Source organism: Pseudomonas anuradhapurensis (assembly GCF_014269225.2).
In the GTDB taxonomy this organism is placed as follows: Bacteria; Pseudomonadota; Gammaproteobacteria; order Pseudomonadales; family Pseudomonadaceae; genus Aquipseudomonas; species Aquipseudomonas anuradhapurensis.
In genome coordinates, this window is sequence record NZ_CP077097.1 from 1889133 (window position 1) to 1945049 (window position 55917).

Sequence of the window (55917 nt, forward strand, 5' to 3'; positions counted from 1 at the left end):
CGTTTCACGTCCGGCACCAGTTCCTGTGCGGCGCCCAGCACTTCGCGCGAGCTGGAGGTGATGGTCACCTTGTCCAGCAGGCCGTACTGCTGGGCCAGTTCACGGATCGCCAGCACGGTGGTGGCGGCGCGGGTGCGTGAAGCGCTTTTCACTTCCAGCTGCCAGTGCTCGAACGGGCACTTCTGGAACAGTTCTTCCAGCCGCGGGATGGGGCAGGGCTGGACGTGGCCCGGGCCGCCCTTGCGGGCGTCGATCCGGACCAGGTCGGCGGCGGTGTGTTCGACCACCTTGCCGCGCTTGCCGGTGGTGCGTTTGAGGGTGGGGTCGTGAATCACCATCAGCTCGTTGTCGGCCGACAGGTGCAGGTCCAGCTCGCAGCGGGTCACGCCGTGGGCCAGGCATTGCTGGAAGCTCTTCAGGGTATTCTCGGGCGCTTCGCCCTTGGCGCCGCGATGGCCGTAGATCAGGGTCACGTTCGTTCCTTCAAATCAGGGAAAAATGGGCTCAGGAGGCGGGGTCGTTCTGTTCCAGCTGCTGGCGCCGTTGTTGTTGCTGGCGCTGCAGGATGTAGCGCGCCAGCAGTTGACGCTGGGCGTCGGTCATGTCGGTGAATTCGGTGCCGACCTCGAAGCCGCCCTCCGGGCGCGGGTCGCAATGGCTGACCTTGCCGCGCAGCAGCAGGCCATGAGCCCGCGGCATCAGCACCATCTTCACCTTTACCCGGGTACCGGGAGCCAGCCGCGTGGCTTGGGTGAATTCGATGCCACCCTCGGAAATGACCACCGGCTGGGGCTGGCCCACTTCGCCGATCAGGGTCTGGGCAACCACCGCGCTGAGCAGGTCGAGGCGTTTGTTCTGCGCGCGCAGGAACGCGGCGAGGGTGCGGTCCTTTTCGCTCAGCTGACGCAGCAGGTGCTGCGACTCGAAGTCGGACAGGTGCAGCTCGCTGAGCAGGTTGAACAGCGGCGAATCATCTTGCAACACATCTGGGTCAAGGGCTTCGGCCGCGCTGAGGGGGCTGATTTGAAGTGCGATCTGATCTTCGATGCGGTAGTATTCGCGGCGATCTTCTTCGTCTAATGTCGTCATGGCGAACCCAAGGTAGCGGCGGTGGTCCGAGTGTAAAGCCGCCGTAGGCGCCTCGCCACAAGGACGTTCCCTTTCATCCGAACAAGCCCCGACATGTTCAGACCTCTTTTCGCATTCATCGGCACGCGTTATACCCGTGCCAAACGTCGCAATCACTTCGTCTCGTTCATTTCCCTGACCTCGATGATCGGCCTCGCCCTGGGCGTGGTGGTGATGATCGTGGTGCTCTCGGTGATGAACGGTTTCGACCACGAGATGCGCACCCGCGTGCTGGGCATGATCCCGCATGCCACGCTGGAGAGCGGCCAGCCCATAGCCGACTGGCCGGCCCTTGCCCAACAAGTAAAGCAGAATCCGCAGGTGCTGGCGGTTGCGCCGTTCACCCAGATGCAGGGCCTGCTGACCCATGACGGCAAGGTGCAGAAGGTGCTGCTCAACGGTATCGACCCAGCCCGCGAGCGCGAGGTGTCGATCATCGACAGGTTCGTTCTGCAGGGCCGCCTCGACCAGCTGGCGCCGGGCGAGTGGGGCATCATGATCGGCGACAAGGCCGCGGCCAAGCTGGGGGTGTCGATTGGCGACAAGCTGACCTTCGTCGCCCCCGAGGTCAGCGTGACCCCGGCCGGCATGTTCCCGCGCATGAAGCGCTTCACCGTGGTCGGTACCTTCCACGTCGGGGCGGGCGAGATCGATGGCTACCTGGGCCTGACCAACATCAGCGACCTGTCCCGCCTGCACCGCTGGAAACCCGGCCAGGTGCAGGGCCTGCGCCTGAAGTTCGACGACCTGTTCCAGGCGCCGCGAGTGGCCTGGGACATCGCCCAGCGCCTGGGTGACCAGGAATTCTACAGCCGTGACTGGACCCGTACCCATGGCAACCTGTACCAGGCGATCCGCATGGAAAAGGCCATGATCGGCCTGCTGTTGCTGCTGATCGTGGCGGTGGCGGCGTTCAACATCATTTCCACCCTGGTAATGGTGGTCAACGACAAGCGCGGCGACATTGCCATCCTGCGCACCCTGGGCGCCACGCCCGGGCAGATCATGCTCATCTTCATGGTCCAGGGCACGGTGATCGGGGTGATCGGTACCCTGATCGGCGCCGTGGTCGGGATCGTCGCCGCGCTGAACGTCAGCGCGGTGATCGCCGGCATCGAGAAACTGATCGGGCACAAGTTCCTCAATGCCGACGTGTACTTCATCGATTACCTGCCGTCGCAGATCCAGGCCCAGGACGTGTACATGGTCTGTGCTGCGGCGCTGGTCCTGAGTTTCTTCGCCACCCTGTACCCGGCCTGGCGTGCGGCCCGCACCCAGCCTGCAGAGGCGCTACGTTATGAGTGAGTCGCGCATGAGTGATAAAGCCGTTCTGAGTTGCCGCAACCTGGGCAAGTCCTACGACGAGGGCCCGGAGTCGGTGCAGGTACTGTCCGGGCTCAACCTCGAGCTGCACGCCGGTGAGCGCGTGGCCATCGTCGGCAGTTCGGGCTCCGGCAAGAGTACCTTGCTCAACCTGCTGGGCGGCCTCGACCGGCCGACCCAGGGCAGCGTCTGGCTGGCCGGCGAGGAGCTGTCGGCGCTGGGCGAGCGGGCGCGCGGCCTGCTGCGCAACCGGGAGCTGGGCTTTGTCTACCAGTTCCACCACCTGCTGCCGGAATTCACCGCCATCGAAAACGTGTGCATGCCGTTGCTGATCGGCCGCACACCGATCCCCGAGGCCCGTGAGCGTGCCGAGGCGCTGCTCAAGCGGGTCGGCCTGGCCCACCGCTACAACCACAAGCCGGCCGAGCTGTCCGGCGGCGAGCGCCAGCGGGTGGCGATTGCCCGGGCGCTGGTCAACCGCCCCGGCCTGGTGATGCTCGACGAGCCGACCGGCAACCTCGACCACCACACCGCGCAGGGCATCCAGGAATTGATGCAGGAACTCTCCAGTGCCTCGCGCACCGCGTTCCTGGTGGTGACCCACGACCTCAACCTGGCACGCCAGATGGACCGCGTGCTGAAGCTCGACGACGGTCACCTGGTGGCGATCTGATCGACTGCACGGGGTGGCTGCGCTGCCCCGTTTTCCTGTTTTCATTGGGTGTTTCCGTACATGTTCAGACCCTTGCCCATCTTCATTGGCGCGCGCTACACCCGAGCCAAGCGCCGCAACCACTTCATCTCGTTCATCTCGATGACCTCGATGATCGGCCTGTCGCTGGGCGTACTGGCGATGATCGTGGTGCTGTCGGTGATGAACGGTTTCCAGCGCGAAATGAGCTCGCGCATTCTCGGCCTGGTACCGCACGCCGCCATCCTCGGCACGCAGCCACTGGATGACTGGCACAAGGTGGCCGATGCGGCCTTGCAGGACCCGGCAGTGATGGCGGCAGCGCCGATTACCGAAATGGAAGGCATGCTGTCGTACAAGGGGGCGATGCAGCCGATCCAGGTCGGCGGCATCGACCCGGCCGAGGAGGGCAAGGTCTCGATCGTCGGTCAGCACATCGTCCAGGGCCGCCTGCAGGACCTGCAGCCGGGCGAGTTCGGTGTGGTCATCGGCGAGCTGACCGCACGCCGCTTCCGCCTCAACACCGGTGACAAGCTGACCCTGATCGTGCCGGAAATCAGCAAGGAACCCGGCGGTATCACCCCGCGCATGCAGCGCCTGACCGTGGTCGGTATCTTCAAGGTGGGTGCCGAGCTGGACGGCTCGCAGGCCTACATCCATGTGGCCGATGCCGGCGCCATGCAGCGCTGGGCGCCGGGCCAGGTGCAGGGCGTGCGCCTGAAGCTGCACGACCTGTATGCCGCGCCGCAGGTGTCCAAGGCCATCGCTGCCAGGCTGGGCGATGCCTACCGTGCCGATGACTGGTCGCATACCCAGGGCAGCCTGTTCAGCGCCATGAAGATGGAAAAAACCATGATCGGCCTGCTGTTGATGATGATCATCGCGGTGGCCGCGTTCAACATCATCGCCACCCTGGTGATGGTGGTGAACGACAAGGGCCCCGACATCGCCATCCTGCGCACCCTTGGTGCCACGCCGGCGCAGATCATGGGCACGTTCATGGTCCAGGGCAGCCTGATCGGCATCGTCGGTACGCTGATTGGCGGCGTGCTGGGGGTGATTGCAGCGTTCAATGTCAGCCAGATCGTCGGCTGGCTGGAGCGGGTGAGCGGGCAGCACATCTTTACTTCGGATGTGTACTTCATCAGCAGCCTGCCTTCGCAGTTGCAATGGGGCGATGTAGCGATCATCTGCACGGCCGGGTTGGTGATGAGCTTCCTGGCGACCATCTACCCGGCTTATCGGGCATCGCAGGTGCAGCCGGCGATTGGCCTGGCTGTCTGATGTCTACTTGAGATTTTGCGGGCGCTTTGCGCCCCATCGCGACACAAGGCCGCTGCTACAAGGGTTTGAGCTCAACCTGATCGCTGTCCCCTGTAGGAGCGGCCTTGTGTCGCGATGGGCTGCAAAGCAGCCCCCGGTTCACCGATCTTCGGTAAACTCGATCACGAACCGCGTCCAGCCATCCACACACTCTGCCCGAATGCGCCCGCCATGAGCCTGCACGATCGACCGGGTAATCGCCAGCCCCAACCCCGCATGCTCGCTAGTGCCTTCGCGCCGCGCCGGGTCCACCCGATAGAAACGGTCGAACAGGCGCGGTAATGCGGCCGGGTCGATGGTCCCTCCGGTATTTGCCACGCACAGCGTCGGCCCAGGCGCCAGCGTCACCTGTATCTGCCCTCCCGCAGGGGTAAAGCGCAAGGCATTGTCCAGCAGGTTGGACAGCGCTCGGCGCAGCATGTGCCGGTCGCCCTGCAGGCAGGCCTCACCCTCGCGCGACAGCTGTACGTTGCTGTCCTCGGCCAATGGGGTGTAGTACTCCAGCAGCGCATCCACTTCCTCATGCAGCGCCAGCGGCGCTCGCCCCGGTACCAGCAGGCCATGGTCGGCCTTGGCCAGGAACAGCATGTCGTTGATCATCTGCGCCATCCGCTGCAGTTCTTCCAGGTTGCCATGCAGGGCCTCGCGGTACTCCTCGAGGCTGCGCGGGCGGGTGAGGGTGACCTGGGTATGGGTCAGCAGGTTGGACAGCGGTGTGCGCAGCTCGTGGGCGATGTCGGCAGAGAATGCCGACAGGCGCTGGAAGGCATCGTCCAGACGCTGCAGCATGGCGTTCATGGCGGTGGCGAGCTCGGCCAGCTCTTCGGGCATCTGCGCCACCGGCAGGCGGGTGGTCAACGAACGTGCCGACACGCTGGCGGCCACCTGGCCCATCTGCCGCAACGGGCGCAGCCCGCGGCGTGCGGCCCAGGCACCGAGCAGCGCGGTGGCCAGCGCCGACAGGCCGACGGTCAACCAGATCAGGCGCTGCATGCCCTGCAGGAAGTGCTGGTGGTGGGTGATATCGAGGTACAGGGCCAGTTGCGGCGACTGCGCGGCGTCTTGTACCAGGTACACGGCTAGGCTGCGGTAGTCCGTGCCTTGCTCATGCAAGGTCGCCAGCCCACCGGGCAGCGGTGCCTGGGGCAGGCCCGTGCGGCTTTCGAACCAGGTGGCACCGTCGCTGCCACTGATGCGCAGGGCCAGGTCGGCCTGGTGGCCGAGTTCATCGCGCAGCGCTGGCAGGCGCGCCTGCAGTTCGGCCGCGCTACTGAGGCCGGCCAGCTGGGAACGGAACAGCGACAGGCGCGAGTCGAGCAGTTGCTGGTCCAGTTCGACGAAGTGCTGCGCACTGGCCCGGCTGAATATCAGGCCTGCGCCGAGCGAGACGGCGGCAGTGCAGGCGGCGAACAGCAGGGCCAGGCGGCTGCCAAGGGAAACCCGGCGCATCATTCCTCGCGCTCTTCGAGGACGTAGCCCATGCCGCGCACGGTGTGGATCAGCTTGTTGGGGTGCGGGTCGTCGATCTTCAGCCGCAGGCGGCGGATCGCGACCTCGATCACATTGGTGTCGCTGTCGAAATTCATGTCCCACACCTGCGAGGCGATCAGCGATTTGGGCAGCACCTCGCCCTGGCGGCGCAGCAGCAGTTCGAGCAGGGCGAACTCCTTGGCGGTCAGGTCGATGCGCTGGCCGGCACGCTCGGCGCGCCGGCGGATCAGGTCCAGGCGCAGGTCGGCCAGGCCGAGGGTGGTGTCCTGGCTGGGGCTGGTGCCTCGGCGCAACAGGCTGCGCACCCGTGCCAGCAGTTCGGAGAAGGCGAACGGCTTGACCAGGTAGTCGTCGGCGCCCAGCTCCAGCCCGTGGACCCGGTCCTCGACCGCGTCGCGGGCGGTGAGGAACAGCACCGGTGTATCCAGGCCGGCCTGGCGCACGGCCTGGAGAATCTGCCAGCCGTCCCGCCCGGGCAGCATCACGTCAAGGATCAGCAGGTCGTGGTCGCCGGTCAGCGCCAGGAACTGGCCGGTCTCGCCGTCGTTGGCCAGCTCGGTGGCGAAGCCGGCTTCGTTCAGGCCCTGGCACAGGTACTGGCCGGTGCGGGCCTGGTCTTCGACGATCAGCAGTTTCATTGGGGCATGGCTCCAGGTAGCGCAGGGCTTTGGCCGAGATGATACGTGACGATGCAGCCGCTCGGCCAAACTGACAAAGTTGTAATTCCCCGGTAACCGCCTGGTGACTTGCGCTCCAAGGCAGGGCGCAAAACCGGTAGACTAGGCACAATTTCGAACCTTCAGGTCAGTTTCCATGCATCCCGCTGCCGAACATTCCCCGCTGGGCAAGTCCAGCGAATACATCGCCACCTATTCCCCGCAGCTGCTGTTCCCGATCCCGCGTACCGCGAAATGGGCCGAACTGGGGGTCACTGCCCAGACCTTGCCCTGGCAGGGTGTGGATTACTGGAACTGCTTCGAGCTGAGCTGGTTGCTGCCCTCGGGCAAGCCGGTGGTGGCGATCGGCGAGTTCGCCATCCCGGCCGATTCGCCGAACATCATCGAGTCGAAGTCGTTCAAGCTGTACCTCAATTCGCTGAACCAGACCGTGTTCGCCTCGCCTGGCGAGCTGCAGGCTTGCCTGGAAAAAGACTTGTCCACCGCGGCCGGCAAGCCGGTTGGCGTGCAGCTGCGCAGCCTGGCCGAAGTCGAGGCGCAGGGCGTGGTGGCCTTGCCGGGGCAGTGCATCGATGCGCTCGACGTTGCCATCAGCAACTACCAGCATCCGCAGCCCGAACTGCTGCGCTGCAACCCGGATCAGGTGGTGGAAGAAACCCTGCACAGCCACCTGCTGAAATCCAATTGCCCGGTCACCGGCCAGCCGGACTGGGGCAGCGTGGTGGTCGAGTACAAGGGCCCGGCGCTGGACCCTGCCAGCCTGCTGACCTACCTGGTCAGCTTCCGCCAGCACGCCGACTTTCATGAACAGTGCGTGGAACGGATCTACCTCGACCTGAAGAACCTGCTGCAGCCGGAGTTTCTGACGGTGTATGCGCGCTATGTGCGCCGCGGTGGGCTGGACATCAACCCGTACCGCAGCACCCGCGCGATCAGCCCGCAGAACCAGCGCCTGGTTCGCCAGTAAGGTATCGGGGCCGCTTTGCGGCCCATCGCCGGCACGCCAGCTCCTGCAGGGATTGCAGATGGCCCGAGGCCGATGCGGTCGAGGTCGGAGCTGGCGTGCCGGTGAAAGGGGGGAAAAGCACCCCCCGCTTTTTCAGATGCCCATGCTGTGCAGCGAGTTGGCAATGCTGCGCAGGGTGGCGGTGAGGTCGGGGTGGTCGGCCTCGAAGCGTTCGATCGCCAGGTTCACGCCGTCTACCAGGTTATGGTCTGGGGTGGCTTCTTCAAGTTTCAGTTGCGCCTCGATCTGGCGCGCTTCTTCATGCAGCGCGGCCAGTTCTTCGTCAGAAAGCGGCACGTTGCGGTCCAGTTGCTCGCGCAAGCTGTTCAGGCGCTCTTGCAATTCGCGGGCAGGCATTGGTAGTTCTCCATCAATGGCTTGGCAAGCCATGGACCTCAGCGAAGCGGCAAAGGTTCTGGCCTGTGTTCAGCGTAATCCACCTGCCGCAGCTTTGCATGATCCGTGTCAACGCTGCTGTATCAGGGTTTTTCACCCTTGCGCCGGCGCTGGGCGATGTCCAGCAGGCAGGTGTCCAGCGCTTCCAGGTGGTCGATCACCGAATGCACACCCAGGCGGAACAGTTCCAGTGTCGCCTTGCCCCGGGCCAGGTCCTGTTGCTGCGCGGTCATGGCCTGCCAGTGCCGCGAGCTGGGGTTGCAGTACGGGCTGCAAGCTGCCAGCCCCACCGTCCACAGCCCCGCGTTGAGGCCAGATTGCAGCAGGCGTGGCTCGCCGCTGACCAGCACGCAGCCATCCAGGCGTGCGCTGCCTAGCGTCATCAGCGCCTGCCAGCAGGCGTTCGGCGCCGGCCAGCGTGTGCCCTGCACGGTATGCCCTGGCAGCCAGTCGGGCAGTACCTGGGCCAGGCGCTGGTTCTGGTTGGCGTCGAGCTCATCCAGCCAGATGCACGGTACCTGGCGCTGGCGCAGGCTGGCCAGGCTGGACAGCGCGCCAGGGGCGGGCGAGGGCGCGCCATCGGCGGTTTGCACCAGGCAGCCACGCAAGCCGAACAGCACAGCGGTGAAGGCGGGTGCAGCGTCCATGGCAACGTCCCCCAAATAGTCCGCAGGCTATTCGGCGATTGTTACCGCCCTGTGACAGCGGGTATGGCGCAAAAGTTGTTCACAAATTATTGAGCAACGTTGTGTAAAGCTGCTTATCAGCCCGCAAGTCTCTATACTGCCGCGGTACAGCAGCGCCCCGTTGCGCTTGCGGCCGAGAAATCCGATGGAGAAACACCTATGCGTAGGATCGGTGCCAGTGTGATCGAACGTGTCACCCAGGCCTGTGTCTGCGCCAGCATGCTGCTGGCGCCTGTGGCAGCTACCCAGGCTGCCACCGAGGAAGATCCCTGGGAAGCGGTCAACCGCCCGATCTTCCGCTTCAACGATACGCTTGACACCTATGCCCTCAAGCCTCTGGCCAAGGGCTACCAGGCGGTTACCCCGCAGTTCCTCGAAGATGGCATCCACAACATCTTCCGCAACCTCGGTGATGTGACCAACCTGGCCAACGACCTGTTGCAGTTCAAGCCACATGCGGCGGGCGTGGACACGGCGCGCCTGATCGTCAACACCACCTTCGGCCTGGGCGGCTTCTTCGACGTCGGCACCCGGATGGGTTTGCAGCGCAACGACGAAGACTTCGGCCAGACCCTCGGCTACTGGGGCGTGCCGAGTGGCCCGTACGTGGTCATCCCGCTGCTGGGGCCGAGCACCGTGCGTGACGGCGTGGCCAAGTACCCGGACACCTACACCGAACCCTACCGCTACATCGACCATGTGCCGACGCGCAACTCGATCTTTGCCCTGGACGTGATCGACACCCGCGCCGACCTGCTCTCGGCCGAGAAGCTGATCCAGGGTGACAAGTACATCTTCATTCGCAATGCCTACCTGCAGAACCGCGAGTTCAAGGTCAAGGATGGCGAGGTCGAAGACGACTTCTGATCTGCTGCCTGGCTGATCCTGCGCGATTGCCCTTCCTGCGCGATTCCCCTTGTAGGAGCGGCCTTGTGTCGCGATGGGCTGCGCAGCAGCCCCGGGTTTCAGCTTTGCTGCATGAATCGCCGGGGCTGCTGCGCAGCCCATCGCGACACAAGGCCGCTCCTACAAGGGGCGCCAGGCAGGGCGATCAATGCATGGCCAGAATCCGCAGGCCGAACTTCTGTTGGCCACCCGGCTGGTCGGCAATCCACACCACTTCGGTGCTGGCATGCAGCCCCTTCAACGCCGGATGCTCGGATTCGATCCGCACCTCGATCCGGTCCCCCACCTGGAAGTGCTGCGCGGCCTGTACCTGCATGCCGCTGCTGGACAGGTCCAGGCACACGGCGGCAATTACCTGGCCTTCATGCAGCAGGCTGACCTCGGCATCGATGCGCATGCGGATGAAGTCGCGTTTCTCGGCATGGCTGGAGGGCGTGTGGGACATGCGGCATGCTTCCTGTCGGTTACGCTGGACGACTTTCTTATAACTCCCGGTGATTTGCGCTGTAAAGTGCGGCGAGGTCGACCCTTGCATGCTTGAAACGCCTGCCGGATGGGAGTACCGTCTGCGCCTTACAAGGTCGCTCTCACAGTTGCCGGACAGTTGCCTGGCAGGTGTTCTTGTCCTACAACTCAAGTAGAGTGTGACCATAGAGAATCCCCGTAGCTGGCCGTCTGCCTTGCCGACCCCGCTGCACCAACCCCAATCGGCGCCGTTCGCCCACATGCAGAAAACCAGTGCAACGCTGCTGATCATCGATGACGACGACGTGGTCCGTGCAAGCCTCGCCGCCTATCTTGAAGACAGTGGTTTCAGCGTCCTCCAGGCCGGTAATGGCCAGCAGGGGCTTCAGGTCTTCGAAGAACACCAGCCCGACCTCGTGATCTGCGATCTGCGCATGCCGCAGATGGGCGGCCTCGAGCTGATTCGCCAGGTCAGCGAGCGCGCGCCGCAGTTACCGGTGATCGTGGTGTCCGGTGCCGGCGTCATGAGCGATGCGGTGGAAGCGTTGCGCCTGGGCGCGGCCGACTACCTGATCAAGCCGCTGGAAGACCTGGCCGTGCTCGAGCATTCGGTGCGCCGGGCGCTCGACCGTTCGCGCCTGGTGCTGGAAAACCAGCGCTACCGCGACAAGCTCGAAGCCGCCAACCGCGAGCTGGAGGCCAGCCTGCACTTGTTGCAGGAGGACCAGACAGCCGGTCGCCAGGTGCAGATGAACATGCTGCCGGAAAGCCCCTGGGTGGCCGGCGAGTTCGCCTTCGAGCACCAGATCATCCCGTCGCTGTACCTGTCGGGTGACTTTGCCGATTATTTCCGCGTGGACGAACGGCGCATCGCCTTCTACCTGGCCGATGTGTCCGGGCATGGCGCCTCGTCGGCGTTCGTCACCGTGCTGCTGAAGTTCATGACCACGCGCTTGTTGTTCGAATTCAAGCGCAGCGGCAAGATGCGCGAATTCAAACCTTCGCAGGTACTCAGCCACATCAACCGCGGGCTGATCAATTGCAAGCTGGGCAAGCACGTGACCATGGTCGGCGGGGTGATCGACGAGGACACCGGCCTGCTGACCTACGCCGTAGGCGGCCATCTGCCGTTGCCGGTGCTGCACACTCCTGAGCATACCCGTTACCTGGAAGGCCGCGGCCTGCCAGTGGGGTTGTTCGACGAGGCCAACTACCAGGACCTGGTGGTGGAACTGCCGCCGCGGTTCAGCCTCACGCTGATGTCCGATGGCATTCTGGACCTTTTGCCGGGTGACACGCTCAAAGATAAAGAAGCCGCCCTGCCGGAAATCGTCAGGGCAGCAGGTGGCAGCCTGGATGGGCTGCGTCAACGTTTTGGATTGGCTACGCTTGGGGAGATGCCGGATGATATCGCCCTATTGGTGTTGAGCAGGAACCTTCAATGAGTACCGGTAGAATTCAGTTCGCCGAGCAGAGCGGTACCTTTGTACTGAAATTCGTCGGTGAAGTGCGTCTGACCCTGTGTTCGGCGCTGGATGCGACGATCGAGAAGATCTTCACCGCGTTGAACTTCTCGGCGATTGTCATCGACCTGACCGAAACCGAGAGCATCGACAGCACCACCCTGGGCCTGCTGGCCAAGCTGTCGATCCTGTCGCGGCAGAAGGTAGGGCTGCTGCCGACCGTGGTCACTACCAATCCGGACATTTCCCGGTTGTTGCAGTCGATGGGCTTCGATCAGGTGTTCAACATCGTCGATCGTCCGATTCCATGCCCGGAGTGCCTGACCGACCTGCCATCGCAGGACCAGAATGAGGACGTGGTGCGCTCCAAGGTACTGGAGGCGCACAAGATCCTCATGGGCCTGAACGATTCCAACCGCGAAGCCTTCCATGACCTGGTCAGTGCGCTGGAGCGGACCTGATCGTCAGCCTGCGCCGGCGACTTAGCGGGTAAACCCGCTCCCACAGCTACCACATTGCCCGCTGGCTCACAGCGATTCCTGTGGGAGCGGGCGTGCCCGCGAAAGGGCGGCACAGGCAACACGGTTACTATGCCTGGCTATGTTCTGCCAATAAACTCGGTCGCCTCACCCCCATCCGCATCCAGCTGGTAGACCCGTGCCGGCCGCCCCTGTTCATCGAAGAAAACCTGCCCTAGGCCCGCGCCATTCCACAACCGCTCGCCGGCCTTGCTATGGCTGGGCGTACGCGGCACCACCTCCATCTCGCGGCGCTTGGTGAACCAGTTGAGCGGCGAGCGCGGCGCATACAGCCAGCGGTTGAGCCGGTCGAGCACGTCGAGTAAACGCCGCGGGAATTCGTTCTTGATCCCGCTGCTGGTGACCTGCCACAAATGCGGGCTGCGCTGGCGGTGGCGGTGGCGGATTAGCACTTCATAGACGAACGAGTAATGCACGTCTCCCGACAACACCACGTAGTGCCCCGGGGTGCGGGAGTGGCGGAAGATGTTGAGGATGACCTGCGCTGCACCGCGATGGGCCATCCAGTTCTCGGCATCCACCAGCAGCGGGTAGCCCAACCAGCTGAATACCTTCTGCACCGTCTCGATCAGCTTCACGCCAAAGATCGGCGCAGGCGACACGATGATTGCCGACGGGTGGTCCAGCAGCGCGAGCTGCAGTTCGCTCAGCGCCTCCCAGTCCAGCAGGCCGGACGGCTTGGCCAGGCTGCTCTCGCTGCGCCAGCGGCGGGTGCGGGTGTCCAGTACCAGCAAGGGCGGGTTGCTGGGCAGGCTGAACTGCCAGCCCTGGAAGCGCAGCAGTTCCCCGATCAGCTCGTCCTGGGGCTGGCTGCCAAGCGCCTGGCATTGGCCTATCAGTGCCTGGCAAGCGTCCGGGTCGTTACCCCAGGCCTGGCACAGCAGGTAGCCGAGCAGGGCGTTGCCGATGATCCGCCGCGAGAAGGGGTGGCCATAGGCGGTTGCCTCCCATTGCGCCGACAGGTTCCAGTCGTCGGTGATGTCGTGGTCGTCGAAGATCATCAGGCAGGGCAGGTGGGCCATGACCCGTGCAACCTGGCCAAGCTTGTCGGCAAACGCCTGGATCAGCGGCAGCTCCTGCTGGTAGCGGGCCTGGCGCGGTGCGCTGAGCCCGCTGGGCATGTCCAGGTTCACCAGCTGCCAGGGCACGGGGGACCACACCAGCAGGTACATGGCCATGACCTCGGCGAAGGTCACCAGGTGGTTATCGGCGTTACTCGACGAGAAGATCGGCTTGCGCTTGCCGCCGAAAAAGCGCTCGCGCAGGGTTTCGTTGCGCGGCTGGGCCGGCAGCAGGTCGGCGCGGTGGTAGTAGCAGGCCGGGTGCCGGTACAGCGCCTGGCTGTCGGCGACTACCGCGCCATCGAGGGTTTCGTCGAACAGGCCCAGGCGCGCGATCAGAACATGGATGGCGCGCAGCATCGGGCCAGCTACATCGTCGGCGTACACCTGGTCGCCGGTCATCAGCAGCACGGCAGGGCGGTCGGCTGGTGTTGTGCAGGCCTGCAGCAGGCGGTCGGCACATAGCAGGCCATCGGCAGCCGGATGATGCGGCTTGCGACAGGAGCCGTGCAACAGCTGGTCGAGGCGGTCGCGCAGTACCAGGTTTGGCCGGCGTGTGCCCGGATAAAGCAGGTGCGGTGCCCAGTCGGCAATGCCCTGGCCGTCGATCAGCAGGTCATATTCGAGCAGTTGATTGCAGGGCAGGGGGCGAGCGAAGTGGATGTCCAGCAAGTGGATGAACGCGTGCTGGGCCACTGCAACCACCTGGCAATCAACCTGTGCTTCGCCTGCCGGGCAGATGAATTCGGCTTGCAGCGGTTGGCTGGCAACCAGCCAGATGGCCAGGCGCTGGGGTTCCAGGCGGCGCAGGATCGGGCCGGCGAGGACGAGGGGCAATGGGGTAGAGGAGGTCATCGACAGCTCGGGTGGCTATGTGGGCTGCTTCGCCGGCAAGCTCGCTCGCCCAAGTGCGGCGCCGACCTCGGGCCTATCGCAATCCTTGTGGGAGCGGGCTTGCCGGCGAAGTAGCCCTGGAGTTCAATGTACTACTGACGCCAGAAACACAGACGGGCGGAAAATGCTGAACACTTCCCGCCCGTCAGGCAAACGCGAAATGTATCAGGCCTTTTCGGCCATCAACTTCTCCAGCTTCTCCTGGTCACGGGCGAACTGGCGAATGCCCTCGGCCAGTTTCTCGGTACCCATGGCATCCTCGTTCATCGCCCAGCGGAACTGGCTTTCGTTCAGCTGCTGCTTGGCCTCGCCGGCCTTGCCCGGTTGCAGTACCCGTGGCAGATCGCCCTGGTCTTCGCTCAGTTGCTGCAGCAGCTCGGGGCTGATGGTCAGGCGGTCGCAGCCGGCCAGTTGCTCGATCTGGCCGATATTGCGGAAGCTGGCACCCATGACCACGGTGTCGTAGCCATTGGCCTTGTAGTAGTTGTAGATGCGCGTGACCGATTGCACGCCTGGGTCCTCGGCGCCGACGTATTCCTGGCCGGTGCTTTTCTTGTACCAGTCGTAGATACGCCCCACGAAGGGTGAAATCAGGAACACCCCGGCATCGGCGCAGGCCTGGGCCTGGGCGAATGAGAACAGCAGGGTGAGGTTGGTCTGGATGCCTTCCTTCTCCAGCTTCTCGGCGGCGCGGATGCCTTCCCAGGTGGAAGCCAGCTTGATCAGCACGCGGTCGCGGCCCACACCGGCGGCCTCGTACAGTTCGATCAGCTTGCGGGCTTTTGCCAGCAGGGCTGGTTCATCGAATGACAGGCGGGCATCCACCTCGGTGGAAATTCGCCCGGGGATGACCTTGAGGATGCCCGAACCCACGGCCACCGCGAAGCGGTCGCAGGCCAGGTCGACATCGCCCTTGGCGTCGGCTTTCACCTGCTTGAGCAGGTCGGCATAACCAGGGATGGCAGCGGCTTTGAGCAACAGCGACGGGTTGGTGGTGGCATCGACCGGTTTCAGCCGGGTGATGGCGTCCAGGTCCCCGGTGTCGGCGACCACGGTGGTGAACTGCTTGAGTTGTTCCAGCTTGGAGGTCATGGGCGTGCTCTGTCCTGTGCAATGACTCGACATTACCCGAGCCCCGACGGCCGCTCAAGGGCCTGGGCACGGGCTTGCCCGGAAGGGCTGTGCGAAAGGTGAAGATTCGAGTCGCAAGCTGCCCTGAGGTTCCGCAGCGGGTTGCCTGACGGCAGATCTACTGGCTGGCGTAACTGTCTTGCTCGGATCCACAGGTTGCACACTTTTTGTGGTAGTGGGCAGCCCGCGAATATGGGCTAGGCCGATGGCAACCATCGCGGCGCCTGCATTGCGGATAAATCCGCTCCTACAGGTATAAACCGCGCCGGCTTCAGCTTGACGCCGTACCTGTAGGAGCGGCTTCAGCCGCGAACACCGGCGTAGCCGGTGCCATCCACACGCCGCCTGCCTCACGGGCAAATTGCTCAGCGCCCTTGCAGCAACTCCACCGCCTGGTCGAATACCGCCAGCGGCTCCGCCGCCTTGTGGATGTCCGCCGACAGCAACTGACGGAACCTTCGGGCGCCTTTGAACCCTTGGGCCAACCCCAGGATGTGCCGGGTAACGTGATGCATGGCCCCACCCGCCTGCATGTGCGCGACGATATAAGGGCGCAACTGCGCCAGCGCCTCACTACGGCTGACCACCGGCGCTTCGCTGCCAAACAGCTGCTGGTCCACCTCGGCCAGCAAGTAGGGGTTATGGTACGCCTCGCGGCCGAGCATCACGCCGTCGAAAGTCTGCAGGTGCGTCTGGCATTCGGCCAGGGTCCTGATGCCGCCATTGAGCACGATCTCCAGGTCAGGGAAGTCCGCCTTCAACTGCGCCGCCACGTGATAGCGCAGCGGCGGGATCTCACGGTTTTCCTTCGGCGACAACCCTTCCAGGATCGCGATCCGCGCATGCACGGTAAAACTGCGGCAACCGGCCTCGCGCACCTGGCCGACGAAGTCGCACAACTCGGCGTAGCTGTCACGGCCATTGATACCGATGCGGTGCTTGACCGTCACCGGAGTCGACACGGCATCGCGCATGGCCTTCACGCAATCGGCCACCAGCGCCGGGTGGGCCATCAGGCAGGCGCCGATCATGTTGTTCTGCACCCGGTCGCTGGGGCAACCGACGTTGAGGTTGACCTCGTCGTAGCCGGCTTCTTCGGCCAGGCGGGCACACGCGGCCAGGTCGGCTGGCACGCTGCCGCCCAGTTGCAAGGCCAGCGGGTGCTCGGAGGCATCGTGGCGGAGGAATCGGTGGGCGTCGTTGTGCAGCAGGGCGCCGGTGGTGACCATTTCGGTGTAGAGCAGGGTTTGCCTGGAAAGCAGGCGCAGGAAGAACCGGCAGTGGCGGTCGGTCCAATCCATCATGGGGGCAACGCTGAAGCGGCGGGACGGCTCAGGGCGCATGGTTTCTGGCTTAGAGCCTGATTTTGCGGTCATTTCGTTCAACGTGTTCTGTACCGATTTTCGGGAGTTTTGGGGTATTTATACAAAGCGCTTGGTACATGTACCAAGCGAATCAGGACGTGTACCAATTCTCATGGCAACGTTTAGACCCCGCAAGAAGGCCGACGGCACCATCAGCTACACAGCTCAGATCCGCATCAACCGCGATAAGGTGACAGTCTACCAATAGAGCCAGATGTTCGCCCGCAAACAGGTGAGCGAGATCGGCGGCCAACGTTGGAGAAACTCGATGAGGTGCAGGAGCACTTCTTCGAGATGCTGCAGCGGCGACCGAGCGTAATCCAGATGCCTAAAGTGATCGCGTTCGCGATCTCTGCGCTACCCGTTGTCGATTGGCGTAGCGCGGGTATGGATCCAGCATGCCAGTCGACGCTCCGTTCCACTCCCTTATACGGTTACATTCGAGAGGCGATTTACTTGTTGACTATAAAGTCAACTGCGCAAGAAGTTGCGCAGTTGAATGTGGATAAGTGTGTGGATAGTTCCTCGCAGGCCTTAGCGGCCGCCATGTACAGCCAACTGCGCAACTTTTTGCCAGCACTGCGCAAAAAGTTGCGCAACTTTTGGATAGCAGGTAGCTGAAAAACCATCCAAATGAGTGTGTAGCATTTTTAAACTATTGATTTAAAAGGATAAAAAATATCTGGCACGGGGCTTGTATAAGGAGATGTCCCCCGCCTGGCAATTTCCTGCCACCGGGCGACTTTCTCAAGCATGGAGAGCATCACTCATGGCAACTCCCGCCTACATGGCCGTCACCGGCGAAAAACAAGGCCTGATCACCGCTGGCGCGTTCACCGCCGACTCGGTAGGCAACACCTACCAGGAAGGTCACGAAGACCAGGTCATGGTCCAGGGCTTCGAACACGAAGTGATCATCCCGCGTGATCCACAGTCCGGCCAGCCGACGGGTCAGCGCGTGCACAAGCCGGTGAAGATCACCAAGGTCTTCGACAAGGCTTCGCCGCTGCTGCTGGCCGCCCTGACCTCGGGCGAGCGCATGACCAAGGTCGAGATCAAGTGGTACCGCACCTCGGCCCAGGGCACCCAGGAGCACTACTACACCACCGTCCTGGAAGACGCGATCATCGTCGACATCAAGGACTACATGCACAACTGCCAGGACCCGGCCAACGCCCACTTCACCCACCTGGAAGACGTGTATTTCACCTACCGCAAGATCACCTGGACCCACGAAGTGTCCGGTACTTCCGGTTCTGACGACTGGCGCGCACCGGTCGCCGGCTAAGGCTCGGGGTCTCTGGGTGATCGACGCCAGCGTTGCATCGCCCATGAGATCGAGCGCCGCCCACGCGGCGCATCGCGGATGAATCCGCTCCTGCATCGGTTGCAAAGTGCCGCACCTGTGAGGCCCTGGTTGCCTGCCTGATCGGCCCGACGCGATGTTTCGGCTGGCGCCGCTGCCCGCCTGCCTGCAGGAGTGGATTCATCCGCGATGCGCCGCGTGAGCGGCGCGCTACCCCGAGGTCGTTTCACTCCCCAGGAAAGAGGGACAAGGATGTTTGCCGCCGCAAACCAGACCCATTTCAGCCTGCACATCGACGGCCTGGAGCACGACTTCCAGGTCCTCGCCTTCGACGGCAAGGAAGCCATCAGCCAGCCCTACGCCATCGACCTGGAGCTGGTCAGCGAACGTCCCTCGCTGGACCTGGAGAGCCTGCTGCACAAGCCCGCGTTCCTTCAGTTGGGCGATGCCGGACGCGGCCTGCATGGGCTGATCTACCGCGCCGCGCAAGGCGAGGCGGGCAAGCGCCTGACCCGCTACCAGGTGACCCTGCGCCCGCAGCTGGCCTACCTGGCCCACCGTATCAACCAGCGCATGTTCCAGCACATGAACGTGCCGAAGATCATCGCCCAGGTGCTGGAGGAGCATGGCATCCTCGCCAACGCCTACCAGTTCCAGCTGGGCGCCGTTTACCCGGACCGCGAGTATTGCGTGCAATACGACGAGTCCAATTTGCAGTTCATCCAGCGGTTGTGTGAAGAAGAGGGCATCCACTACCACTTCCGCCACAGCGCCGCTGGCCATCAACTGGTGTTTGGCGACGACCAGACGGTGTTCCCCAAGCTGGCGCCGGTGGCCTACCAGCAGGATGCCGGGCTGGTGGCCGACACGCCGATGATCAAGCGCTTCGGCCTGCGCGTGGAAACCCGCACCAGCAGCGTCACCCGCCGCGACTACGACTTCAAGAAGCCGCTGATCCAGCTCGAGGGCGAGTCGGTCAGCCACGCCGAGCCCGAGCTCGAAGACTACGACTACCCCGGGCGCTTCCTTGACCGCACCCGGGGCAAGCACCTGGCCACCCGCGCCCTCGAGCGCCATCGCAGCGACTTTCGCCTGGCCGAGGGCCGCAGCGACCAGCCGCTGCTGGTCAGTGGGCACTTCCTGCCGCTGACCGCGCACCTGAATGCAGCCTGGAACGACCTGTGGCTGCTCACCGAAGTGCGCCACCAGGGCCGCCAGCCGCAGGTGCTGGAAGAAGCCATCACCAGCGACGTCGACCCGCGCGTCGACGGGTTCCAGCAGGGCTACCGCAACTTCTTCAGCGCCACCCCCTGGGAAGCGGTCTACCGTCCGCCGCTGAACCACCCCAAGCCGCGCATCCTCGGCACCCAGCGCGCCGTGGTCAGCGGCCCCGAGGGTGAGGAGATCTATTGCGATGAGTTCGGCCGGGTCAAGGTGCAGTTCTTCTGGGACCGCGAAGGCCAGGCCGACGACAAGTCCAGCGTGTGGATGCGCGTGGCCTCCGGCTGGGCCGGGCAGGGCATCGCCGGCCTGCAGCTGCCGCGGGTGGGCATGGAAGTGCTGGTCAGCTTCCTCGAAGGCGACCCCGACCAGCCGCTGGTGACCGGCTGCCTGTACCACGGCGTGAACATGCCGCACTACAAGCTGCCCGAGCTGAAGACCCTGGCGACGATCAAGAGCAAGGAATACAAGGGCAGCCGCAACAACGAACTGCGCATTGACGACACCACCAGCGAGATCAGCATCGCCCTGCGCAGCGACCATGGCGCCAGTGCCCTGAACCTCGGCTACCTGACCCACCCACGGCCGAGCGGCGGTGCGCCACGGGGTGAAGGCTTCGAGCTGCGCACCGATCGCCACGGCGCCGTGCGCGCCGCCGGCGGTCTACTGCTCACCACCGAACCGCGCCCGAACGAAGCCAAGCACCACAAGGACCTGCCCGAGACCGCCGAACGCCTGGCCACTGCCAGCGAGCAGCAGGACAGCCTGGCGGAACTGGCCAAGCAGATGCAGGCCCAGGAACCCGGCGACCAGGATCAGGTCGCCAAGGACCTGCACGCCCAGCACCTGGGCATCCTCGGCAGTGGTCCGGTCAACCAGAGCGCCAACGAGTTCCCCGAGTTCGCCCAGCCTCACCTGGTGCTGTCGAGCCCGGCCGGCATCGCCCTGACCACGCCTGGCCCGAACCACATCACCAGCGGCAGCCACCTGGCGCTGAGCAGCACCGGGCATACCAGCCTGTCGATCGGCAAGCGCCTGTTGGCCAGTGCCAGCCAGGGCATGCGCCTGTTCGTGCAGAGCCTGGGCTGGAAACTGGTGTCGGCCTCCGGCGACATCGACATCCGCGCCCTGAAAGACAACATCAACCTGCTGGCCAAGCTCGACATCACCGCCAACGCCGAGCGCATCGTGCTCACCGCCAAGACCGAGCTGGTAATCCAGGGCGGCGGCAGCGCCACCACCTACAACGCCGGCGGCATCACCCACGTCACCAGCGGCAACTACACCGCCCATGCCGCGAAGTTTGCGCACATCGGTGCGGCGAGCAAGGCCGGCACCTTCCCCGAGCCGCCGAAACCCGGCAAGGGCGACCTGGAGCTGCTGTACCAGTACGCCAACAGCAAGGGTGTGAAGACCGGCGACTACGACGTGCTCGACGCGCTGGGCAAGTCGATCAAGGGCACGCTCGACGGCAACGGTTTCAACCAGGCCAGCGGCGCTGCCGCCGGCCCGCTGTGGGTCGACTTCGGTCTCGACCCGGCCGACACCTGGGCCGAGGGCAGCCACTTCGGCCCCGGTAGCTGGCCGGCGAAGACCGAGTTCAACGATATCGCCCCGGGCCAGCAGGCCGTGGTGGGTGAGGTGCTGAGCGCCGGCAAAGGCGAGGACGGGCTGCTGGGCAAGGGCCTGGCACTGGCACAGCAAGGCATGGACAAGGGCAAGGGACTGATGCAGAACGCGATGGCACAAGGTAAATCGATGGCCCAGGGCCTGATGGGCCCGGGCGGCAACAGCCTGCTGGAACAGGGCAAGGCCCTGGCCGGCACCGGCATGCAACTGGCGAAAAGCGGCCAGGCCGCACTGCACAAGGCGCAACAGGTCAAGGCCGCCGTCGGCGGCGACACCGGCGCCATGGCCCAGCTGGCCAGCAACGTGGTGCCCGGCGCTGCGCCCACGCTCAAGGCCGCCAGCGCCCTCAAGCAACTGCCGAGCCTGCCCAAGCTCAGCGCCCCGGCTAACCCGGCCAAGCTGAACCATGAGGTGCTGGCATGACCGACGCCAAACAACGCGAACCCCAGGTCGCCGTCGCCCCGCTCAACACCATCGACGCCAAGGACGTCGGCCGTGGCGCCGCCGCCTTCGATGCCTGGCTGCAGTCGGTCAGCGGCGGCTACGTCACCCTCGAACGGATCAAGACCGTGGCCGGCGCCTTGCCGGTGGTGGGCAACATCATGGCCCTGGTCGATGCCCTGGGCGACGTGGTGACGCTGGTCAAGAGCAAGAACCGCCAGCTGCTCGACTGGGTCAGCCTGGGCATCAACCTGATCGGCGTGCTGCCGGCACCGCCAACCATGGCCGCGGCGCGCATGAGCCTGCGCCCGACCCTGTTCCTGGTGCGCCAGGAGCTGCGCAACAGCGCCAAGATGCTGCTGGGCGATGCGCTGATCCAGGTACTGATCGGCCACCTCAACGCGACCATCGCCGGCACCATCGACGACTTCGTGGCCAAGGCGCAGCCGAAGATCGCCGGCATCCTGGCCGACGCCGGCGCGTTGGGCATAAAGATGACCAGCGAGATCGCCACCGGGCTGGAGAAGGTCGCCCTGGGCCAGCTGGACGCCAAGGGTGACCTGTCGAAGGCGGGCAAACAGGTGTCCGCCGCCGCCGACAAGCTGCTCAACGACCCGAAGGCGGCGTTCAGCAACATCTTCGGTGCCGTGCACAACGCCTACAAGGCCGCCGGCAAGGGGCTGGCCAACAGCGCCACGAGCAAACTGCTGCCGGATCAGATCAAGACCAAGGTCCTGGCCAACACCGGGCAACTGCGCGCGCTGGGGCCGGAGATGGCGCGGCAGTTGAACAAGCTGGCGGACCCGGGCACGCAGATGAGCATCGGCTGGATGCTGAATGTGCTGAGCGGGGCGGTGAAGGGCTTTCGCAAGCGCAACAGGAATGGGCAGCCGGGGGTGAGCAAGCCGGGGACCGTGACGCAGGTGCAGCGGGAGAAGGGCAAGGGCGAGTTGGCGGTCAGCAGTGCCCAGGCCAAGGCCACTCAAACACCAAGCCCTGTAGAGCCTGGCTGCCCGATCCCCAGGCCGACGCCGAAGTCCACCACCGGGCGCAGTATCAGTTTCGCCCTGGGTTCCGAATTCATCATCCACACGGATTTCAGCCTGCCCGGCGCATTCCCGATCGATTGGCAGCGCATCTATCACTCCCGCCTGGCCGAGTATGACCAAGGTTGCCTGGGGGCTCGTTGGGTCACCGAATTCACCACCCGCATCGACGTGGTGGGCAACGGCCTGCTGTTCCATGACTTCGATGGCCGCAGCCATGAATTCGAGTTGCCCAAGGTCGGCAAGTCGCAGTTCAACGCCATCGAGGACCTGCTGCTGGTACGCAGCAGCGACGATGAGCTGGTGATCTGCCGTGGTTTCGTGCGCAAGGAGTATTACCTGCGCGTGGGCGACCGCTATTACCTGCGCAAGGTCCTGCTGCAGAACGATGCCGGTTGCATGCTGCACTACGAGCATCATCACGAGGGGCGTCCGGTGCTGTCGGACATCATCACCTTCCAGGGCGATGTGAAGGACGTGCTGCGCCACCTCGGCACCTTGATCGATGACCACGGCCAGATCACCGGCCTGTGGGAGATGCGCGACGGCCAGCCGCTGCGTCAGCTGTGCGCCTACCACTACGACAGTCAGGGCGACCTCGTTGCGGCCCAGGATGAGCACGGCGCTGCCTGGCACTACCAGTACCAGAATCACCTGGTTACCCGTTACACCGACCGCACCGGTCGCGGCATGAACCTGCAGTGGGATGGTAGCGCCTCCGACGCCAAGGCCATTCGCGAATGGGCCGATGACGGTAGTTACGACACCCGCCTGGAATGGGACGAGAACATTCGCCTGACCTACGTCACCGACGCCCACGGCCAGGAGACCTGGTACTACTACGACATCCTCGGCCACCTGTACCGCGTGCGCTATCCGGATGAGCGCTCGGAGTGGATCTTCCGTGACGAGCGCAAGAATGTGGTGCGCCATGTGCACGCCGACGGCAGCGAAGACCGTTACGACTACGACGAGCAAGGCAGCGTCATCCGTCATATCCGGGCTGACCACAGTCAGATCCACATCGCCTATGACGACCGCCGCCATCCGATCAAGATCCGCGATGCCGAAGGTGGCCTGTGGCTGCGTGATTACGACAAGAAAGGCAACCTGGTCGAGACCACCGACCCGCTGGGCAACAAGACCGAGTTCGCCTACACGCCTTCCGGGCTGGTCAAGGCGATCAAGGATGCCAACGGCAACGAGAAGAAGCTGGCCTACAACGCCGCGGATCAACTGGTCGCATACACCGACTGTTCGGGCAAGACCAGTCAATGGGAATACGACGACTTCGGCCAGCTGGTGCAGTTCACCGATGCGGCGGGCAACAAGACGGTCTACCAATACAAGGCCGGCCAGCTGGCAAAAGTCATTCATCCGGACGCCACCGAAGAGCGCTTCGAGCGCGATGCCGAAGGCCGGTTATTGGCCCACGTTGACGCACTGGACCGCTGCACCACCTGGGCCTACAACGCTGTGGGCCTGCTCGCCGAGCGGGTGGATGCCAATGAACACACGCTGCGTTATCGCTGGGACAAACTCGGCCGCCTGATCGGCCTGGAGAACGAGAACGAGAGCAAGGCTGACTTCCTCTACGACCCGGTCGGGCGTTTGCTGCAGGAGCAAGGCTTCGACGGGTTGGTGACGCGTTACCAGTACGATGCTGATACGGGCCGGCTGGCAAGTACCCAGGTCGGCCAGCGCCGCATCGACATCACCTTCGACCCGGTGGGGCGCCTGGTTTCACGGGTTGCCAGCCAAGGAGATCAAAGTCAGGAAGAGACCTTTGCCTACGATGGCAACGGCAACCTGATCCAGGCGATCAACGCCGCCAGCAAGCTGCAATGGTTCCATGACCAGGCGGGCAACCTGACCCGCGAGCACCAGTATTACCTCGGCACCGAGGTGCCGATGGTCGCGGTGTGGCAGCACGAGTACGACGCCCTCAACAACCGTATCGCGACCGTTCGCCCCGATGGCCACAAGGTCAGCGTGCTCACCTACGGCAGCGGCCACGTGCTGGGCATGACCCTCGACCAGCATGAACTGCTGGCCTACGAGCGCGATGACCTGCACCGCGAAGTGGTCCGGCATCAGGGCAACCAGCTGATGCAGGCCCAGAGCTGGGACCCGGCTGGCCGCCTGCAAGAGCAGTTGCTGGGTAGCCACGATGGCAAGTCCACGTTGCTCAAGCGCCAGTACCAGTACGATGCCGTGGGCCAGCTGACCGATATCCACGATACCCGTCGTGGTCACCTGGCCTATCGGTATGACCCGGTCGGGCGCCTGCTGCAAGCCACCAGCCGCCTCGGTGTCGAGACCTTCGCCTTCGACCCGGCCGGCAACGTGCTGGACGACAAGACCCAGGAGCTCAACCGTCCGCTGGAAAGCGACCCGCGCCGCAACAAGCTGATGGACAACCTGCTGCGTGAATATGCCGGGACCCACTACCAGTACGACGAACGCGGCAACCTGATCCATCGCCTGCACAACGGCGAAAAAGCACGCCTCAGCTGGGACCTGTTCGACCGTTTGGTGCGCTTCGACGATGACAAGCTCAGCGTGGTGTACAGCTACGACGCTCTGGGCCGCCGTCTGCACAAGCACTCCACCGCGCACCACCAGGATGATCCGCGGGCGGGCAGTGGCTGGAACCAGATGCAGCGGGCCAAGCGCCAGCGCGAACTGGGCTGTGGTTACACCTTGTATGGCTGGGATGGGGACAATCTTGCCTGGGAAAGCTCACCGCCGCAGGGTGAGGGCGAGACCGGGCGCACCGTGCATTACCTGTATGAGCCGGGCAGCTTCGTGCCGGTCGTCCAGGCACAACGAAACAGCCCGATCCGCCTGCTGCGCCAGCCGGACTGGAGCGACCGGGAATACGATTTTGATCAGGACCCGCTGTGGCACACCGAGGTCAAGCCGCAGGCATTCGATGCGATTCTCTGGTATCAGTGTGACCATCTGGGTACGCCGATGGAGCTGACCGACCATAACGGTGAGATGGCATGGACGGCACAGTACAAGGCATGGGGTGAGGTCAAGGAAACCCGCTCGGAGTGGGCCAAGCAAGTCGGCCTGAGCAACCCGATGCGGTTCCAGGGGCAGTACCATGATCATGAGACCGGGCTGCATTACAACCGGTATCGGTACTATGATCCCAGGGTTGGACGGTTCGTAAACCAGGACCCGATTAGCTACGCTGGTGGATTAAATCTTTTCGCTTACGCGCCTAGCCCGGTCAATTGGACCGACCCTTTGGGTTTGACCTCTGATTGGGCGTTAGAGGTGAATATGCCATATGAACGATACCCGGAAGCATCCCAGCATATACTGGACGCTCAGGCTCAAGGGCATCCGAGTATCTTGACATGGGACCCTAAGGATGCACCTAAGCGAAGAAGAGAATCCCAGGGCAATAAGCCGAAAGTCCCAGAAATGGATCTAGATGAATATCCTCCGGCATCAACGCGCGAAGGGGGGAAAGGGGCAAGTATTAGAGCGATTTCGTCTTCCGACAACCGAGGGGCAGGGGCGTTCCTAGGTAATAAGTGTAGGAATCTGAAGCCTGGAGAAAAATTTAAAGTTAACGTGATTAAGGAATGAGATAAAAATTATGAATATTTTGGTTTCGTACAATCAAATCTGTGTGTTTGACTCAAATTTAGATGAGCCGTTCAATGACTGGTCAGATAACCATGTCAAACAGGGTTTTAGTTGGAGAGAGGGGAGCGTTTCTTTCGGAGCGGTTGAAAATGACGATACTGACTTGGAGGTGGTGGTAAGTAGCTTAAATCCAGCGATCGATTCTGCCTCGTTTCGTGCGCTCGCAGTCCCGTTTGTAGTTCCTGAAAGCGGGATGATCACTGTTGGGAGTATTGGCGATGAACATGATGTGGAAATTCCAGCGGGTGTTTACAAGTTAATCTATGAGCTCGGGCGAAAAAAAGGGCAACCATGGTGTCGCCTAACGTTCTGCGTGGCTTCTGATCCAGTCCCAGAAATAATTCTTGCTGATGAGGAAATATCTGACTGTATTGAGTTCGATATGAAAGCACATCCCGCTTGATCCTTCGGGCTGTTCGCGGTGGCGGTCGTAGATGTACGATTCAAGGATGCGAAAGCAAACTTAGGATGGTGTATCAGAGGTGGTTGGGAGGAATTAGCATATCTTGCCGGCTGGCAACAGACACATAGAGACGGGCGTCACGTTGGAGGCCTGGAACTCGCCGCTTTGTGGCGTTCCGGATACGGTTTGAATGGCGATGACATCGTGTTCTTTGCCGAAGATCTGTTCGGTATCCAATTCTGCCTACACGGGAACGAGGTGCTAAGTTTCGACCCCGAGACGGTAAAATTCTCATTCCTTTCTGCCAGACTGGAGGAGTGGGCAGCTAAGATCCTGGCGGATTATGACTATGTGACAGGGTATTCACTGGCCATGCATGGCAAACAGAAAATGGCGCATTGGAGCAAGGCGACAGATTGGCTGACGGTTGTGAATGGAATTGGTCATGCAGAAAAAAGTCTGATTAATGCCGGGGTAACACATGTTGACGCTAGTCGAGGGGGTTGCTTAGCTTGCGAAGCCATGATACGTGAGAGCTCTGTTTCAACAGATACGCAATTCACAGGCAAAAGAAGTAAGAGTAGAAAATGATGAAGATCGATTATGCGCAGTTAAAAATTTGCCGCGGAATGCCATTTCATTATTTTGCTGCTAGGTGCGGAGCGAATCGCTTCTGCATACACTTCATTTGCACAAAAATACGGATTGTTGGATGTTAATGCTGCTGTTATTTCGAAACTTTATGATCTGATGAAATAGCTGATCAGGCTCAGTGTTCTGCCATCTCCACATCGTACTATGTTGCAGTGAAGTATGAGGAAACAGTTATGAGGGCGAGCCGAAGCGGGATAGAGGTTTAGCATATGTAATGCAGCGGCGAAAGATCGCTTCTGCTGTCGTCACTCTAGACTGCAAGGTGCAGACCTTCACAAAAACTCAGCACAAGATAGGAGGGTATTGAGAATGCACGATAAAAAAGTTTTAAATGTATCCTCTCTAAGCCCAGAGGAGAGGTTTGAATTTTTTATCAGAAAAGTTGCGGATTTTGAGGTTGTTTGGGGGTTGTATGATGAGGGCTGGGCCACTGCTGCCCTAGAAGGAAGCGTTGTGGTGCCGTTTTGGCCTGAGGAGGAATTTGCTAAGCGCTGTGCGACGGATGTATGGAGTGATTTCTCGCCGCGAAAAATTTCTATTGATGACTTTTTATATAAGTGGCTTCCAGGTATGCATTCCGACTCTCGATTGTGTCAAGTATTTCCTGTGCCAGGAGATGCGGGAGTGGTAATTTCTCCATCTGCTCTTGAAGTTGCTTTGCGAGAAGAGCTTGAAACATACGAGTAAATATTCTCTTTGGGACACGAGTACCTTCGCCAGGACTAACATGACTGCTATGTGTTCGGCTCGTATTCCGGAGGCCAATGGTTATGAAACAAGTCTGCACTACAATCGATACCGTTGCGATCCGGCCGTTGGCCGTTCTTGCTGATGAGGAGATATCTGGCTGTATTAAGTTCGATATGGAAGCACATCCAGCCTGATTCTTCGGGCTGTTCGCGGTGGCGGTCGTAGATGTGCGATTCAAGGTTGCGAAGGCAAATTTGGCAAAGCAAATAAATGGTTGGAAAAGAAATTTAATGGTTGAGGCTTTATAGGTCGCTCCACTAGTCCTTGTGATAGGTGTATCAGAGGTGGTTAGGAGGGATTAAATGAGCGATTATCTGGTATGGGATATAGATGGCGTGCTTGAAGCATATGCTAATATTCCAGAATGGCATGCTAGCATTGGTAGAGCCCTTGAGAATTTATTCCTCTTTATGGAGAGTAATGGGCTACTGAATTGCCGGGTAAGTGATGAAAACGGCAAGGTGGTAAAACGCATCATTATGAGTAGTGAGATTGCTGCAGAGGGCGACTTGCTATCAAATGGTCGTAACAATGCGGTTGATAAATGGCTACGTTCAAAAGCGAGACTAAAAGATCCAGATGATTTGAAGTCTCTTGAAAAGGCTTTGGCAGATATTCGCGCTAAGAGGTCCTAGTTGCACTACTTCTTGAACTGGCTAACCAATCGGTGTCAGAGCTCATTGGGCCATACATGGCAAACAGAAAATGGCGCATTGGAGCAAGGCAACAGATTACTGCCAAAAGTCCCGTTTGAACTCAAAGATCAGAAATTTCCAAGAACGATCGTGCCCTGAGCTTTGCTGCTGGACGCCTTTTTCAGTTTTCGACACTGATTGCACTGAAGTGGTCAGTCATTGGACACAACTCTAGAGAGTTTGGCTATTGAGCCAAAAGGCCTTACAGAAGCTCAACCGCCGATCTCCCGTACGAATCAACGGCTGATAGTCGTGGCAAGCATAGCCTTGGCCAAGGCGTCCTGTTGCTCTTCGGTTCAATGAGCTCCAAGCTGACCTGACGCTTTGCTGAGAGCATCTGCTACAGCTGCTGGTCAATGCTGTTTTCTACCAGCGGGATTTTCACGATCAACGTCCTGAGCTGGCCGTTCCTGTACGCACGGTCTTCGGCTTGATCTTGCTGCCCAGGTGTCCAGGGAAGGCCCAGGAAGAACACGTAGTTGGCGGCCGTGAGGTTATTTCCAGTCCCAGGACCCGATCAGTTACACCGGTGGTTTGAACCTGTCTGCGTATGCGCCGAACCCTATCGAGTGGGTCGACCCGTTAGGGTTGTGGAAAGGGCAGCCGCGGCAGGCGGGTGGTAGGTTTGGGGCGGGGAAAGATCCATCCAAGCCATGTCCGTGTGAATCGGATGGTACCCATGGGAATAGCCACAATTCGACCAAACCTGCGATTGGCTACACACTGAGACATCGAAAGTCGGGTGAGGTTATGAAGTATGGCGAAACTACAATGGGTAAAAAGCGGTACACGCAAAAATACCTGGACGATAATGGTGTGGAAATGCAAGAGGAAGTATCTGGGAGCAAGAAGGAAATGCACTCTTGGCAGCATAAAAAATCCTTGAGTATAAGGCCGCAAATGGTGGCAAGAGGCCGCCATTAAATAAAAGTGATTACTAGGAGTCACTGATGGATTTTTGGATGTCGAGCGAAAAGCACATTCTAGTAGGTGATTCAGAGAGAGTTGCGCGTAATACAGTCGAGCCTGTTGTCTCTGAGTTGCTCGAAGGTATCGAGCTCTCATGTGGTGCAAAAAAATGGAGTGTCATAACTATAGTTATGCCCGACGAGCGGATTGGTGATTATCCGGAAGTTAAGCGTTACCACAAGGCAAGGCAAGTTGTTGAGCTTCGTGTGCAACTGCCTTTCTATAAGTTTAAAGAGGCAGATAGCTCCCAGCAGATTGGCTTGGTGCTTGATGCATTAATGCGCTCGGTCGACCTGATGAAGGAGATAAAAAGTTTGAAGCTGACCGGTGAAGAATATTCCATGCTTAAAACAATCGTTGAGAAGGCCCGGTTGGAGCTAAAAGTATAGGGCAGAATTATATTGGTCTCCTAGGGGCGTGATTGCTTGCTCCCAGAGGCGGCACTTATTAGCAGACAAGCTGAGCAAGTTGGCCCGAGCAATTCAATCCGCTTTCAGGGGCAGTATCACGACCCTGAGGCTAAGCTGCACTACAACCATAATCGAGACTTTGATCCGAAGGGTGGGCGATTCATCAATTAGAAGTCGATCAATTTCAACGGTGGCTTGAGCCTATTTGCCTGACCTACTTGAGCTGGGAGAGACATGCGGGCGAAATCGAGTCGGTCGTTTGATGCAGGCAGAGGGGTTGCGTTCGCAAACAGGCTATCGCCGTCGACCTGGGTTTTATGGCGGAAAACCAACCGTGGCCTCGCCCAACCACCTTGCTCGGCAGTTCAAGGTCAGCGAGCCGAACAAGGTCTGGGTGACAGATATCACTTACATTCGCACCTATGAAGGATGGCTTTATCTGGCGGTAGTGCTGGATCTCTTCTCACGCCAGGTAATTGGTTGGTCAATGAAGCCAAGGATGTGCAGCGACCTTGCTATCGACGCAATGCTGATGGCCGTGTGGCGACGCAAGCCACAGCAACAAGTGATGATTCATTCAGACCAAGGCAGTCAATTCAGTAGCTCAGATTGGCAAAGCTTCTTGAAGGCCAACAACGTCATTAGCAGTATGAGTCGGCGAGGAAACTGCCACGACAATGCCGTAGCCGAGAGCTTTTTCCAGCTTTTGAAGCGGGAGCGAATACGACGAAAGATCTACGCAACGTGTGACGAAGCCCGAAGTGATATTTTCGATTACATCGAGATGTTCTATAACCCAAAACGTCGACACAGCAGCGCTATGCAGCTGTCTCCCGTAGAATATGAGAAACGCTATTTTCTGAGCTTGGAGAGTGTCTAGGAAACCAGGGGCGATTCATACGTCTCATAGCGACAAACAAGGCGAGTGGAAGGTTGGTATAGGAAAATCTGAGCCAGAACGAAAGAGAAAAATAACAGTAGGGATGAGTGATGCAAAAGTTATCAAAATTGAAAAATAGCTTTTCGTTAAGCGATATCAACTTCGGCGGATTAAGTGCTTCGGTTAATTGGGTAGGGTATTTTGGAAAAAAACATGGTTTCTCGCTTTCGCTGGTAGATGAGGCTGTTTCACTGTTTGAGGGCTTTTTTGGGTCAAGCAATGAAAGAGTTGTGATTCTTACGGCGCTTTCGTTCGACGACGAAAGAGAGAAAGATAAGGAAGTAATCAGAAGGTATCGGCATATTTATGAGAAAATGAAATCTAGGCGATTGCTTTTGCCTATGACTAACGAGTATGAAAGTTTTAGGTTTGGGGAAGCCCCCTTGGCCGCAAGTTCTCTGAGCTTAAGTCTTGATTATGCTGACTTCATTGATCTTTCAAGATTGATGATGTGTTATTCGGGTGTAATTGGATATCAGTGTTTCTATATTGATCCATCTTTAAGTGTTGCAATTTATCCTCATGACGATGTGGGTTATGGTTGTATTGCCTTGAATGGAAACGAGACAGTGTGTCGTGAATTTCTGATACATTGCTCAGAGAGTGATAGCTTTAAAGTTGTCCTGGATTAGTTTCTGTGCGAAAAGAGATGTCGCAAACACCGCATGAAACAATGCCGGCGAGATTTTGGTCGTATAGCTTTTCGCGCGTTTGTCGAAGCGTGTCCCGATACGGTGACTTCCTTTCAGGCCGCCAAACATGGCTCGATGATGTTGCGTTGCCGGTACTTGGATTTATAAATCAGCTTGGGTAAGCCAGGCTTGGGTTTGCGCTTGCTACCACTGGGGCAAGCAATTCCTCTGCTGGAGGGGACTGGGTGAAGCTTTCTGTAGAACTCATCCTCAATGGCAGAAACGAATTAAGCCTGTAGGAGCAGCGCATATTGTGGTGGCGTGGAGGAAAGGAAATACTCTAGCGCCAACTCTTTAATGTGCCTGTTAGGCATGGCTGTATAACCTGAACTTTGACGGTTGTGGTTGGTCTGCCGAGTGAATCGATACGTTTCTGAAACTTTTAGGTTGGGACGGGTTAAGTGAAGAAGACATTCCTTGGTCTGCTGAAGGCCGCTTAACTGCACACATCTGCTACCCCACCCGGTAGCCCGAGCAGGGTGGATTAGGGGGAGTGGCATAGTCTAACCATTTGCCAAGCATGGACGACTGATGGGCAGTCCGCAAACGCCTCAACCCCCCAACCTACTTCAGCGGAACGTAAACATCCGTCTCCCACTGCTCCACCGGTGTATCCGGGTACGCGCTCAAGTAATGAAAGAACAGCGGATGGTCACGCAGCTCTTCATTACTCGACGGCAACCAGTCCCGATACAGCGGATAGATCGTCTCACCGATGTAGTCCGGCGAGCCACGATGGCGAACCACCGCACAGCGCCCCGCCGGTAGGGTCAGCTCTTGCACACCAAAATCATTGGGCAACACGGCCCCGTCTATCTCCCCGCAAATCGCGAAGCGAAAATCCTGCGCCGGGGTGGTGTCCGGGTTGTCGTACGGAATGCCGAAGGTACGGCTGCTGGCCACCGGTGACTGGCCACTCTGCAGACGCCACTGCTGAAAACGCGCGACGCTGTCGCCGAGGCTGGCCGGCGCGCCGCGGTGTTCGAGCGCGGCTACACGGGTTTCGGCAAAGTCCACGATACGTATCTGCACGGTAATACTCCTGGATAACTGGGGAACAACGAATACCGCACTCCAGGTGTGCCAGTTAGGGGCCTTGGCGAATGCGCTCGGCGTCATGCCGAAGGCTCGCCGGAACGCCCTGGCAAAGGCCTCGGGACTTTCGAACCCGGCCGCCGACGCGGCTTCCAGTACCGACGTGGCAGGCGAGGCGGCCAACTGATGGGCCGCGCGCCGCAGCCGCATCAGTTGCACATACCGGGAAACCGGTACGCCCATGTACGCCGAAAACTGACGATGAAAGTGAAACGCCGAGAAATGGGCGATCCGGCTCAAGGCCGCTACCGACAAGTCACTTTCAAGATGGCTGTCGATATAGGCAAGCACGGCCTCGAACCGTTTTGCGTAAACAGGGCCGTGCTGTTGGTCAGTCAACGAAAGATGTCTCCGGAGGTGCGGTGGGCGCTAGCATCCGCCGTTTCTCCAGCATTGTGCCTAGCCGTGGTTGCTCTTTTCCAACACCTCGGGCATTCACAGCGCGCCGATGCGATCCAGCGCCTTCTGCAACCCGTCGCGATCCAGCGAGGCAAACGGTAAGCTGAAGAACGCTTCGCAGCGCTCTTGGATATGCGCCAGGGTAGCGCGGAAGGCGGCGTCGACCAGCGTTTCGTCACCCTGGACCTCGGACGGGTCTTCCAGCCCCCAATGGGCTTTCAGCGCAGCGCCGAAGTATACCGGGCAGGCTTCGCCGGCGGCCTTGTCGCAGACGGTGATGACGATGTCCGGCGGGTTGCCTGCGAAGGCATCGTTGCCCTTGCTGCTGAGGCCCTCGGTGGCTATGCCGGCGCGCTGCAGGGTGGTGAGGCTGCGTGGCAATACCTGCCCCCTGGGGAAACTGCCGGCACTGATCGCCTCGAACCCTGCAGGCGCCATATGGTTGAACAGGGCTTCGGAAAGGATGCTGCGGCAACTATTGGCGGTGCACATGAACAGAACTCGCATGGAAACTCCTCGCGTGGGGCGAAATATCAGAGGCTCAGGCGCAATGCCAGCGCCGACAGGGTGATCAGCAGCACCGGCAGGGTCAGCAAAATGCCGACCTTGAAGTAATACCCCCAGGTGATACGCACTCCCTTGCGTTCCAGCACATGCAACCACAGCAGCGTGGCGAGGCTGCCGATCGGGGTGATTTTCGGCCCGAGGTCACAGCCGATGACGTTGGCGTAGACCATCGCCTCACGCACCAGCCCCTCGGCGCCACTGCCCTGGATCGACAGGGCGCCGACCAGCACGCTGGGCATGTTGTTCATCACCGATGACAGCAGTGCCGACAGCAGGCCGGTGCCGATGGCCGCGCCCCATACGCCCTGCTCGGCAAAGCGCTCGAGCAAATGGCTGAGGAAGTCGGTCAGGCCAGCATTCTTCAGGCCGTAGACCACCAGGTACATGCCAAGGGAAAAGATCACCACCTGCCACGGCGCTTCGCGCAGCACGCGGCGGGTGGAGATCCGGTGGCCGCGGGCGGCGACCGCGAACAGCAACGCCGCGCACACGGCCGCGACCGCGCTGATCGGGATACCGAGCGGCTCCAGAGCGAACAGGCCGACCAGCAAGACCAGCAGCGTCCACCAGCCCACCACGAACGTCGCCTGGTCGCGAATCGCCGCGCGCGGCACCTGCAAGGCCTCGACGGCGTACTGCTTCGGCAGGTCGCGACGGAAGTACAGGAACAGCACCAGCAAGGTGGCGGCCACGCTTGCCAGGTTCACTGGCACCATCACCGAGGCGTACTCGGCGAACCCCAGCCCGAAATAATCGGCGGACACGATGTTCACCAGGTTGGACACCACCAGCGGCAGGCTGGCGGTGTCGGCGATGAACCCTGCCGCCATGACGAATGCCAGCGTGGCTGCCGGCGAGAAGCGCAAGGCCATCAGCATCGACATGACGATGGGGGTGAGGATCAGTGCCGCGCCATCGTTGGCGAACAGCGCCGATACCGCCGCGCCCAGCAATACGCAGAAGGCGAACAAGCGGTAGCCGCTGCCCCTGGCCCAGCGCGCCACATGCAGCGCCGCCCACTCGAAGAAACCGGCCTCGTCCAGCAGCAGGCTGATGATGATCACGGCGATGAAGGTGGCGGTGGCATTCCAGACGATGGCCCACACGGTCGGGATGTCGCCCAGCGACACCGCGCCGGCCGCCAGCGCGATCAGCGCGCCGAGCGCGGCGCTCCAGCCGACGCCAAGGCCCTTGGGTTGCCAGATGACCAGGATGAGGGTGAACAGAAAAACGCTGAGTGCGACTAGCATGGCAGGCTCGAAAAAAGTGGTTCAGCAGCAGGCGCTGGTGCGGACAGGGCGACCGTCCATGTTCTGCAGGCGCTCGGTGTTGGCTTGCAGCCATTGGGCATTGGCTTTCAGGGTCAGCTGCAGCAGCTCGATGGCCCAGTCGGGCAGGGCCGGGTTGAGGCGGTAATACACCCATTGGCCTTGGCGGCGGTCCAGCAGCAAGCCACTGCTGCGCAACTGCGCCAGGTGCCGGCTGATCTTCGGCTGGCTGTCGCCCAGGGCGCACATCAGCTCGCACACGCAGAGCTCGCCGAGGCTGGCGATCAGCAGGGAGGCACGTGCGCGGGTTTCGTCGGCCAGGCTTTTGAAGAGTTCTGGGGGACTGATCATGCTGGGGCTCGTTACATATGGATAGGCGAATATACGGATTTCCATATGTTATGAGCAAGTACCGCATAGCCAGCGAGCCAGACGGCTTGCCAGCACGACACCAGCGTCATGAAAGCGAGTGGGCTTGACTCGTGAAAATTTTACTGTATTTTTTCATGAAAAATAACACTAAAAATTTCACGGCAGTCCGAATCGATGAAGATGCACGAAGAGGTTGAAGCCCTCGCGATCCTTATTCACGACCTGCGCAAATTCAAGAACCTGACCCTGGGCGAACTGGCCGCGCGCATCAACCGCTCGGTGGGCTTCCTGTCCCAGGTCGAGCGTGGGGTTTCGCGCCCGAGCGTGGCCGACCTCACCGCCATCAGCGAAGCGCTCGGCGTCTCCACCGCGTACTTCTACAACCTGAGCAAGCCCCGTGGCATCAGCTGGGTCACGCGCCCTCACGAACGGCGCACGTTGTACCTGGAATCGGGCATCACCGATGTATTGGCTTCGCCGAGCATCACCGGTGCCTTTGCCATGCTCGACAGCCATCTCGAGCCAGGTGCCTGCAGTGGCGAGCCGTACCTGACCGACCGTTCCGAGCAGGGCTGTTTCGTGCTCGAAGGCGAACTCACGGTGTGGCTGGACGACGGCGACGCCGTGACCCTGCAGGCCAACGACTGCTTCCAGCTGCAACCCCACGCGCAATTCCGTTACGCCAACCTGACGGAAACCACCACCCGTGTGCTCTGGGTCTTCAACTGAATTCGTTCACCTCACAAGGACAAGAAGATGAGTGTCATCTTTCCGGATCTGCTGACAGAAGTGCGCGCGTTCCGCGCCAAGTACCCAGAAATACGTTATGTCGACCTGATTGCGCTGGATATCCCCGGGCACTTCTACGGCAAGCGCTACCCCATGGACATGCTGGAGAAGGTGGCCGCCGGCACGCCGTTGAAACTGCCGCAGAACTGCGTGTTGCTGGGCACCCAGGGTGGCCTGTACCCGATCGGTGACTACTGCTTCGCCGATGGCGACCCGGATGCCGTCCGGCGCCTGGTGCCGGGTACCCTGAAGCCGGTGCGTTGGGAGCAGCAAGTGATCGGCCAGATGCTGATCACCTCCGATGGCACCGCCCAGCCGATCGAATTCGAGCCCCGTGAGGTGCTGGCCCGCGTGCTGCAGCGCCTGGCCAGGCGTGGCATCCATCCGGTGGTCGCCTTCGAGCTGGAGTTCTACCTGTTCGACCGCCAGCTGGCCAACGGCCTGCCGCAGTACCCGCGCGACACGGCAAGCGGCGACCCGGACGACCAGCCGAACATGCACATCGAGCGGCTGTCGCGCTTTGCCTCGGTGCTGCACGAGATGGTCGACGTTGCCAACGAGCAAGGCGTGCCGGCGAACGTGATCACTGCCGAGCTGGGCCCGGGCCAGTTCGAGATCAACTTCTCCCACAGCGACGATGCCCTGAGCGCAGCCGACTGGTCGGCACTGTTCTGCCGCAGCACGCGTGGTGTGGCGATGAAACATGGCTATCGGGCCAGCTTCATGAGCAAGCCGTACCTGGACGCGCCGGGTAGCGGCATGCATGTGCACGTCAGCCTGTACGACGGCGCCGGCAACAACATCCTGGCGGGCGCCGAGCAGCGCAAGCTGCGCCACGCCGTGGCAGGCTGCCTGGAGCTGCTGCCGCACTGCATGCCGATCTTCGCCCCCAACCACAATGCCTACCGCCGCTACGGCGCGATGGTCAATGCGGCGAGCAAGGCCAGCTGGGGCTTCGAAGATCGCGATGCGTGCATTCGCATCCCCGAGTCCGACCCGCGCAACCTGCGCATCGAACACCGCCTTGCCGGTGCCGACGCCAACCCGTACCTGGTGCTGGCGGCCATTCTGACTGGCATGGAGCATGGCCTGGAGCGGGGCCTTGAGCCCATCGCCCCGCTGAACGACAACCGCCAGAGCGGCATCGATTTCCCCAAGGAGGCGTTCAGTGCCCTGGCCGCCATGCGCCACCACCCGGTGGTCAACCAAGGCCTGGGCAGTGAGTTCGTGATGGTCTATTGCGAAAACAAGTACCAGGAGCAACAGGACTTCATGCGCCACATCGATGCCCGCGAATACCGCTGGTTCCTGTAGCGACCTGGGCTCCCCCCGAGCCTTCTCTTTCTAGCGTTGCAATACAACGCGCAACATGGATTTGCCGGAGGAAGATATGCCACGTGTGCCCGTGATCGGCATTACTGCATGCACCCGCGTGATCGAGCAGCATGCCACCCAGACCATCAGCGAGAAGTACGCACGCGCGGCGGCCCAGGCGGCATGCGGGTTGCCGATCGTGATTCCCAGCCTCGCCGAGCTGATGGACAGCGCCGATATCCTCGACGTGGTGGATGGGCTGATTTTCACTGGTTCGCCGTCCAACATCGAACCGTTCCACTATCACGGCCCGGCCAGTGCTGCCGGCACTCACCATGATCCGCTGCGGGATGCCACCACCTTGCCGCTGATGCGTGCGGCCATTGCTGCTGGTGTGCCGGTGCTCGGCATCTGCCGCGGCTTCCAGGAAATGAACGTGGCGCTGGGCGGCAGCCTGCACCAGAACGTTCACGAGACCGGGCTGTTCATGGACCACCGCGAAGGCAAGGACGAGCCCATCGAGCAGCAGTATGGCCCGCGCCACGCGCTGCATATCGAACCCGGCGGCATGCTCGAGCGCATGGGGTTGCCGGCGCTTATCGAGGTCAACTCCATCCATGGCCAAGGCATCGATGTGCTGGCTCCCGGGCTGCGGGTGGAAGCGCTGGCACCCGATGGCCTGGTAGAGGCGGTTTCGGTGGGCAACAGCAAGGGGTTTGCCCTGGCCGTGCAATGGCACCCGGAGTTCCAGGTCATGGATAACCCGCACTACCTGACCATCTTCCAGACCTTCGGCAAGGCCTGCCGGCAACGTTCGGTACTGCGCCAGAAGCTGATGCTGTCCGCCTGAACACCACCGTTCGCAACTTACAAAAATACGGCGCGGCCCGGCTGCGCAAGCAGATGGAGTGAAAGCAATGACTGAACAGAATCCCCAAACCCTGGCCTGGCAGGCGATGAGCCGTGACCATCACCTGGCGCCGTTCAGCGATGTGAAGCAACTGGCCGAGAAGGGCCCGCGCATCATCACCTCGGCCAAGGGTGTGTACCTGTGGGACAGCGAAGGCAACCAGATACTCGATGCCATGGCCGGCCTGTGGTGCGTGGCGGTCGGCTATGGCCGTGATGAGCTGGCCGAAGTCGCCAGCCGGCAGATGAAGCAGTTGCCGTATTACAACCTGTTCTTCCAGACCGCGCACCCGCCAGCGCTGGAACTGGCCAAGGCGATCGCCGATGTCGCCCCAGCCGGTATGAACCACGTGTTCTTCACCGGCTCCGGCTCTGAAGGCAACGACACCGTGCTGCGCATGGTCCGCCATTACTGGGCGATCAGGGGCCAGAAGCAGAAGAAGGTAATCATCGGCCGCATCAATGGTTACCACGGCTCTACCGTGGCCGGCGCGGGCCTGGGTGGCATGAGCGGCATGCACCAGCAGGGTGGGCTGATCCCGGATATCGTGCATATCCCGCAGCCGTACTGGTATGGCGAAGGCGGCGACATGACCGAGGCCGAGTTTGGCGTGTGGGCGGCCGAGCAGCTGGAGAAGAAGATTCTCGAGGTTGGCGTCGACAACGTCGCTGCCTTCATCGCCGAACCGATCCAGGGCGCCGGTGGCGTGATCATTCCGCCGCAGACCTACTGGCCGAAGGTCAAGGAGATCCTGGCCCGGTACGACATCCTGTTCGTCGCCGACGAGGTGATCTGCGGTTTCGGCCGAACCGGTGAGTGGTTCGGCAGCGACTATTACGGCCTCAAGCCCGACCTGATGACCATCGCCAAGGGCCTCACCTCCGGCTACATCCCCATGGGCGGTGTGATCGTGCGTGATGAAGTGGCCAAGGTGATCAGCGAAGGCGGCGACTTCAACCACGGCTTCACCTATTCCGGCCACCCGGTGGCGGCCGCGGTAGCCCTGGAGAACCTGCGCATCCTGCGCGATGAGCAGATCATCGAGCAGGTGCGCAAGCAGACTGCGCCTTACCTGCAGCAGCGCTTGCGCGAGCTGGCCGACCACCCGCTGGTGGGCGAGGTGCGCGGCCTGGGCATGCTCGGTGCGATCGAGCTGGTGCAGGACAAGGCCACCCGCGCCCGTTATCAGGGCAAAGGGGTCGGCATGATCTGTCGCCAGCACTGTTTCGACAATGGCCTGATCATGCGCGCCGTCGGCGATACCATGATCATCGCGCCACCGCTGGTGATCAGCATCGCGGAAATCGACGAACTGGTGGAAAAGGCCCGCAAGTGCCTGGACCTGACGTACGAGGCTGTTCGTTAAGCGCCAGCCAGTGTCATCCGGGGCCGCAAGGCGGCCCCGATCTGCCCACGTGACACCTTGCTTTGTGCAATGAATCCTGTACTTTTCAGGGCATCAATTTCCCTGTTCGATAGTCGCGATTCAACATGAAAGTGCACGAAGAGATCGAAGGCCTGGCCGTACTGATTCGCGACCTGCGCAAGTTCAAGGGCCTGACCCTGGGCGAACTGGCCCAGCGCATCGGCCGTTCGGTGGGTTTTCTTTCCCAGGTCGAGCGCGGCGTCTCGCGGCCAACCGTGGCCGACCTCACGGCCATCAGCGAAGAACTTGGTGTCTCCACCGCCTATTTCTACAAGCTGGACAAGCCTCGCGAGCTCGACTGGGTCACCCGGCCACACGAGCGCCGTACGCTTCATCTGGCAGGCGGCATCACCGATGTGCTGGCATCGCCCACCATATCGGGGGCGTTCTCCATGCTCGACAGCCACCTGGAACCGGGCGCCAGCAGTGGCGAGGAGTACCTGGACGACAGCTCGGAACAGGGCTGCTTCGTGCTCGAAGGCGAACTGACCGTCTGGCTGGATGGCGGTGAGCCGGTAACGCTGCGCGCCAGTGACAGCTTTCAGCTGCAACCCCATGCCAGTTTTCGTTACGCCAACCTGACCGACAAGCCCACCCGGGTGCTCTGGGTGTTCAGCTGAGTCGATAGCACTCAAGGCCGGTAACAGTTATTAACGCGCCTGGTCATCAGGCGCAGGATCATGCGGCTGTCAGGAAGGCTGCCAGCACGCCAGGAAGGAACCCTCACATGCCATACCGACTTGTCATTTTCGATTTTGACGGCACGCTCGCTGATTCATTTCCATTCTTCGTTGCGGTGTTCGACCAGCTTGCCGACAAGCATGCCTTCAATCGCATTCACCCGGAAGAACTGGACGGGTTACGCAAGCTGGGGGCCCGGGAAATCATGTCGCATATCGGCATGCCGCGCTGGAAATTGCCGTTGGTAGCGCGAACCTTCATGGGCCTGATGAAGAAACATCGTGGCTCGATCGCGCTGTTCCAGGACATCGCCGATACGTTGCGCCATCTTGATGAGCAGGGGTTGATCCTGGCGGTGGTATCTTCCAATTCCAGGGACAATGTCACGCAAGTGCTGGGCCCCAGCTGTCGCCATATCCGCGCCTTCGAGTGCGGGGTTTCCATTTTCGGCAAGGCGTCGCGCTTGCGTCGGGTCATGCGCAAGTTCGGCGTGGCACCAGAGCAGGTCATCTATATCGGTGACCAACCTACCGATGGTGAAGCCGCCGCAACGGCCGGTATCGCCTTCGGCGCGGTTGCCTGGGGCTATGGAACCCATGAAGCATTCGGCACGCTTCACGACCATGAGTGGTTTGCCGAGGTAGGCGAATTACGCCGCCTGGCAGCAAGCCCTGTCTCTTCAGCAACTGGCTGTTTCACGCCACCTCAGGCACATGAAAAGGAAGTCTGAAAATGCAAACGGATGTACGTTGTACTTCGCTGGACGAAGTCCGTCAGCGTATCGATGAGATCGATCGCAGTCTCGTTACGCTTCTCGCCAAACGCGGGCAGCTTGTGACCCAAGCGGCCCGCTTCAAGAAAACCACCGACGATGTGCGCGCACCTGCGCGGGTCGAACAGGTCATCCGCAAGGTGCGTGACCTGGCTGACGAAACCGGTGCCTCGGCTGAAGTCGTGGAGCAGGTCTACCGGGCGATGATCTCGGCTTTCGTCGCTGAAGAGCTGGCCACCCATGCGCAGCTGGCCAAGCAGCCTTCAGCGTCATGAAGACAATGCGGGGCTCATCCGGAGCCTCGCGGTTTATCGCTGGCTCAAGGCCGCAATCGAAGCGCCGGAGGCGACGAAGGTGAGCCCTGCGCCCACGTTCAGACCATTCACCAGCCGCGGCCGTTGGTACAGATAGCGGGAAAGCACCGTGGCGAAAACGCCCATCAAGGCAAACCCCAAGGCTGTGAGTACTGCAAACCACACGCCGTAAACCACCATCTGCACGCTGACCGAGCCGCGTGCCGGGTCGACGAACTGCGGAATGAACGCCAACACGAACAAGCCTGGCTTCGGGTTCAGTGCTGCCGAAAGCAGGCCAGTCAGGAAGATGTTCGGCAGTGACTGTCGGGATGCCGGCTGGAAGCTGATCAGGCTGCGAGTACGCAAGACCTTGATGCCGAGCCAGAGCAGATAGCCGGCACCGATGAGTTTGATGACCCAGAATGCGACCACTGAGGTTTGCATCAGCACGGTCAACCCTAACGCAGCGGCTGCGACGTGGAACAGAATGCCTGCGCCTGACGCCAGGCCGGACACGGCCGCGGCGGTCTTGCCCTGGCTCAGGCCACGGCCGATGGCCAGCAGGTTGTCGGGGCCAGGCGCCAGAACCAGCAGCACACAGGCGGCGGTATAGGCAAACCAGACACTCATGGGAAACATGGCTCTCTCCTTAAGCCTCATGGAGTTGCCATCCTGACGGTGACCGATGCCGATGGCAAGGGCGCAACGAGCAACAGCATGACCGAGCCTTGGGGGGCACTGGCAGGCCAGGCGCCGAGCCGCAGCCAGGCCTGGGCATCCATGCAAAAAGTGGTAACGCAATGGCCGACGTGTCCCCTAATATGAAGCGCTTTCGCACGAAGCGAAATCGATCACTGGCAAAGGAATGCAGCACCATGAACAACACCAACCGCGCCCTGCTGGGCTCAGGGCTATTGATTCCAATCTGGCTCCTGCTTGGCGTATCACTGACCTCGCTTGGCTATCCGGGCTACAGCCACCTCGATCAGGCGATGAGCCAGTTAGGGGCGACAGGCGCCCCGACTCATGCGTATTCCGCGTGGGTGAACAATTTCCCTCTGGGGCTGCTGTTCGCGCTTTTCGCGTTGGGTGTGGCGCGCCGTTTCGCCGGTTCGCGCTTGGCCCTGTTCAGCGCTGCGTTGATATTGCTTCACGGCCTGGCCAGTTTCGCCACGGGCCTGTTCGCCTGTGACGAGGGCTGCGTACCGGCACAGCCTTCCATTTCCCAGCACATCCACAATGCGGCAGGCCTGGTCATGTTCCTGTCGTTGACGCTGGCGAGCGCGCTGTGGTGTTGGCTGGGCAAGCGATTGCTCTGCTCGTCGGTGTTCGCAGGCTTCTCTGCGCTTTGTCTGGTCCTGGCAATCGCCACTGTGGCGATGATGGGCAAAGCCATGGCAGACGGGCACGGGTTTGGCTTGTATCAGCGACTCAATTACGGCGTGTCCGTGGTCTGGGTCGCTGCGCTGGCATGGGCTGCGCTGCGTGGCAACCAGACACAGTCCGCAGCGCTGCTCCAGCGGTAGCTGTGAGCGCCTGCCGGCCCTGCATGGACAAGGCAGTGGGCTGACGCCGGGGCCGGGCGGTTTGGCACCCTGCCAGTATTGTCTGATCAGCGCACAGGGTTTAGCTTGCAGGGCTTATTTCAAGGAAGATTTGCCAATGAAACGGACCCTGCCGCTGTTATTCGCCTGCGCTCTTTTCCCCCTGCAAGCCTGGTCGGCACTGGAAGTCGGCCAGTTCACCCTGGGCATGCCCAAGCCCCAGACCATGGCCATCCTGCAACAGCAGTTCAGCGAGGTCGAGCAGGTGACGGGCTATCACTATCAGGTACCCACCGAGTTCGTTCAGGGGCGTAACCCGAAGGGTGATTTCAACCTTGGCGGTATTCCCATCACGCAGGTAAAGGCAACCTTCAACGAGACCGACCAGCTTCGTCAGGTGGAGCTGCGCCTGGCCAGCACCGACGAGGCGCAGGTGCAGCAACTGTTGCCGATGGCCCGGCAGGCCAAGCCGGTGCCCAACAGCGGCGGCCGGCTCGAGGCGTTTTCTGCCGACGGTGAACTGGTGTACTGGGTGTCCAAGGATCGGGGCTGGACGGTGGTGACCATCGCCGACCAGGCCAGCTCGGAACAGAACATCAAGGCGCGGGCCAAGAGCGATGAACGCTTCGCCCAGCCGAACCGCAAGTTCGACAAGCTGATCGAGACGGCCGAGGCGGCACAAGGGAAGCACTGATCACCAGGCAGGTCGTGTAGGAGCGGCCTTGTGTCGCGAACGGGGCGCGAAGCGGCCCCAGCACTATTTGTCCTGATGCAATTGTCCCGGGGCAGCGCCGCAGCCCGATCGCGACACCAGGCCGCGCCGACAAGACCGCCAGTGCAGCCCTGACAGCAGTGCGAACCCCGCGTCGGTTTCAGGATGCGCCTGGTCGTTCGCACGCAACCCTCCGGCGCCACAAGTGCCATGCTTGCAGGATGCCTCGGACCAGTACGCGCAGACGTGCGGCCGCAGGCAAGGAGGCCGCTGGTACCACGCAACCGTGACGTGGCCAGCGTGCCGCAGCAGAACACGCCGGATACCTGCCCATACAAACCTTCAGGCGGGTCCGTGATGCCGAGGTCCGCTGTATGCCTGAAGATTTGCTCCACCTGCCCGCGATCCACGACATCCTGGCCCGCGACAAGGATACCCCCGGCGCCCTGTTGCCGATCCTGCACGCCATCCAGCACGCCATCGGCTACGTCCCCGATGCCGCTGTCCCCGAAATTGCTCATGCCCTGAACCTCAGCCTGGCCGAGGTCCGCGGGGTGATCAGCTTCTACCACGATTTCCGTACCACGCCGCCGGCACGCCATACCCTGCGCCTGTGTCGCGCCGAGTCGTGCCAGAGCCGTGGCGCCGAGGCGCTGGCCGCGCAGCTGCGCGAGCAGCTGGCGCTGGACGACCATGGCACCAGCGCCGACGGCGCCATCAGCCTGCGCCCGGTCTATTGCCTGGGCGCCTGCGCCTGCTCGCCGGCGCTGGAGCTGGATGGCCAGGTACATGCGCGCCTCACCCCTGAACGCCTGCGGGCGTTGGTCGACGCCTGCCGGGAGGACGCCGCATGCTGAAGCTCTATATCCCCTGCGATTCGGTAGCCCGTGCGGTGGGTGCCGACCAGGTCGTCGATGCCTTGCAGCGCGAGGCCGAACGCCGCCAATTGGCCTTGGATATCCAGCGCACCAGCTCACGCGGGCTCTACTGGCTGGAGCCGCTGCTGGAGTGCGACAGCGCGCAAGGGCGCCTGGGTTTCGGCCCGCTCACCCCTGAAGACGTGCCGGCCTTGCTCGATGCCCTGGCTGCCGAACCCGCAGGCCACGCGCTGGCGCTGGGGCCGGTCGAACAAATCCCTTATCTCCAGACCCAGCAGCGCCTGCTGTTCGCCCGTGCCGGCATCACCCGGCCCTTGTCGCTGGACGATTACCGTGCCCATGGCGGTTTCGCCGGCCTTGAAGCGGCTGTGGCGCTGGGCGGTGCCGATGTGGTCGCCGCCGTGCTCGATTCCGGCTTGCGTGGCCGCGGTGGCGCGGCCTTCCCGGCGGGCATCAAGTGGCGCACCGTGCGTGACGCCGGGGCAGGGCAGAAGTACGTGGTGTGCAATGCCGACGAAGGCGACTCGGGGACCTTCGCCGACCGCATGCTGATGGAAGGCGACCCGTTCCTGCTGATCGAAGGGATGATCATCGCCGGCCTCGCCGTGGGCGCCGACAAGGGCTACATCTACGTGCGCTCGGAATACCCCGACGCGATCCGCGTGCTCGACCAGGCCTTCGCCATCGCCCGGGATGCCGGCTACCTCGGCAGCGACGTGGCCGGCAGCGGCCAGGCTTTCGACCTGGAAGTGCGGGTCGGCGCCGGTGCCTATATCTGCGGTGAAGAAACCGCACTGCTCGAGTCTATCGAAGGCAAGCGCGGCATCGTCCGGGCCAAGCCACCGCTGCCCGCGCTGCAAGGCCTGTTCGGCCTGCCGACGCTGGTGCACAACGTACTGACCCTGGCCTCGGTGCCGGTCATCCTGGCCAAGGGCGCGGGGTTCTACCGTGATTTCGGCATGGGCCGCTCCTTGGGCACCATGCCGTTCCAGCTGGCCGGCAACATCCGCCACGGCGGCCTGGTCGAGCGCGCCTTCGGCCTGACCCTGCGCGAGCTGGTGGAAGGCTACGGCGGCGGCACGGCCAGTGGGCGGCCGCTGAAGGCGGCCCAAGTGGGTGGGCCGCTCGGCGCCTGGGTGCCGCCCAGCCATTTCGATACGCCGCTGGACTATGAAGCCTTCGCGGCCATGGGCGCGATGCTCGGCCATGGTGGTGTGGTCGTGGCCGACGACACCCTGAACATGGCCAGCATGGCGCGCTTTGCCCTGCAATTCTGCGCCGAGGAATCCTGCGGCAAATGCACCCCGTGCCGCATCGGCTCGACCCGCGGCATGGAAGTGGTCGACCGGCTGATCGCCACCAGCGACCTGACCGAGCGCCATGACCAGGCCCTGTTGCTGCGCGACCTGTGCGACACCATGCAGTACGGCTCGCTGTGCGCCATGGGCGGCATGACCGCCTACCCGGTGGCCAGCGCCCTGAAGTACTTCCCCGCCGATTTCGGGCTGACCCACACGGAGGCCGCGCAGTGATCAATTTCTTCGACCCCGCTTCTGATAAAAGCAGCGACCTCGGCACCCCAGCGCGTGACAGCGAGGTGCAGGTCAGCCTGAGTATCGATGGCCGCTCCGTCACCGTGCCCGCCGGCACCTCGGTGATGCGTGCCGCCGCCATGCTTGGCACCAGCATCCCCAGACTGTGCGCCACCGACAGCCTCGAAGCCTTTGGTTCGTGCCGCATGTGCATGGTGGAAATCGAAGGCATGCGCGGCTACCCGGCGTCCTGCACCACGCCGGTCAGCGAAGGCATGGTGGTGCGCACCGAAACCCCGCGCCTGGCCGGTTTGCGCCGCAACGTCATGGAACTGTACATCTCCGACCACCCGCTGGACTGCCTGACCTGTTCCGCCAACGGCAACTGCGAGCTGCAGACCGTGGCCGGCCAGGTCGGCCTGCGCGAGGTGCGCTATGGCTACGACGGGGCCAACCACTTGGCCGAGAAGAAAGACGTATCCAACCCGTATTTCGACTACGAGCCGAGCAAGTGCATCGTCTGCAGCCGCTGCGTGCGCGCCTGCGAGGACATCCAGGGTACCTTCGCCCTGACCATCACCGGCCGCGGCTTCGAATCGCGGGTAGCGGCGGCGGGAGGGGACAACTTCCTCGCCTCCGAATGCGTCTCGTGCGGTGCCTGTGTGCAGGCCTGCCCGACCGCGACCCTGACCGAAAAGAGCCTGGTGCAGCTGGGCCAGCCCGAGCGCGCAGTCATCACCACCTGCGCCTACTGTGGCGTTGGCTGCTCGTTCCGCGCCGAAATGAAAGGTGACCAGCTGGTGCGCATGGTCCCGGACAAGAACGGCGGCGCCAACCACGGCCATGCCTGCGTCAAGGGCCGTTTCGCCTGGGGCTACGCCACCCACCCGGACCGCATCACCAAGCCGATGATCCGCAAGCGCCTGGAAGACCCTTGGCAGGAAGTCAGCTGGGACGAGGCGGTCAACTATGCAGCCAGCGAGTTCCGCCGCATCCAGCTCAAGTACGGGCGCGACTCGATTGGCGGCATCACCTCCAGCCGTTGCACCAACGAAGAAGCCTACCTGGTACAGAAACTGGTGCGCACCGCGTTCGGCAACAACAACGTCGACACCTGCGCGCGGGTGTGCCATTCGCCCACCGGCTATGGCCTCAAGCAAACCCTGGGTGAGTCTGCCGGTACGCAAAGCTTCGATTCGGTGATGCAGGCCGACGTGGTGCTGGTGATCGGTGCCAACCCCACCGACGCGCACCCGGTGTTCGGTTCGCAGCTCAAGCGGCGCCTGCGCCAGGGCGCACGGCTGATCGTCATCGACCCACGCCGCATCGACCTGGTCGATTCGCCGCATGCCCGCGCCGAGCTGCACCTGCAACTGCGCCCGGGCACCAACGTGGCCATGCTCAATGCCCTGGCCCACGTGATCGTCACTGAAGGCCTGCTGGCTCAGGACTTCATCGACGCGCGCTGCGAGACTGCGGAATTCAACCGCTGGCGCGACTTTGTCAGCCTGGCGGACAACGCCCCCGAAGTGCTCGGCCCGGTCTGTGGCGTGCCGGCCGACCAGATCCGCGCTGCCGCCCGGCTCTACGCCACCGGCGGCAACGCAGCCATCTACTACGGCCTGGGCGTGACCGAGCACAGCCAGGGCAGTACCGCAGTGATGGGCATCGCCAACCTGGCCATGGCCACCGGCAACATCGGCCGTGAAGGGGTAGGGGTGAACCCGCTGCGCGGGCAGAACAACGTGCAGGGGTCCTGCGACATGGGCTCGTTCCCCCACGAACTGCCCGGTTACCGGCACATTTCCAACGAGGGCGTACGCGCCGAGTTCGAGCGTGCCTGGGGTGTGACCCTGCAGCCTGACCCGGGCCTGCGTATTCCCAACATGTTCGAGGCGGCGCTGGACGGCAGTTTCAAGGCGCTGTACTGCCAGGGCGAGGACATTGCCCAGAGCGACCCCAACACCCAGCACGTCACTGCGGCCTTGCTGGCCATGGAGTGCGTGGTGGTGCAGGACATCTTCCTCAACGAAACCGCCAAGTTTGCCCATGTGTTCCTGCCGGGCAGCTCGTTCCTGGAAAAGGACGGCACCTTTACCAACGCCGAGCGGCGCATTTCACGGGTGCGCAAGGTCATGGAGCCGCTGGCCGGCAAGGCCGACTGGGAGGCGACCATTGCCCTGGCCAACGCCCTGGGCTACCCGATGAACTACCGTCACCCGTCCGAGATCATGGACGAGATCGCCCGCCTGACGCCGACCTTCCACCGCGTCAGCTATGCCGAGATCGACCGCCACGGCAGCCTGCAGTGGCCGTGCAACGACGCCGCGCCTGACGGCACGCCGACCATGCACATCGACCAGTTCGTGCGCGGCAAGGGCCGCTTCATGCTCACCGGCTACGTCGCCACCGACGAGAAGGTCAACAACCGCTATCCGTTGTTGCTGACCACCGGGCGTATCCTCAGCCAGTACAACGTCGGCGCCCAGACCCGACGCACCGCCAACGTCGCCTGGCATGACGCCGACCGCCTGGAAATCCACCCGACCGACGCCGAAAGCCGGGGTATCCACGACGGTGACTGGGTCGGTATCGGCAGCCGTGCCGGGCAGACCGTGCTGCGTGCCAAAGTCAGCACGCGAGTGGCGCCGGGCGTGGTGTACACCACGTTCCACTTCCCCGAGTCTGGGGCCAACGTGATCACCACCGACAACTCCGACTGGGCCACCAACTGCCCCGAGTACAAGGTGACGGCAGTGGAGGTGGTGAAAGTGTTCCAGCCTTCGCAGTGGCAGAAGCGTTACCAGGACTTCAGTGAGGAACAGCAGCGGTTGCTGCAGGAGCGCCGTAGCGCAGAGAAGGCCGAGGTGCGCCGATGAGTGCCGACAACCTGGTCAAGATGGCTAACCAGATTGCCCACTACTTCGACAGCGAGCCGGACCACACGCTGGCGGTGCAAGGGATCCGCAACCACCTGCAAAGCTTCTGGACGCCGGCGATGCGCCGGCAATTGACGGAATGGAGTGAGGCCCACCCGGGGGAGGGGCTTGACCCGAAGGTGCGGGAGGCGTTGAGCTAGCCACCGGGGCTGCTCTGCAGCCCGTCGCCGGCAAGCCAGCTCCCACAGGTGCTGCGAATGACGCGAGGTCAGCGCAGTCGCTGTGGGAGCTGGCTTGCCGGCGATAGGGCCCCGACAGGCCGGATTCAACCGCGGGCCAGTTCCGCCAGGTGGGCAATGGCCTCTTCGCTCTTGAGCACCAGTACATCCCCCACCAGCGCATCCAGCACCACCTCCGAGGTATTGCCGATCAGCGCCCCGGAAATCCCCGTGCGGCACACCGTACCGATCACCGTCACCACCGCATCGAGCTTCTGCTCGGTGTGCGGGATCAGCACATCGGCCGGCCCTTCGGCCACGTGCAGGCGCTCCTCGCTGATGTCGTACTCGGCCTGGAACGCCTTGCACGCCTCGCGATAACGCTTTTCGATGGTCTCGCTCAACTGGTACACCGGGTCCGATGCCGACAGCATCGGCGATGGATGGGCGCTGATCACATGCAGCTCGCCCTTGGCCAGCTCGGCAATCCCGAAGCCATGGTCGATGATGCTTGCATGCAGGCGCCGGTGGTCTTCATCCTGGTTGCCCACGTCGACGGCGGCGAGGATCTTGCCGCCGGTCCACGGCCGTTCGCTCTTGACCATCAGCACGGCGCTCGGGCACTGGCGCAGCAGCTTCCAGTCGCTGGGGGTGAGCAGGGCCTTTTTCAGCGGGTTGTCCGGGCGGTGTTCCTTGATCACCAGCTCACAGCCTTCGGCCTGCTGCACATCGATGATCGACTCGTGCAAGGTGTCATGCCAAGCCTGCTCATGGGTGACCTTGTCGTAGCCGTCATCGTGCAGCTGGCTGCTCAGCAGGCTCAGCAGTGCGCTGTGGTCATGCTTCTTGTCGCACATCAGCAGGTGCAGGCGCGCGCCAGTGAGGCTGGCAATCAGCTTGGCCCGGGTCAGGGCCCGGCTGTGGGCATGCGCGGGGTCGAGGACGACGAGGATGCTGCGGACGGCTTGCATGGGCGTTAGCTCCGTTCAAAGGTGGCGACCAATGCCTGACTATAGTCGGCGCTTCCCCCACAGGCGCTTGATACACATCAAGCATAGTCACTGGCGTCGCCCGTCGCCGCCGGTATAATCGCCAACCCTGCCTGGCCTTGTGGTTGCACGCTCATGTCCCTGATCCCCGAAATCGACGCCTTTCTTGGTTGCCCGACGCCAGATGCCTGGATCGCAGCGGCGCTGGCCGACCAGGAAACCCTGCTGATCGACCACAAGAATTGCGAATTCAAGGCCGCCAGCACCGCGTTGAGCCTGATCGCCAAGTACAACACGCACCTCGACCTGATCAACATGATGTCGCGCCTAGCCCGCGAGGAGCTGGTGCACCACGAGCAGGTGCTGCGCCTGATGAAACGTCGTGGCGTGCCACTGCGCCCGGTGTCGGCGGGGCGCTATGCGTCGGGGCTGCGGCGGCTGGTGCGTGCCCACGAGCCGGTCAAGCTGGTGGATACGCTGGTGGTGGGGGCGTTCATCGAGGCGCGCAGCTGCGAGCGTTTTGCCGCGCTGGTGCCGCACCTGGACGAGGAACTGGGCCGTTTCTACCACGGCCTGCTGAAAAGCGAAGCGCGCCACTACCAGGGTTACCTGAAACTGGCGCATCACTACGGCGATGCGGCGGACATCGCCCGCCGGGTAGAACTGGTCCGTGCAGCGGAAGTCGAGCTGATCCAGTCACCGGATCAGGAACTGCGCTTCCACAGTGGTATCCCGCTGGCGCAGGCCGCCTGATCGAACCAGGCGGCCACGGCGTCAGTGACGCCGGCCCAGCAGCAGGCCGACCAGCAGGCCCAGGCCTGCGGAAACCGCCACGGTCTGCCACGGGTGGCCACCGATGTAGTCCTCGGTGGCCTCTACCACCGGTTGCGCCCTGTCGCGCATCCTGTTGGCAGCCTGGCGCGCCTGACGCAGTTTCAACTGCACCTGCGCACGCAAGGTTTCCGCCTCGTCACCTACCAGGGCAGCGCTGTCGTTCAGCAGCCGTTCCGATTCCTCGATCAGCGCCTGCAGTTCGCTGAATACCTGGTCCTTGATCTGATCGCTGTCGGCCGGTGCGGCAGGTTTGCGGGCCATGAACTCGTCCTCGTCGATGGTTGTTGGAGCAATGGATACCGCTGCGCCAGAAAAGTTGCTTCGGCGTGCGGTCTGGGTGTTGGTGTAAGATAGCCGCCATTTACCAGCAAGCGGGTGATTCATGAGTTTCAATCTGGCCAACATGAGCTTCGAGGAACGGGCACAGATCGAGGCAGAGAAGGCACGGTTGTTCGAGCTGTGGCAGAACAACCTGGGCAAGGCCAAGGGCGAAGCGGCGCGGCTGATCGCCGAAAAGCCGCGGCGCAAGGGTAAGTGGGCCGAGTGGGTGCGTGCCGAGCTGGATGGCATGTCGCCGCCGGAATACGCCAACATGGTGCGCAGCGAAGTCAACAAACTGATGGCCGCCGCCAGCGCCAACCGTTGAGCCCCTTGCCTGGCGGCTACCAGTAGCCGCCGCTGGGCAGGTCCAGCTTGCCCTCGTCGGTAAAGCGCACGGTCCCCAGCGGCCCACCGGCCAGCTTGCCGCGTAATCTGTAAGGCAGGCCCTGCAGCGCGTTCACCTGGCCCAACCCATAGGCCTGGCGCAGGAACGCGAATGCCGTGATGCTCACCGGCACCACGATCACCGCTTCGGCATAGCGGCCAATGTGCCCTTGCTGGTCACTGACGCCAGCGGCCAGCGGTTGGCCGTTCACCTCAAGGTTCAGGGCAATGCCGTTGTAATCGATCGGCGTTTCATTAGGGTTTTGCACGCGCATTTTCACGGCCATGCGCAGCTCCAGTTCCTGCCCGGGCAGCGGCTCGATGCCGATCACGCTGATATTGACCGGGTCGCGTGGCTGGAACAGGGCACAAGCCCCTGGGCCGCAGGCCAGCAGCAGGATCAGCAACAGGCGGGTGTAGCGATAAAGACGGGCAGTCATGGGCGGACGACCTTGCCGGAGTGAGCGGTGGGTCAGTGTGGCAAATGCGCGACGGCGTTGAAAGTGGCGGTGCAGATGAAAGATACTGTTTCTCATTAACGTCCGCTAATTCCTCCTACTGGCCGTAACTGATCCCATGCTGACCTCACCCGTGTCGGGCCTGTTGACGAGTTTCCAGGAACACTACGACGACCTGCTGCAGTTCTTGACCCGGCGCATGAGCGACCGCCAACGCGCGGCCGACGTGGCGCAGGAAACCTACCTCAAGCTGGTGAATATCGATCAGCAGGCTGTACCGGTGCTGCACGCGCGGCGTTTCATCTTCCGTGTGGCCGGCAACCTGGCAATCGATGCCTTGCGGCGCGAACAGCGCATTGCCGCCAGCCACGAGCACAGCGAGGGCGCCGACGAGGTGGCCTGCCCGGGGCCAGCGCCGGAGGCGGCATTGCTGGCCCGGGAGCGTTTGCAGATCCTCGACCAGGCGCTGCTGCAGCTGTCCGACAACGCTCGTCAGGCGCTGTTGCTCAACCGCATCGAGGGCCTGACCCAGGCGCAGGTGGCACAACGGCTGGGCGTTTCCGAAAGCATGGTGGCCAAGTATATCGGCCAGGCCCTGCGCCATTGCCGCGACCGCCTCAAGCAGGCGGGGCTGGCTGCGGCGCTGGTGCTGGCCGTTGCCGTGGCGGGTTGGCAGCAGGCACCGGTGCTGCTGGCGGATTACCACACCGGGGTAGGGCAGCGGCAGGTCATCAGCCTGGCCGACGGCTCGCGGGTGACGCTGAACAGCGCCAGTGCCCTGCGCGTGGTGTTCAATGAGCATGAGCGGCGCGTGGTGCTGGAGGCCGGGGAGGCCTTGTTCGAGACCACGGACGATGCACGGCCGTTTGTGGTCGATAGCGCAGGCGAGCGCGTGCAGGGCAGCGCGGCCACCTTCAGCGTGCGCCGTGATGGCCATGTGGTGCTGGCGCGAGGCGCAGCCAAGGTCGGCGAGCATGCACTGCCCGTCGCAGCCGATGCCGGCGCGCAGATGGCCTGGCAGCGCGGCAAGCTGATCTTCAACGGCAGGCCGCTGGGGCAGGTGCTGGCGGAGCTGGAGCGCTACCGGCATGGGCGGATCGTGTTGTCGGACAGCAAGCTGGCGGCGCTGGAGGTCAGTGGGGTGTTCGACCTGGATGAGCCGCAAGCGCTGTTGCAGACCCTAGAGCAGCGCTATGGCTTGCGGGTCACCTACTTGCCCTGGCTGGCCGTGGTTTATTGATCCGTCGATACCGGCCTTTTCGCGGCTGCAGCCGCTCCTGCAGGGGCTGCATGGCCTTGCGGACCTGTGCGGTACTGGTGGGAGCGGGTTCAGCCGCGAAGCGCTCGGCACGGGCAGAATGAAAATTTTTTTCATTTGCCACTGCAAGTTCCGGGAGGCCAGATCGTCGTAGGGGGACTGATCAGCAACTCATTCTCATTTACGACTTGTCTGGAAGCTCACCCGTGCCTCTGATGTTCAAGCCCATGTTCCGCCGCCGCGTCCCTCTTCACCATGCCCTGGTCTCCTGCAGTGCCCTGGCCATGCTGCTCGGCCCACTGCAGGCTGGCGCCGCGAGCGCTGCCGAACAGGCCCAGGTCCAGGCGCGCCAGGTCCAGCTGGACTTGCCAGCGCAACCTTTGGATCAGGCCCTGACCACCTTCGCCGACCAGGCCGATCTGCACCTGTTGTACACCACCAGCGACGTCGCCGGGCGAGCCAGCCCAGCCTTGCAGGGGCGTTACAGCGTCGAGCAGGCCCTGCAGCAACTGCTGGCCGCCAGCGGCATGCGCTGGCACTTCAGCGACGCCCGCACGGTCACCCTGCACAAGGCCGAAAGTGCACCGCAGGCCGTCAACCTCAAGCCGATCGAAGTCAGCGTGGCCTCGCGCACCAGCACCGCGATCAGCGAAATCCCCGGCACCGTCTGGGTCGTCGACCAGCAGCAACTGCGCGAGCAGATCGACAGCGGCGTCAGCTTGAAGGAAGCCATCGGCAAACTGGTGCCAGGCCTCGACCTGGCGCCAGAAGGGCGCACCAACTATGGCCAGAACATGCGCGGGCGCAACGTACTGGTAATGATCGACGGGGTCAGCCAGAACAGCTCGCGCGGCCTGTCGCGCCAGTTCGACAGCATTTCGCCGTTCAACGTCGAGCGGGTCGAGGTGTTGTCCGGAGCCAGCGCCATCTACGGCGGCGGCGCCACTGGCGGCATCATCAACATCGTGACCAAGAAGGGTGAACCGGGCCCGGCACGCTTCGAGACCCAGCTTGGCGCCAGCAGCGGCTTCAACAACAGCGACGACCTGTCCACCCGTATCGCCCAGTCGATCAGTGGCGGCAACGAGCGGGTCAACGCCCGCCTGGGGATCTCCGGCGAGCAGAACGAAGCCTTCTACGACGGCGCGGGCGAGCAGATCTTCATCGACAACACCCAGACCGACCTGCAGTACAACCGCACTGTCGACGTGCTCGGTACCCTCGGGCTGCAACTGAGTGACCAGCAGAGCCTCGACCTGCTGGCCCAGTACTATGACTCGGGTAGCCATGGCAGTACCGGTATCTACTTCCCCAACCTCAACTACAACGCCCCGTCCGACCTCGAAGACGCCGAGTTGCGCAGTGGCTACTCGTCGGGCCTGGAGCCGCGTACCCGGCGCCTGCTGCTCAACGCCAACTACCACCACACTGATGTGCTGGGCCAGGATTTCTACCTGCAGGCCTCGTACCGCAAGGAAAACGACAACTTCTACCCGTTCCCGTACTACAACCGCGCCACCCCCACGGGCTCGCGCGGGGTGTACTTTGCCGCCTCGCAGCAGAACTTCGAGGTCACCAGCCTCAAGGGCCTGTTCGCCAAGCAGTGGGACACGCTGAAGCTGACGTATGGTGTCGATCTGGACCATGAGCGTTTCAATGCCCAGCAGACCACTTTCAACGCCCAGACTTCTTCCGAGTCGGGCGGCCTGGAGCTGGACAAGGACAGTAAGGCCGCGCGCTACCCCAGCTATCAGGTCGACGGTGTATCGATCTACGCCCAGCTGGACTGGCATGCCAGCGACAACCTGACCCTGTCCAGCGGCGCCCGGCGCCAGCAGATGGACGTGGACGTCAGCGACTTCAAGGGTGTGCCGGGCGGCAGCAACGACTACCAGGTCAACCTGTTCAACGTTGGAGCCATCTACGACTTCAAGAACGGTCACCAGGTGTGGACCAACTACGGCGAAGGCTTCGACCTGCCCGACCCGGCCAAGTACTACGGCAAGCCCGGCCTGAGTGTCGCCGACAACCCGCTGGCCGGTATCAAGAGCCGCCAGGTGGAGCTGGGCTGGCGTTATGCCGACCTGGACTGGGATGCCCAGGCGGCGCTGTACTACATCTGGTCGGACAAGATCATCAACGTCGATTCGCAGACCCTGACCATCGATGTGGAAGAGCAGAAGAGCCGTGACTTCGGTTTCGAAGGTGCGCTGACCCGTCACTTCCAGAGTGGCTGGGAAACCGGCGGCACGTTGCACCTGACCCGTTCCGAACAAGAGGATGCCGATGGCGACTGGATCAAGCGGGATGCCCGCTATGCCTCGCTGTCCAAGGCCACCGCGTTCGTCGGCTGGAAGGGTGACGGCCGGACGGCGCGCTTGCAGGCCAACCACGCGTTCAGCTTGAAGGACGATGCCGACCACGAGATCGACGGCTACACCACCTTCGACCTGCTGGGTAGCCAGGACACCGGCTTCGGCACCTTCAGCGCCGGCATCCAGAACCTGCTGGACAAGCAGTACAGCACGGTCTGGGGGCAGCGCGCGACGCTGTTCTATTCGCCGACCTACGGGCCAGCCTACCTGTATGACTACCAGGGGCGTGGGCGCACCTACACCCTGACCTGGAGCATGGCTTACTAACTCTGTCCCAGGG

The 55917-nt window shown here is 62.2% G+C and carries 52 protein-coding genes and 4 pseudogenes (1 of these 56 cut by a window edge); 36 read left to right on the forward strand and 20 right to left on the reverse strand.

Annotated elements, in window-relative coordinates; genetic code table 11:
* A protein-coding gene (locus HU763_RS08750) for a glycerophosphodiester phosphodiesterase (RefSeq protein ID WP_170029104.1) crosses the window boundary here: on the reverse strand, positions 1-473 show its 5' portion. 250 nt of this gene lie to the left of the window's left edge; the window shows 473 of its 723 coding nt (coding positions 1-473); the start codon lies at positions 471-473; its stop codon lies off the left edge, out of view.
* Positions 474-504: 31 nt separating this feature from the next.
* A complete protein-coding gene (locus tag HU763_RS08755) occupies positions 505-1089 on the reverse strand; it encodes a PilZ domain-containing protein (RefSeq protein WP_186690509.1) in 585 nt (194 codons plus the stop codon).
* Between the two features lie 93 nt (positions 1090-1182).
* Between HU763_RS08755 and HU763_RS08760 the strand changes: the two genes are divergently transcribed.
* The 3 genes from HU763_RS08760 to HU763_RS08770 are packed head-to-tail and all read left to right on the forward strand — an operon-like array spanning position 1183 to position 4426.
* Positions 1183-2433: a lipoprotein-releasing ABC transporter permease subunit gene (locus HU763_RS08760; protein WP_200626903.1), complete on the forward strand. Its 1251-nt coding sequence runs from the start codon at positions 1183-1185 to the stop codon at positions 2431-2433.
* Between the two features lie 7 nt (positions 2434-2440).
* Positions 2441-3124 (forward strand): lipoprotein-releasing ABC transporter ATP-binding protein LolD, encoded by a 684-nt coding sequence (gene lolD, locus HU763_RS08765; RefSeq protein ID WP_170029107.1) that lies wholly within the window; start codon positions 2441-2443, stop codon positions 3122-3124.
* A gap of 60 nt (positions 3125-3184) precedes the next feature.
* Positions 3185-4426 carry a lipoprotein-releasing ABC transporter permease subunit gene (locus HU763_RS08770; RefSeq protein ID WP_186690511.1) on the forward strand — a complete coding sequence of 414 codons (1242 nt, stop codon included), beginning with the start codon at positions 3185-3187 and terminating at the stop codon, positions 4424-4426.
* Between the two features lie 138 nt (positions 4427-4564).
* Here HU763_RS08770 and HU763_RS08775 read toward each other — a convergent pair whose 3' ends face one another.
* Both HU763_RS08775 and cinR read right to left on the reverse strand, forming a co-directional pair.
* Positions 4565-5917, reverse strand: coding sequence for a heavy metal sensor histidine kinase (locus HU763_RS08775; protein WP_186690513.1), 1353 nt, complete (start codon positions 5915-5917; stop codon positions 4565-4567).
* Entirely contained in the window at positions 5914-6594 is a 681-nt protein-coding gene (gene cinR, locus HU763_RS08780) for a two-component system response regulator CinR (protein ID WP_170029110.1), read from the reverse strand. Before cinR ends, HU763_RS08775 begins: the two co-directional genes overlap by 4 nt.
* Before the next feature lie 175 nt (positions 6595-6769).
* Between cinR and queF the strand changes: the two genes are divergently transcribed.
* Positions 6770-7600, forward strand: coding sequence for an NADPH-dependent 7-cyano-7-deazaguanine reductase QueF (gene queF, locus HU763_RS08785; protein ID WP_186690516.1), 831 nt, complete (start codon positions 6770-6772; stop codon positions 7598-7600).
* A gap of 132 nt (positions 7601-7732) precedes the next feature.
* Here queF and HU763_RS08790 read toward each other — a convergent pair whose 3' ends face one another.
* Entirely contained in the window at positions 7733-7996 is a 264-nt protein-coding gene (locus HU763_RS08790; protein WP_015269548.1) for a DUF4404 family protein, read from the reverse strand.
* Positions 7997-8118: 122 nt separating this feature from the next.
* Positions 8119-8682 carry an HAD superfamily inactivated hydrolase PcrP gene (locus HU763_RS08795; protein WP_186690518.1) on the reverse strand — a complete coding sequence of 188 codons (564 nt, stop codon included), beginning with the start codon at positions 8680-8682 and terminating at the stop codon, positions 8119-8121.
* Positions 8683-8880: 198 nt separating this feature from the next.
* On the opposite strand from HU763_RS08795, the gene HU763_RS08800 reads away from it, so the two are divergent.
* Positions 8881-9588: an MlaA family lipoprotein gene (locus HU763_RS08800; protein ID WP_170029113.1), complete on the forward strand. Its 708-nt coding sequence runs from the start codon at positions 8881-8883 to the stop codon at positions 9586-9588.
* A gap of 184 nt (positions 9589-9772) precedes the next feature.
* Here the strand turns inward: HU763_RS08800 and HU763_RS08805 are convergent, their stop codons facing one another.
* Positions 9773-10072 carry a PilZ domain-containing protein gene (locus HU763_RS08805; protein ID WP_170029114.1) on the reverse strand — a complete coding sequence of 100 codons (300 nt, stop codon included), beginning with the start codon at positions 10070-10072 and terminating at the stop codon, positions 9773-9775.
* Between the two features lie 280 nt (positions 10073-10352).
* Between HU763_RS08805 and rssB the strand changes: the two genes are divergently transcribed.
* Both rssB and rssC read left to right on the forward strand, forming a co-directional pair.
* Complete coding sequence (gene rssB / locus HU763_RS08810) at positions 10353-11537, forward strand: two-component system response regulator RssB (RefSeq protein ID WP_186690737.1); 1185 nt, start codon at positions 10353-10355, stop codon at positions 11535-11537.
* Positions 11534-12016, forward strand: coding sequence for an anti-sigma factor antagonist RssC (gene rssC / locus HU763_RS08815; protein ID WP_051098867.1), 483 nt, complete (start codon positions 11534-11536; stop codon positions 12014-12016). The genes rssB and rssC overlap by 4 nt, the downstream gene beginning before the upstream one ends.
* 137 nt (positions 12017-12153) lie before the next feature.
* Here rssC and HU763_RS08820 read toward each other — a convergent pair whose 3' ends face one another.
* The 3 genes from HU763_RS08820 to dusA all read right to left on the reverse strand — a co-directional run bounded on the left by HU763_RS08820 (position 12154) and on the right by dusA (position 16523).
* A complete protein-coding gene (locus HU763_RS08820; protein ID WP_186690739.1) occupies positions 12154-14010 on the reverse strand; it encodes an alkaline phosphatase D family protein in 1857 nt (618 codons plus the stop codon).
* 204 nt (positions 14011-14214) lie between these two features.
* On the reverse strand, positions 14215-15141 hold the full coding sequence (gene tal / locus HU763_RS08825; RefSeq protein ID WP_186690741.1) for a transaldolase: 927 nt from the start codon (positions 15139-15141) through the stop codon (positions 14215-14217).
* Positions 15142-15545: 404 nt separating this feature from the next.
* Positions 15546-16523: a tRNA dihydrouridine(20/20a) synthase DusA gene (dusA, locus tag HU763_RS08830; RefSeq protein WP_186690743.1), complete on the reverse strand. Its 978-nt coding sequence runs from the start codon at positions 16521-16523 to the stop codon at positions 15546-15548.
* A gap of 255 nt (positions 16524-16778) precedes the next feature.
* On the opposite strand from dusA, the pseudogene HU763_RS25025 reads away from it, so the two are divergent.
* The 8 genes and pseudogenes from HU763_RS25025 to HU763_RS08865 all read left to right on the forward strand — a co-directional run.
* A pseudogene (locus HU763_RS25025) lies at positions 16779-16895 on the forward strand (site-specific integrase); the annotation flags it as partial.
* Between the two features lie 418 nt (positions 16896-17313).
* Positions 17314-17832 (forward strand): Hcp family type VI secretion system effector, encoded by a 519-nt coding sequence (locus tag HU763_RS08835; RefSeq protein ID WP_011531920.1) that lies wholly within the window; start codon positions 17314-17316, stop codon positions 17830-17832.
* Between the two features lie 270 nt (positions 17833-18102).
* Complete coding sequence (locus HU763_RS08840; protein WP_217884031.1) at positions 18103-21123, forward strand: type VI secretion system Vgr family protein; 3021 nt, start codon at positions 18103-18105, stop codon at positions 21121-21123.
* Entirely contained in the window at positions 21120-25793 is a 4674-nt protein-coding gene (locus tag HU763_RS08845; protein WP_217884032.1) for an RHS repeat-associated core domain-containing protein, read from the forward strand. Before HU763_RS08840 ends, HU763_RS08845 begins: the two co-directional genes overlap by 4 nt.
* 10 nt (positions 25794-25803) lie before the next feature.
* Positions 25804-26256, forward strand: a complete 453-nt coding sequence (gene comJ / locus HU763_RS08850; protein ID WP_186690104.1) for a competence protein ComJ — start codon at positions 25804-25806, stop codon at positions 26254-26256.
* 186 nt (positions 26257-26442) lie between these two features.
* Entirely contained in the window at positions 26443-26847 is a 405-nt protein-coding gene (locus HU763_RS08855) for a hypothetical protein (protein WP_186690102.1), read from the forward strand.
* A 372-nt stretch (positions 26848-27219) separates the two neighbouring features.
* The gene (locus HU763_RS08860) at positions 27220-27597 is read left to right on the forward strand and encodes a DUF2750 domain-containing protein (RefSeq protein ID WP_200627118.1); all 378 of its coding nucleotides are present in this window, start codon (positions 27220-27222) and stop codon (positions 27595-27597) included.
* 365 nt (positions 27598-27962) lie between these two features.
* Positions 27963-28295 carry a hypothetical protein gene (locus HU763_RS08865; RefSeq protein ID WP_186690098.1) on the forward strand — a complete coding sequence of 111 codons (333 nt, stop codon included), beginning with the start codon at positions 27963-27965 and terminating at the stop codon, positions 28293-28295.
* A gap of 403 nt (positions 28296-28698) precedes the next feature.
* Here HU763_RS08865 and HU763_RS24895 read toward each other — a convergent pair.
* Positions 28699-28863, reverse strand: a pseudogene (locus HU763_RS24895) (helicase-related protein); the annotation flags it as partial.
* 442 nt (positions 28864-29305) lie between these two features.
* Between HU763_RS24895 and HU763_RS08875 the strand changes: the two are divergent.
* From HU763_RS08875 to HU763_RS08890, 4 genes and pseudogenes are all read left to right on the forward strand, one after another.
* Positions 29306-29713, forward strand: coding sequence for a hypothetical protein (locus HU763_RS08875; protein WP_186690096.1), 408 nt, complete (start codon positions 29306-29308; stop codon positions 29711-29713).
* A gap of 36 nt (positions 29714-29749) precedes the next feature.
* Entirely contained in the window at positions 29750-29905 is a 156-nt protein-coding gene (locus HU763_RS25030; protein WP_186690094.1) for an RHS repeat-associated core domain-containing protein, read from the forward strand.
* A 40-nt stretch (positions 29906-29945) separates the two neighbouring features.
* Positions 29946-30614, forward strand: a pseudogene (locus HU763_RS08885) (IS3 family transposase); the annotation flags it as partial.
* A gap of 110 nt (positions 30615-30724) precedes the next feature.
* A complete protein-coding gene (locus tag HU763_RS08890; protein ID WP_186690092.1) occupies positions 30725-31306 on the forward strand; it encodes a hypothetical protein in 582 nt (193 codons plus the stop codon).
* Here HU763_RS08890 and HU763_RS24685 read toward each other — a convergent pair.
* The 5 genes and pseudogenes from HU763_RS24685 to HU763_RS08910 all read right to left on the reverse strand — a co-directional run.
* Positions 31303-31509, reverse strand: a pseudogene (locus HU763_RS24685) (IS5/IS1182 family transposase); the annotation flags it as partial. The gene HU763_RS08890 and the pseudogene HU763_RS24685 overlap by 4 nt on opposite strands.
* A gap of 421 nt (positions 31510-31930) precedes the next feature.
* The gene (locus HU763_RS08895) at positions 31931-32800 is read right to left on the reverse strand and encodes an AraC family transcriptional regulator (RefSeq protein ID WP_186690090.1); all 870 of its coding nucleotides are present in this window, start codon (positions 32798-32800) and stop codon (positions 31931-31933) included.
* A 96-nt stretch (positions 32801-32896) separates the two neighbouring features.
* Positions 32897-33367 carry an arsenate reductase ArsC gene (locus HU763_RS08900; protein WP_186690088.1) on the reverse strand — a complete coding sequence of 157 codons (471 nt, stop codon included), beginning with the start codon at positions 33365-33367 and terminating at the stop codon, positions 32897-32899.
* 26 nt (positions 33368-33393) lie between these two features.
* Positions 33394-34677, reverse strand: a complete 1284-nt coding sequence (locus HU763_RS08905) for an arsenic transporter (protein WP_186690086.1) — start codon at positions 34675-34677, stop codon at positions 33394-33396.
* A 21-nt stretch (positions 34678-34698) separates the two neighbouring features.
* Positions 34699-35046: a metalloregulator ArsR/SmtB family transcription factor gene (locus tag HU763_RS08910; RefSeq protein ID WP_186690084.1), complete on the reverse strand. Its 348-nt coding sequence runs from the start codon at positions 35044-35046 to the stop codon at positions 34699-34701.
* Positions 35047-35241: 195 nt separating this feature from the next.
* On the opposite strand from HU763_RS08910, the gene HU763_RS08915 reads away from it, so the two are divergent.
* The 7 genes from HU763_RS08915 (at position 35242) to HU763_RS08945 (ending at position 41234) form a co-directional block, all read left to right on the forward strand.
* Positions 35242-35796, forward strand: a complete 555-nt coding sequence (locus HU763_RS08915) for a helix-turn-helix domain-containing protein (RefSeq protein ID WP_170029124.1) — start codon at positions 35242-35244, stop codon at positions 35794-35796.
* Between the two features lie 27 nt (positions 35797-35823).
* Positions 35824-37170 (forward strand): glutamine synthetase family protein, encoded by a 1347-nt coding sequence (locus HU763_RS08920; RefSeq protein WP_170029125.1) that lies wholly within the window; start codon positions 35824-35826, stop codon positions 37168-37170.
* 76 nt (positions 37171-37246) lie between these two features.
* Positions 37247-38020, forward strand: coding sequence for a gamma-glutamyl-gamma-aminobutyrate hydrolase family protein (locus HU763_RS08925; protein WP_186690082.1), 774 nt, complete (start codon positions 37247-37249; stop codon positions 38018-38020).
* 67 nt (positions 38021-38087) lie between these two features.
* On the forward strand, positions 38088-39446 hold the full coding sequence (locus HU763_RS08930) for an aspartate aminotransferase family protein (protein WP_186690081.1): 1359 nt from the start codon (positions 38088-38090) through the stop codon (positions 39444-39446).
* Positions 39447-39571: 125 nt separating this feature from the next.
* Positions 39572-40126, forward strand: coding sequence for a helix-turn-helix domain-containing protein (locus HU763_RS08935; RefSeq protein ID WP_170029128.1), 555 nt, complete (start codon positions 39572-39574; stop codon positions 40124-40126).
* Between the two features lie 107 nt (positions 40127-40233).
* The gene (locus HU763_RS08940) at positions 40234-40917 is read left to right on the forward strand and encodes an HAD hydrolase-like protein (RefSeq protein ID WP_186690079.1); all 684 of its coding nucleotides are present in this window, start codon (positions 40234-40236) and stop codon (positions 40915-40917) included.
* 2 nt (positions 40918-40919) lie between these two features.
* On the forward strand, positions 40920-41234 hold the full coding sequence (locus HU763_RS08945; RefSeq protein WP_186690077.1) for a chorismate mutase: 315 nt from the start codon (positions 40920-40922) through the stop codon (positions 41232-41234).
* A 33-nt stretch (positions 41235-41267) separates the two neighbouring features.
* On the opposite strand, the gene HU763_RS08950 is transcribed toward HU763_RS08945, so the two are convergent.
* Entirely contained in the window at positions 41268-41894 is a 627-nt protein-coding gene (locus tag HU763_RS08950) for a LysE family translocator (RefSeq protein ID WP_186690075.1), read from the reverse strand.
* 236 nt (positions 41895-42130) lie between these two features.
* On the opposite strand from HU763_RS08950, the gene HU763_RS08955 reads away from it, so the two are divergent.
* From HU763_RS08955 to HU763_RS08980, 6 genes are all read left to right on the forward strand, one after another.
* Positions 42131-42781 carry a DUF998 domain-containing protein gene (locus HU763_RS08955; RefSeq protein ID WP_186690073.1) on the forward strand — a complete coding sequence of 217 codons (651 nt, stop codon included), beginning with the start codon at positions 42131-42133 and terminating at the stop codon, positions 42779-42781.
* A gap of 136 nt (positions 42782-42917) precedes the next feature.
* Positions 42918-43493, forward strand: a complete 576-nt coding sequence (locus HU763_RS08960) for a hypothetical protein (RefSeq protein WP_186690071.1) — start codon at positions 42918-42920, stop codon at positions 43491-43493.
* 392 nt (positions 43494-43885) lie between these two features.
* Positions 43886-44368: a formate dehydrogenase subunit gamma gene (locus HU763_RS08965; protein WP_186690069.1), complete on the forward strand. Its 483-nt coding sequence runs from the start codon at positions 43886-43888 to the stop codon at positions 44366-44368.
* Entirely contained in the window at positions 44362-45921 is a 1560-nt protein-coding gene (locus HU763_RS08970; RefSeq protein ID WP_186690067.1) for a formate dehydrogenase beta subunit, read from the forward strand. The genes HU763_RS08965 and HU763_RS08970 overlap by 7 nt, the downstream gene beginning before the upstream one ends.
* The gene (gene fdhF, locus HU763_RS08975) at positions 45918-48800 is read left to right on the forward strand and encodes a formate dehydrogenase subunit alpha (RefSeq protein ID WP_186690065.1); all 2883 of its coding nucleotides are present in this window, start codon (positions 45918-45920) and stop codon (positions 48798-48800) included. The genes HU763_RS08970 and fdhF overlap by 4 nt, the downstream gene beginning before the upstream one ends.
* Positions 48797-49000 carry a formate dehydrogenase subunit delta gene (locus HU763_RS08980; RefSeq protein WP_186690063.1) on the forward strand — a complete coding sequence of 68 codons (204 nt, stop codon included), beginning with the start codon at positions 48797-48799 and terminating at the stop codon, positions 48998-49000. The genes fdhF and HU763_RS08980 overlap by 4 nt, the downstream gene beginning before the upstream one ends.
* Before the next feature lie 125 nt (positions 49001-49125).
* On the opposite strand, the gene HU763_RS08985 is transcribed toward HU763_RS08980, so the two are convergent.
* Complete coding sequence (locus tag HU763_RS08985; protein WP_186690062.1) at positions 49126-49989, reverse strand: universal stress protein; 864 nt, start codon at positions 49987-49989, stop codon at positions 49126-49128.
* 153 nt (positions 49990-50142) lie between these two features.
* Here HU763_RS08985 and HU763_RS08990 point away from each other — a divergent pair, with 153 nt between their 5' ends.
* Positions 50143-50760, forward strand: a complete 618-nt coding sequence (locus HU763_RS08990) for a MiaE family protein (RefSeq protein ID WP_170029136.1) — start codon at positions 50143-50145, stop codon at positions 50758-50760.
* 21 nt (positions 50761-50781) lie between these two features.
* Here the strand turns inward: HU763_RS08990 and HU763_RS08995 are convergent, their stop codons facing one another.
* The gene (locus tag HU763_RS08995; protein ID WP_170029137.1) at positions 50782-51102 is read right to left on the reverse strand and encodes an ElaB/YgaM/YqjD family protein; all 321 of its coding nucleotides are present in this window, start codon (positions 51100-51102) and stop codon (positions 50782-50784) included.
* A 121-nt stretch (positions 51103-51223) separates the two neighbouring features.
* Between HU763_RS08995 and HU763_RS09000 the strand changes: the two genes are divergently transcribed.
* Positions 51224-51487: a hypothetical protein gene (locus HU763_RS09000; RefSeq protein ID WP_025338356.1), complete on the forward strand. Its 264-nt coding sequence runs from the start codon at positions 51224-51226 to the stop codon at positions 51485-51487.
* Between the two features lie 16 nt (positions 51488-51503).
* On the opposite strand, the gene HU763_RS09005 is transcribed toward HU763_RS09000, so the two are convergent.
* Positions 51504-51986 carry an LEA/WHy family protein gene (locus HU763_RS09005; protein WP_170029138.1) on the reverse strand — a complete coding sequence of 161 codons (483 nt, stop codon included), beginning with the start codon at positions 51984-51986 and terminating at the stop codon, positions 51504-51506.
* Positions 51987-52122: 136 nt separating this feature from the next.
* Here HU763_RS09005 and HU763_RS09010 point away from each other — a divergent pair, with 136 nt between their 5' ends.
* Complete coding sequence (locus tag HU763_RS09010; RefSeq protein ID WP_170029139.1) at positions 52123-53244, forward strand: sigma-70 family RNA polymerase sigma factor; 1122 nt, start codon at positions 52123-52125, stop codon at positions 53242-53244.
* 233 nt (positions 53245-53477) lie between these two features.
* Positions 53478-55904, forward strand: coding sequence for a TonB-dependent receptor (locus tag HU763_RS09015; RefSeq protein ID WP_186690106.1), 2427 nt, complete (start codon positions 53478-53480; stop codon positions 55902-55904).
* The last annotated feature ends 13 nt before the right edge of the window (positions 55905-55917 follow it).

Excerpts from the sequence above, each read along its gene's own strand:
- HU763_RS08755 (WP_186690509.1), bottom strand. The coding sequence starts at position 1,089 with ATGACGACATTAGACGAAGAAGATCGCCGCGAATACTACCGCATCGAA.
- HU763_RS08760 (WP_200626903.1), top strand. The coding sequence starts at position 1,183 with ATGTTCAGACCTCTTTTCGCATTCATCGGCACGCGTTATACCCGTGCC.
- lolD (WP_170029107.1), top strand. The coding sequence starts at position 2,441 with ATGAGTGATAAAGCCGTTCTGAGTTGCCGCAACCTGGGCAAGTCCTAC.
- HU763_RS08770 (WP_186690511.1), top strand. The coding sequence starts at position 3,185 with ATGTTCAGACCCTTGCCCATCTTCATTGGCGCGCGCTACACCCGAGCC.
- HU763_RS08775 (WP_186690513.1), bottom strand. The coding sequence starts at position 5,917 with ATGATGCGCCGGGTTTCCCTTGGCAGCCGCCTGGCCCTGCTGTTCGCC.
- cinR (WP_170029110.1), bottom strand. The coding sequence starts at position 6,594 with ATGAAACTGCTGATCGTCGAAGACCAGGCCCGCACCGGCCAGTACCTG.
- queF (WP_186690516.1), top strand. The coding sequence starts at position 6,770 with ATGCATCCCGCTGCCGAACATTCCCCGCTGGGCAAGTCCAGCGAATAC.
- HU763_RS08790 (WP_015269548.1), bottom strand. The coding sequence starts at position 7,996 with ATGCCTGCCCGCGAATTGCAAGAGCGCCTGAACAGCTTGCGCGAGCAA.
- HU763_RS08795 (WP_186690518.1), bottom strand. The coding sequence starts at position 8,682 with ATGGACGCTGCACCCGCCTTCACCGCTGTGCTGTTCGGCTTGCGTGGC.
- HU763_RS08800 (WP_170029113.1), top strand. The coding sequence starts at position 8,881 with ATGCGTAGGATCGGTGCCAGTGTGATCGAACGTGTCACCCAGGCCTGT.
- HU763_RS08805 (WP_170029114.1), bottom strand. The coding sequence starts at position 10,072 with ATGTCCCACACGCCCTCCAGCCATGCCGAGAAACGCGACTTCATCCGC.
- rssB (WP_186690737.1), top strand. The coding sequence starts at position 10,353 with ATGCAGAAAACCAGTGCAACGCTGCTGATCATCGATGACGACGACGTG.
- rssC (WP_051098867.1), top strand. The coding sequence starts at position 11,534 with ATGAGTACCGGTAGAATTCAGTTCGCCGAGCAGAGCGGTACCTTTGTA.
- HU763_RS08820 (WP_186690739.1), bottom strand. The coding sequence starts at position 14,010 with ATGACCTCCTCTACCCCATTGCCCCTCGTCCTCGCCGGCCCGATCCTG.
- tal (WP_186690741.1), bottom strand. The coding sequence starts at position 15,141 with ATGACCTCCAAGCTGGAACAACTCAAGCAGTTCACCACCGTGGTCGCC.
- dusA (WP_186690743.1), bottom strand. The coding sequence starts at position 16,523 with ATGCGCCCTGAGCCGTCCCGCCGCTTCAGCGTTGCCCCCATGATGGAT.
- HU763_RS08835 (WP_011531920.1), top strand. The coding sequence starts at position 17,314 with ATGGCAACTCCCGCCTACATGGCCGTCACCGGCGAAAAACAAGGCCTG.
- HU763_RS08840 (WP_217884031.1), top strand. The coding sequence starts at position 18,103 with ATGTTTGCCGCCGCAAACCAGACCCATTTCAGCCTGCACATCGACGGC.
- HU763_RS08845 (WP_217884032.1), top strand. The coding sequence starts at position 21,120 with ATGACCGACGCCAAACAACGCGAACCCCAGGTCGCCGTCGCCCCGCTC.
- comJ (WP_186690104.1), top strand. The coding sequence starts at position 25,804 with ATGAATATTTTGGTTTCGTACAATCAAATCTGTGTGTTTGACTCAAAT.
- HU763_RS08860 (WP_200627118.1), top strand. The coding sequence starts at position 27,220 with ATGCACGATAAAAAAGTTTTAAATGTATCCTCTCTAAGCCCAGAGGAG.
- HU763_RS08865 (WP_186690098.1), top strand. The coding sequence starts at position 27,963 with ATGAGCGATTATCTGGTATGGGATATAGATGGCGTGCTTGAAGCATAT.
- HU763_RS08875 (WP_186690096.1), top strand. The coding sequence starts at position 29,306 with ATGGATTTTTGGATGTCGAGCGAAAAGCACATTCTAGTAGGTGATTCA.
- HU763_RS08890 (WP_186690092.1), top strand. The coding sequence starts at position 30,725 with ATGCAAAAGTTATCAAAATTGAAAAATAGCTTTTCGTTAAGCGATATC.
- HU763_RS08900 (WP_186690088.1), bottom strand. The coding sequence starts at position 33,367 with ATGCGAGTTCTGTTCATGTGCACCGCCAATAGTTGCCGCAGCATCCTT.
- HU763_RS08905 (WP_186690086.1), bottom strand. The coding sequence starts at position 34,677 with ATGCTAGTCGCACTCAGCGTTTTTCTGTTCACCCTCATCCTGGTCATC.
- HU763_RS08910 (WP_186690084.1), bottom strand. The coding sequence starts at position 35,046 with ATGATCAGTCCCCCAGAACTCTTCAAAAGCCTGGCCGACGAAACCCGC.
- HU763_RS08915 (WP_170029124.1), top strand. The coding sequence starts at position 35,242 with ATGAAGATGCACGAAGAGGTTGAAGCCCTCGCGATCCTTATTCACGAC.
- HU763_RS08920 (WP_170029125.1), top strand. The coding sequence starts at position 35,824 with ATGAGTGTCATCTTTCCGGATCTGCTGACAGAAGTGCGCGCGTTCCGC.
- HU763_RS08925 (WP_186690082.1), top strand. The coding sequence starts at position 37,247 with ATGCCACGTGTGCCCGTGATCGGCATTACTGCATGCACCCGCGTGATC.
- HU763_RS08930 (WP_186690081.1), top strand. The coding sequence starts at position 38,088 with ATGACTGAACAGAATCCCCAAACCCTGGCCTGGCAGGCGATGAGCCGT.
- HU763_RS08935 (WP_170029128.1), top strand. The coding sequence starts at position 39,572 with ATGAAAGTGCACGAAGAGATCGAAGGCCTGGCCGTACTGATTCGCGAC.
- HU763_RS08940 (WP_186690079.1), top strand. The coding sequence starts at position 40,234 with ATGCCATACCGACTTGTCATTTTCGATTTTGACGGCACGCTCGCTGAT.
- HU763_RS08945 (WP_186690077.1), top strand. The coding sequence starts at position 40,920 with ATGCAAACGGATGTACGTTGTACTTCGCTGGACGAAGTCCGTCAGCGT.
- HU763_RS08950 (WP_186690075.1), bottom strand. The coding sequence starts at position 41,894 with ATGTTTCCCATGAGTGTCTGGTTTGCCTATACCGCCGCCTGTGTGCTG.
- HU763_RS08955 (WP_186690073.1), top strand. The coding sequence starts at position 42,131 with ATGAACAACACCAACCGCGCCCTGCTGGGCTCAGGGCTATTGATTCCA.
- HU763_RS08960 (WP_186690071.1), top strand. The coding sequence starts at position 42,918 with ATGAAACGGACCCTGCCGCTGTTATTCGCCTGCGCTCTTTTCCCCCTG.
- HU763_RS08965 (WP_186690069.1), top strand. The coding sequence starts at position 43,886 with ATGCCTGAAGATTTGCTCCACCTGCCCGCGATCCACGACATCCTGGCC.
- HU763_RS08970 (WP_186690067.1), top strand. The coding sequence starts at position 44,362 with ATGCTGAAGCTCTATATCCCCTGCGATTCGGTAGCCCGTGCGGTGGGT.
- HU763_RS08980 (WP_186690063.1), top strand. The coding sequence starts at position 48,797 with ATGAGTGCCGACAACCTGGTCAAGATGGCTAACCAGATTGCCCACTAC.
- HU763_RS08985 (WP_186690062.1), bottom strand. The coding sequence starts at position 49,989 with ATGCAAGCCGTCCGCAGCATCCTCGTCGTCCTCGACCCCGCGCATGCC.
- HU763_RS08990 (WP_170029136.1), top strand. The coding sequence starts at position 50,143 with ATGTCCCTGATCCCCGAAATCGACGCCTTTCTTGGTTGCCCGACGCCA.
- HU763_RS08995 (WP_170029137.1), bottom strand. The coding sequence starts at position 51,102 with ATGGCCCGCAAACCTGCCGCACCGGCCGACAGCGATCAGATCAAGGAC.
- HU763_RS09000 (WP_025338356.1), top strand. The coding sequence starts at position 51,224 with ATGAGTTTCAATCTGGCCAACATGAGCTTCGAGGAACGGGCACAGATC.
- HU763_RS09005 (WP_170029138.1), bottom strand. The coding sequence starts at position 51,986 with ATGACTGCCCGTCTTTATCGCTACACCCGCCTGTTGCTGATCCTGCTG.
- HU763_RS09010 (WP_170029139.1), top strand. The coding sequence starts at position 52,123 with ATGCTGACCTCACCCGTGTCGGGCCTGTTGACGAGTTTCCAGGAACAC.
- HU763_RS09015 (WP_186690106.1), top strand. The coding sequence starts at position 53,478 with ATGTTCAAGCCCATGTTCCGCCGCCGCGTCCCTCTTCACCATGCCCTG.